59 protein-coding genes and 1 pseudogene (2 of these 60 only partly in view) are annotated in these 55467 nt (G+C 61.4%); 28 read left to right on the plus strand and 32 right to left on the minus strand.

Translation table 11 applies throughout. The features are described 5' to 3' along the window. The 3 genes in view from lptC to ACR0D8_RS19870 are tightly spaced (at most 15 nt apart) and all read right to left on the minus strand, a layout consistent with a single transcriptional unit that may run on beyond the window. Positions 1–345, minus strand: partial view of an LPS export ABC transporter periplasmic protein LptC gene (gene lptC, locus ACR0D8_RS19860; RefSeq protein WP_475155270.1) — the 5' portion only. It extends 255 nt beyond the left edge of the window; 345 of the gene's 600 nt are visible here — the first part of the coding sequence; its start codon is at positions 343–345; its stop codon lies off the left edge, out of view. 15 nt (positions 346–360) lie between these two features. Then, a complete protein-coding gene (locus ACR0D8_RS19865; RefSeq protein ID WP_480649139.1) occupies positions 361–1329 on the minus strand; it encodes a KpsF/GutQ family sugar-phosphate isomerase in 969 nt (322 codons plus the stop codon). After that, positions 1326–1940 carry a ribonuclease D gene (locus ACR0D8_RS19870; RefSeq protein WP_480649141.1) on the minus strand — a complete coding sequence of 205 codons (615 nt, stop codon included), beginning with the start codon at positions 1938–1940 and terminating at the stop codon, positions 1326–1328. Before ACR0D8_RS19870 ends, ACR0D8_RS19865 begins: the two co-directional genes overlap by 4 nt. Positions 1941–2073: 133 nt before the next feature. Between ACR0D8_RS19870 and ACR0D8_RS19875 the strand changes: the two genes are divergently transcribed. The 8 genes from ACR0D8_RS19875 (at position 2074) to ACR0D8_RS19910 (ending at position 9132) form a co-directional block, all read left to right on the plus strand. Then, the gene (locus ACR0D8_RS19875) at positions 2074–2337 is read left to right on the plus strand and encodes a metal-sensing transcriptional repressor (RefSeq protein ID WP_475155279.1); all 264 of its coding nucleotides are present in this window, start codon (positions 2074–2076) and stop codon (positions 2335–2337) included. A 3-nt stretch (positions 2338–2340) separates the two neighbouring features. Continuing rightward, positions 2341–3573: an MFS transporter gene (locus ACR0D8_RS19880; protein ID WP_480649143.1), complete on the plus strand. Its 1233-nt coding sequence runs from the start codon at positions 2341–2343 to the stop codon at positions 3571–3573. Beyond that, on the plus strand, positions 3570–4037 hold the full coding sequence (locus tag ACR0D8_RS19885) for an Lrp/AsnC family transcriptional regulator (protein WP_475155286.1): 468 nt from the start codon (positions 3570–3572) through the stop codon (positions 4035–4037). The genes ACR0D8_RS19880 and ACR0D8_RS19885 overlap by 4 nt, the downstream gene beginning before the upstream one ends. A 73-nt stretch (positions 4038–4110) precedes the next feature. Continuing rightward, entirely contained in the window at positions 4111–4803 is a 693-nt protein-coding gene (locus tag ACR0D8_RS19890) for a lytic transglycosylase domain-containing protein (protein WP_480649145.1), read from the plus strand. Positions 4804–4872: 69 nt separating this feature from the next. Further along, positions 4873–6900, plus strand: coding sequence for a flagellar biosynthesis protein FlhA (gene flhA, locus ACR0D8_RS19895; RefSeq protein WP_480649346.1), 2028 nt, complete (start codon positions 4873–4875; stop codon positions 6898–6900). After that, the gene (locus ACR0D8_RS19900; RefSeq protein ID WP_480649147.1) at positions 6897–7670 is read left to right on the plus strand and encodes a flagellar biosynthetic protein FliR; all 774 of its coding nucleotides are present in this window, start codon (positions 6897–6899) and stop codon (positions 7668–7670) included. The genes flhA and ACR0D8_RS19900 overlap by 4 nt, the downstream gene beginning before the upstream one ends. After that, positions 7667–8755 carry a flagellar type III secretion system protein FlhB gene (flhB, locus tag ACR0D8_RS19905; protein ID WP_480649149.1) on the plus strand — a complete coding sequence of 363 codons (1089 nt, stop codon included), beginning with the start codon at positions 7667–7669 and terminating at the stop codon, positions 8753–8755. The genes ACR0D8_RS19900 and flhB overlap by 4 nt, the downstream gene beginning before the upstream one ends. Next, on the plus strand, positions 8752–9132 hold the full coding sequence (locus tag ACR0D8_RS19910; protein ID WP_480649151.1) for a hypothetical protein: 381 nt from the start codon (positions 8752–8754) through the stop codon (positions 9130–9132). Before flhB ends, ACR0D8_RS19910 begins: the two co-directional genes overlap by 4 nt. Before the next feature lie 27 nt (positions 9133–9159). Here ACR0D8_RS19910 and ACR0D8_RS19915 read toward each other — a convergent pair whose 3' ends face one another. The 9 genes from ACR0D8_RS19915 to ACR0D8_RS19955 are packed head-to-tail and all read right to left on the minus strand — an operon-like array spanning position 9160 to position 13719. Continuing rightward, positions 9160–9681 carry a flagellar basal body-associated protein FliL gene (locus tag ACR0D8_RS19915; protein WP_480649153.1) on the minus strand — a complete coding sequence of 174 codons (522 nt, stop codon included), beginning with the start codon at positions 9679–9681 and terminating at the stop codon, positions 9160–9162. A 9-nt stretch (positions 9682–9690) separates the two neighbouring features. Then, complete coding sequence (gene flgH, locus ACR0D8_RS19920; RefSeq protein ID WP_480649155.1) at positions 9691–10422, minus strand: flagellar basal body L-ring protein FlgH; 732 nt, start codon at positions 10420–10422, stop codon at positions 9691–9693. Beyond that, positions 10422–10838 (minus strand): flagellar basal body P-ring formation chaperone FlgA, encoded by a 417-nt coding sequence (gene flgA, locus ACR0D8_RS19925; RefSeq protein WP_480649157.1) that lies wholly within the window; start codon positions 10836–10838, stop codon positions 10422–10424. Before flgA ends, flgH begins: the two co-directional genes overlap by 1 nt. Beyond that, a complete protein-coding gene (flgG, locus tag ACR0D8_RS19930) occupies positions 10838–11623 on the minus strand; it encodes a flagellar basal-body rod protein FlgG (RefSeq protein WP_480649158.1) in 786 nt (261 codons plus the stop codon). Before flgG ends, flgA begins: the two co-directional genes overlap by 1 nt. A gap of 22 nt (positions 11624–11645) precedes the next feature. Continuing rightward, positions 11646–12356, minus strand: a complete 711-nt coding sequence (locus ACR0D8_RS19935; protein ID WP_480649160.1) for a flagellar hook-basal body complex protein — start codon at positions 12354–12356, stop codon at positions 11646–11648. Further along, positions 12356–12628, minus strand: coding sequence for a flagellar biosynthetic protein FliQ (locus ACR0D8_RS19940; RefSeq protein ID WP_475155322.1), 273 nt, complete (start codon positions 12626–12628; stop codon positions 12356–12358). Before ACR0D8_RS19940 ends, ACR0D8_RS19935 begins: the two co-directional genes overlap by 1 nt. Before the next feature lie 4 nt (positions 12629–12632). Beyond that, positions 12633–12923: a flagellar hook-basal body complex protein FliE gene (fliE, locus tag ACR0D8_RS19945; protein WP_480649162.1), complete on the minus strand. Its 291-nt coding sequence runs from the start codon at positions 12921–12923 to the stop codon at positions 12633–12635. An 11-nt stretch (positions 12924–12934) separates the two neighbouring features. Then, positions 12935–13321: a flagellar basal body rod protein FlgC gene (flgC, locus tag ACR0D8_RS19950; protein WP_480649164.1), complete on the minus strand. Its 387-nt coding sequence runs from the start codon at positions 13319–13321 to the stop codon at positions 12935–12937. An 11-nt stretch (positions 13322–13332) separates the two neighbouring features. After that, on the minus strand, positions 13333–13719 hold the full coding sequence (locus ACR0D8_RS19955) for a FlgB family protein (protein ID WP_480649166.1): 387 nt from the start codon (positions 13717–13719) through the stop codon (positions 13333–13335). A gap of 87 nt (positions 13720–13806) precedes the next feature. Here ACR0D8_RS19955 and ACR0D8_RS19960 point away from each other — a divergent pair, with 87 nt between their 5' ends. The 6 genes from ACR0D8_RS19960 (at position 13807) to ACR0D8_RS19985 (ending at position 21045) form a co-directional block, all read left to right on the plus strand. Next, positions 13807–15144 carry a FliI/YscN family ATPase gene (locus tag ACR0D8_RS19960; RefSeq protein ID WP_480649168.1) on the plus strand — a complete coding sequence of 446 codons (1338 nt, stop codon included), beginning with the start codon at positions 13807–13809 and terminating at the stop codon, positions 15142–15144. 84 nt (positions 15145–15228) lie between these two features. Continuing rightward, positions 15229–16065 (plus strand): flagellar motor protein MotB, encoded by an 837-nt coding sequence (locus ACR0D8_RS19965; protein ID WP_480649170.1) that lies wholly within the window; start codon positions 15229–15231, stop codon positions 16063–16065. A 98-nt stretch (positions 16066–16163) separates the two neighbouring features. Continuing rightward, positions 16164–17459: a flagellar hook protein FlgE gene (locus ACR0D8_RS19970; protein WP_475155349.1), complete on the plus strand. Its 1296-nt coding sequence runs from the start codon at positions 16164–16166 to the stop codon at positions 17457–17459. A gap of 33 nt (positions 17460–17492) precedes the next feature. Next, on the plus strand, positions 17493–18944 hold the full coding sequence (gene flgK / locus ACR0D8_RS19975) for a flagellar hook-associated protein FlgK (protein ID WP_480649172.1): 1452 nt from the start codon (positions 17493–17495) through the stop codon (positions 18942–18944). An 8-nt stretch (positions 18945–18952) separates the two neighbouring features. Further along, entirely contained in the window at positions 18953–19954 is a 1002-nt protein-coding gene (locus ACR0D8_RS19980; protein WP_480649174.1) for a flagellin, read from the plus strand. Then, entirely contained in the window at positions 19951–21045 is a 1095-nt protein-coding gene (locus ACR0D8_RS19985; RefSeq protein WP_480649176.1) for a flagellar basal body P-ring protein FlgI, read from the plus strand. Before ACR0D8_RS19980 ends, ACR0D8_RS19985 begins: the two co-directional genes overlap by 4 nt. A gap of 45 nt (positions 21046–21090) precedes the next feature. Here the strand turns inward: ACR0D8_RS19985 and ACR0D8_RS19990 are convergent, their stop codons facing one another. Genes ACR0D8_RS19990 through ACR0D8_RS20025 form a run of 8 tightly spaced genes read right to left on the minus strand, consistent with a single transcriptional unit; the run spans position 21091 to position 28602 of the window. After that, positions 21091–21735, minus strand: a complete 645-nt coding sequence (locus ACR0D8_RS19990; RefSeq protein WP_480649178.1) for a DUF1523 family protein — start codon at positions 21733–21735, stop codon at positions 21091–21093. A gap of 10 nt (positions 21736–21745) precedes the next feature. Then, positions 21746–22012 (minus strand): hypothetical protein, encoded by a 267-nt coding sequence (locus ACR0D8_RS19995; protein ID WP_480649180.1) that lies wholly within the window; start codon positions 22010–22012, stop codon positions 21746–21748. A gap of 1 nt (position 22013) precedes the next feature. Beyond that, the gene (locus tag ACR0D8_RS20000) at positions 22014–23351 is read right to left on the minus strand and encodes a DUF6638 family protein (RefSeq protein WP_480649182.1); all 1338 of its coding nucleotides are present in this window, start codon (positions 23349–23351) and stop codon (positions 22014–22016) included. Continuing rightward, the gene (locus ACR0D8_RS20005) at positions 23348–24142 is read right to left on the minus strand and encodes a hypothetical protein (RefSeq protein ID WP_480649184.1); all 795 of its coding nucleotides are present in this window, start codon (positions 24140–24142) and stop codon (positions 23348–23350) included. The genes ACR0D8_RS20000 and ACR0D8_RS20005 overlap by 4 nt, the downstream gene beginning before the upstream one ends. After that, positions 24142–26076: an AAA family ATPase gene (locus tag ACR0D8_RS20010; protein ID WP_480649186.1), complete on the minus strand. Its 1935-nt coding sequence runs from the start codon at positions 26074–26076 to the stop codon at positions 24142–24144. Before ACR0D8_RS20010 ends, ACR0D8_RS20005 begins: the two co-directional genes overlap by 1 nt. Positions 26077–26098: 22 nt before the next feature. Next, complete coding sequence (locus ACR0D8_RS20015; protein ID WP_480649188.1) at positions 26099–27217, minus strand: hypothetical protein; 1119 nt, start codon at positions 27215–27217, stop codon at positions 26099–26101. Further along, positions 27214–27501: a hypothetical protein gene (locus tag ACR0D8_RS20020; protein WP_480649190.1), complete on the minus strand. Its 288-nt coding sequence runs from the start codon at positions 27499–27501 to the stop codon at positions 27214–27216. The genes ACR0D8_RS20015 and ACR0D8_RS20020 overlap by 4 nt, the downstream gene beginning before the upstream one ends. 21 nt (positions 27502–27522) lie before the next feature. After that, entirely contained in the window at positions 27523–28602 is a 1080-nt protein-coding gene (locus tag ACR0D8_RS20025) for a hypothetical protein (RefSeq protein ID WP_475155387.1), read from the minus strand. Between the two features lie 272 nt (positions 28603–28874). On the opposite strand from ACR0D8_RS20025, the gene ACR0D8_RS20030 reads away from it, so the two are divergent. From ACR0D8_RS20030 to ACR0D8_RS20040, 3 genes and pseudogenes are all read left to right on the plus strand, one after another. Beyond that, a complete protein-coding gene (locus ACR0D8_RS20030; protein ID WP_480649192.1) occupies positions 28875–30350 on the plus strand; it encodes an NAD-dependent succinate-semialdehyde dehydrogenase in 1476 nt (491 codons plus the stop codon). 133 nt (positions 30351–30483) lie between these two features. Beyond that, a pseudogene (locus ACR0D8_RS20035) lies at positions 30484–32668 on the plus strand (esterase-like activity of phytase family protein). A 216-nt stretch (positions 32669–32884) separates the two neighbouring features. Further along, positions 32885–33808, plus strand: a complete 924-nt coding sequence (locus tag ACR0D8_RS20040; protein ID WP_480649194.1) for an alpha/beta hydrolase family protein — start codon at positions 32885–32887, stop codon at positions 33806–33808. A gap of 145 nt (positions 33809–33953) precedes the next feature. Here ACR0D8_RS20040 and ACR0D8_RS20045 read toward each other — a convergent pair whose 3' ends face one another. From ACR0D8_RS20045 to ACR0D8_RS20070, 6 genes are all read right to left on the minus strand, one after another. Then, positions 33954–34421, minus strand: coding sequence for an Hsp20 family protein (locus tag ACR0D8_RS20045; protein WP_480649196.1), 468 nt, complete (start codon positions 34419–34421; stop codon positions 33954–33956). Positions 34422–34542: 121 nt separating this feature from the next. Next, on the minus strand, positions 34543–35358 hold the full coding sequence (locus tag ACR0D8_RS20050) for a trypsin-like serine peptidase (RefSeq protein ID WP_480649198.1): 816 nt from the start codon (positions 35356–35358) through the stop codon (positions 34543–34545). After that, complete coding sequence (locus ACR0D8_RS20055; protein WP_480649200.1) at positions 35355–36146, minus strand: trypsin-like serine peptidase; 792 nt, start codon at positions 36144–36146, stop codon at positions 35355–35357. The genes ACR0D8_RS20050 and ACR0D8_RS20055 overlap by 4 nt, the downstream gene beginning before the upstream one ends. 118 nt (positions 36147–36264) lie before the next feature. Then, entirely contained in the window at positions 36265–37587 is a 1323-nt protein-coding gene (gene glcF / locus ACR0D8_RS20060) for a glycolate oxidase subunit GlcF (protein WP_480649202.1), read from the minus strand. A 4-nt stretch (positions 37588–37591) separates the two neighbouring features. Next, positions 37592–38692 (minus strand): glycolate oxidase subunit GlcE, encoded by a 1101-nt coding sequence (gene glcE, locus ACR0D8_RS20065; protein ID WP_480649204.1) that lies wholly within the window; start codon positions 38690–38692, stop codon positions 37592–37594. Positions 38693–38717: 25 nt separating this feature from the next. Continuing rightward, entirely contained in the window at positions 38718–40166 is a 1449-nt protein-coding gene (locus tag ACR0D8_RS20070) for an FAD-linked oxidase C-terminal domain-containing protein (protein ID WP_480649206.1), read from the minus strand. 82 nt (positions 40167–40248) lie between these two features. Here ACR0D8_RS20070 and ACR0D8_RS20075 point away from each other — a divergent pair, with 82 nt between their 5' ends. Further along, positions 40249–40947 (plus strand): DUF599 domain-containing protein, encoded by a 699-nt coding sequence (locus ACR0D8_RS20075; protein WP_480649208.1) that lies wholly within the window; start codon positions 40249–40251, stop codon positions 40945–40947. 35 nt (positions 40948–40982) lie between these two features. Then, entirely contained in the window at positions 40983–41330 is a 348-nt protein-coding gene (locus ACR0D8_RS20080) for a hypothetical protein (RefSeq protein ID WP_480649210.1), read from the plus strand. Positions 41331–41332: 2 nt separating this feature from the next. Here the strand turns inward: ACR0D8_RS20080 and ACR0D8_RS20085 are convergent, their stop codons facing one another. From ACR0D8_RS20085 to ACR0D8_RS20100, 4 genes are all read right to left on the minus strand, one after another. Beyond that, positions 41333–41818 (minus strand): flavodoxin family protein, encoded by a 486-nt coding sequence (locus ACR0D8_RS20085; RefSeq protein WP_480649212.1) that lies wholly within the window; start codon positions 41816–41818, stop codon positions 41333–41335. Position 41819: 1 nt separating this feature from the next. Further along, entirely contained in the window at positions 41820–42290 is a 471-nt protein-coding gene (gene rlmH / locus ACR0D8_RS20090; protein WP_480649214.1) for a 23S rRNA (pseudouridine(1915)-N(3))-methyltransferase RlmH, read from the minus strand. Between the two features lie 44 nt (positions 42291–42334). Continuing rightward, on the minus strand, positions 42335–42694 hold the full coding sequence (gene rsfS, locus ACR0D8_RS20095) for a ribosome silencing factor (protein ID WP_039541351.1): 360 nt from the start codon (positions 42692–42694) through the stop codon (positions 42335–42337). A 164-nt stretch (positions 42695–42858) separates the two neighbouring features. Beyond that, entirely contained in the window at positions 42859–44229 is a 1371-nt protein-coding gene (locus ACR0D8_RS20100; protein ID WP_480649348.1) for a mechanosensitive ion channel family protein, read from the minus strand. A 223-nt stretch (positions 44230–44452) separates the two neighbouring features. Between ACR0D8_RS20100 and leuC the strand changes: the two genes are divergently transcribed. The 5 genes from leuC (at position 44453) to ACR0D8_RS20125 (ending at position 49313) form a co-directional block, all read left to right on the plus strand. Beyond that, positions 44453–45856: a 3-isopropylmalate dehydratase large subunit gene (gene leuC, locus ACR0D8_RS20105; RefSeq protein ID WP_480649216.1), complete on the plus strand. Its 1404-nt coding sequence runs from the start codon at positions 44453–44455 to the stop codon at positions 45854–45856. A 38-nt stretch (positions 45857–45894) separates the two neighbouring features. Continuing rightward, positions 45895–46449, plus strand: coding sequence for an HdeD family acid-resistance protein (locus tag ACR0D8_RS20110; RefSeq protein ID WP_475155435.1), 555 nt, complete (start codon positions 45895–45897; stop codon positions 46447–46449). Between the two features lie 42 nt (positions 46450–46491). After that, the gene (gene leuD, locus ACR0D8_RS20115) at positions 46492–47097 is read left to right on the plus strand and encodes a 3-isopropylmalate dehydratase small subunit (protein WP_480649219.1); all 606 of its coding nucleotides are present in this window, start codon (positions 46492–46494) and stop codon (positions 47095–47097) included. 360 nt (positions 47098–47457) lie between these two features. Further along, a complete protein-coding gene (locus ACR0D8_RS20120) occupies positions 47458–48288 on the plus strand; it encodes a hypothetical protein (RefSeq protein WP_475155443.1) in 831 nt (276 codons plus the stop codon). Beyond that, a complete protein-coding gene (locus ACR0D8_RS20125) occupies positions 48285–49313 on the plus strand; it encodes an endonuclease/exonuclease/phosphatase family protein (protein WP_480649221.1) in 1029 nt (342 codons plus the stop codon). Before ACR0D8_RS20120 ends, ACR0D8_RS20125 begins: the two co-directional genes overlap by 4 nt. Positions 49314–49319: 6 nt before the next feature. Here ACR0D8_RS20125 and ACR0D8_RS20130 read toward each other — a convergent pair whose 3' ends face one another. Beyond that, entirely contained in the window at positions 49320–50219 is a 900-nt protein-coding gene (locus ACR0D8_RS20130) for a Rossmann-fold NAD(P)-binding domain-containing protein (RefSeq protein ID WP_480649223.1), read from the minus strand. An 84-nt stretch (positions 50220–50303) separates the two neighbouring features. Here ACR0D8_RS20130 and ACR0D8_RS20135 point away from each other — a divergent pair, with 84 nt between their 5' ends. Continuing rightward, on the plus strand, positions 50304–51197 hold the full coding sequence (locus ACR0D8_RS20135; RefSeq protein ID WP_480649224.1) for a LysR family transcriptional regulator: 894 nt from the start codon (positions 50304–50306) through the stop codon (positions 51195–51197). A gap of 141 nt (positions 51198–51338) precedes the next feature. Next, positions 51339–52442: a 3-isopropylmalate dehydrogenase gene (gene leuB / locus ACR0D8_RS20140; protein WP_480649226.1), complete on the plus strand. Its 1104-nt coding sequence runs from the start codon at positions 51339–51341 to the stop codon at positions 52440–52442. A 61-nt stretch (positions 52443–52503) separates the two neighbouring features. Here leuB and ACR0D8_RS20145 read toward each other — a convergent pair whose 3' ends face one another. Then, positions 52504–54687, minus strand: coding sequence for a transglycosylase domain-containing protein (locus tag ACR0D8_RS20145; protein WP_480649228.1), 2184 nt, complete (start codon positions 54685–54687; stop codon positions 52504–52506). Between the two features lie 259 nt (positions 54688–54946). Here ACR0D8_RS20145 and ACR0D8_RS20150 point away from each other — a divergent pair, with 259 nt between their 5' ends. Further along, positions 54947–55285, plus strand: coding sequence for a P-II family nitrogen regulator (locus tag ACR0D8_RS20150; RefSeq protein WP_475155480.1), 339 nt, complete (start codon positions 54947–54949; stop codon positions 55283–55285). 33 nt (positions 55286–55318) lie between these two features. Further along, a protein-coding gene (locus tag ACR0D8_RS20155) for an ammonium transporter (protein WP_480649231.1) crosses the window boundary here: on the plus strand, positions 55319–55467 show its start. 1177 nt of this gene lie beyond the right edge of the window; only the first 149 of its 1326 coding nucleotides appear in the window; its start codon is at positions 55319–55321; the stop codon falls past the right edge of the window.

The following is a 55467-nucleotide window of genomic DNA, read 5'->3' on the forward strand; positions in this document are numbered from 1 at the left end:
GTCGGGCCTGATCATCCCGGAATTTGAATCTAACGTGATGACCCCGCCGTTCAACAAGCCCAGACGGCCGCGGAACTCGGCTGCGGTCGGGGTCGCATTCTCGGTGCCCTGGGTCGCCCTGTTCGCCTCGATCTGGACCTGTTCGCCCTTGCGGGTGGTGCCGCGATAGTTTGGCTGCGTCACGACCTGATCGGCCAGCCGCTGATCGATGTCGTTCTGCGCAAAAGGCACGGTCACGTTGGTTTCGATGCTCCGAGAAAGCAGAAAAACAGTCGACAGAATCACGATGGCGGCCAGCGGCAGCACCACCTTGAAGAACTGCACCATACGGGAATGACCATCCACGGCTGTGCCCTCCGCCTAGCCCAGACCGACCCGCAGGCAGTCATGGATGTGCAAAAGACCTTCGGCCGGGGCATTCTGTTCCGGCGCCACGACGAACAGCGAAGTGATCTTGCGGTCATTCATGATCGCCACGGCCTCTTCCGCCAATGCGTCCGGGCCGATTGTGGTCGGGTTTTCCGTCATCACCTGCCGAGTTGTCTTATCCAGCAGACCGTCCATATGGCGGCGCAGGTCGCCGTCGGTGATGATCCCGGCCAGCTGCCCCTGCGCATCCGTCACACCGGCGACGCCAAAGCCTTTCTGGCTGATTTCGATCAGCGCATCGCTCATTGGGGTATCGGCATTTACCAGGGGCAGCGCTGCGCCGGTATGCATCAGGTCGCGCACCGTGCTGAGCCGCGCCCCCAGCTTGCCGCCGGGATGATAGGCGCGGAAATCCTCGGGCTTGAAATCGCGGTACTTCATCAGCGCGATCGCCAGCGCATCCCCCATCGCCAGCGTCAGCGTGGTCGAGATCGAGGGCACCATGCCGAAACCACAGGCCTCACCCATCGACGGGATCAGCAGATGCACATCCGCCTGTTTCATCAACGTGCTTTCGGGCTTGCTGGACAGGCCGATCAGCGGAATGCCAAAGCGGCGGGTGAAGGCCAACAAATTGGCCAGTTCCGGCGCTTCGCCCGAGTTTGAGATCGCCAGCACCACATCGCCTTTGGATACCATGCCCAGATCGCCATGGCTGGCCTCGGCCGGGTGCACGAAATAGGCGGGCGTGCCGGTGCTGGCCAGCGTCGCCGCAATCTTGTGGCCGATATGACCCGACTTGCCGATGCCGCTGACGATGATGCGGCCGGCGGCCTGCAGGATCAGTTGCACCGCTTCGGCGAAATGTTCGTCCAGCGCTCCGGCCAGCACGTCCAGCGCGCGGGCTTCGTCGGTGACAACCTGTCGGGCGGTTCTGAGGAAGGCTTCGGTGTCGGTCATGAGTGCGCAAAAATATCCGTTTCGGGCCAACCGGCGAGGTCCAGCTTCGCACGCATCGGCAGGAAGTCAAAACAGGCTTGTGCCATCTCGGTCCGGCCTTCGCGCGCCAGGCGCGCGTCCAGCGCATCGCGCAGCTGGTGCAGGTACAGAACGTCCGACGCGGCATAGTCCAGCTGCGCCTCGGTCAGTGTTTCGGCGCCCCAGTCGCTCATTTGCTGCTGTTTCGAGATATCGACGCCGATCAGTTCCTGACACAGGTTCTTCAGCCCGTGCCGGTCGGTATAGGTGCGGACCAGTCGGCTGGCGATCTTGGTGCAATAGACCGGCGCGGCCAGCGCGCCAAAACTGTGGTACATCGCGGCAATATCGAACCGGCCGAAATGGAACAGTTTCAGCACATCCGGGTTTTCCAGCATGGCGCAAAGGTTCGGTGCCTCGGTCTGGTCTTTTCCGACCTGAACGATATGGCTGTTGCCGTCGCCACCCGACATCTGGATCACACAGAGCCTGTCACGGTGCGGGTTCAGCCCCATGGTTTCGCAATCTATGGCCACAACGGGGCCCAGATTCAGCCCGTCCGGCAGGTCGTTTTTGTAAAGATAGTTCGCCACGGGGGTCTTCCTTTATGCGCTGTCGCCCCCGAGATAGGGGGTTTGACCTATAAACTCAACGCCATAGGCATGATCCCACTGTTCGGACGGTCCGAGTTTGACTTTATCCCCATGGGGAGGATAAGGATAATTCATGACTCAGCACATCCACGACTCGCACCCTCAGATCAAGGCGCGCCTGAAACGGGCGCATGGTCATCTGGCGAAAGTGATCGAAATGATGGACGATCAGGCCCCCTGTACGGACATAGCCCAGCAGCTTTTTGCGGTGGAAAAGGCGATCACCAATGCCAAACGCGTTCTGATACACGACCACATCGATCATTGCCTGTCTCCCGGGGCTCAGGGCGACCGGAACGATGTCGAGGATTTCAAAGCCATCACCAAGTATCTGTAGGCCATGCTGCGGGTCCTGCAAAACCGGGTGTATCGCCATTTGCTGGCCGCTCAGGTCGTGGCGCTGACCGGCACCGGGCTGGCGACCGTTGCACTGGGCTTGCTGGCCTATGATCTGGCCGGGGACGCCGCGGGGCTGGTTCTGGGAACCGCGCTGACGATCAAGATGGTCGCCTATGTGGTCATCGCCCCCGTTGCCGCCGCGTTTGCCGAGCGGATGGACCGGCGGCGCATGCTGGTGGTGCTGGATCTGGTTCGGGCGCTTGTGGCCGTGTGCCTGCCCTTCGTGACCGAGGTCTGGCAGGTTTACGTTCTGATCTTCCTGCTGCAATCGGCCTCAGCCGGATTCACTCCGGCCTTTCAGGCCACCATTCCGGACGTTTTGACGGACGAACAGGATTACACGCGGGCCCTGTCCCTGTCGCGGCTGGCCTATGACATGGAAAGCCTGGTCAGCCCGATGCTTGCTGCCGGGTTGCTGCTGGTTGTCAGTTTCGACAGCCTGTTCTGGGGTACCGGTCTGGGCTTTTTAGCCTCGGCCCTGCTGGTGATTTCGGTTGCTCTGCCCTCGCCCAGACCCACTCGGCGTCGCGGAATTTACGATCGGACGACGCGCGGCCTTCGCATGTATCTGAACACCCCCCGCCTGCGTGGCCTGCTCGCGCTGACATGGGCGGCCGCAGCGCTGAGCGCGACGGTCATCGTCAACACCGTTGTCATCGTACGCGCCGATCTGGGGCTGTCCGAAAGCGCCGTTGCCGTTGCGCTGGCCGGGTATGGCGGCGGCTCCATGCTGGCGGCCGTGGTACTTCCGGGCCTGCTGGACAGGCACAAGGACCGCACCGTCATGCGAGCCGGTGCGGTGTTCGGCACAATCTCGCTCGTCCTGTCCGCGGGTCTGTTTGCGGTTGTGCCAATGTCACTGGCCGGTCTTGCCGCTTTGTGGGCCTGTGTTGGCTTCGGATACTCGGCAACGCTGACGCCATCGGGTCGCCTGCTGACCCGTTCCGCCCGCCCCGAGGATCGCCCGGCGGTTTTTGCAGCCCAGTTCACCCTGTCGCATGCCTGCTGGCTGGTGTTGTATCCGCTGGCGGGCTGGCTCATGACGACCCAAAGCACGGCCGAAGCGCTTGCATGGATGACGCTGGCCGCGGTCCCCGGGCTGATTGCGGCCACACTCATCCGGCCGGATGCCGATCAGAAAGCCGTTTCAAAAGAACACCCTGACATGTCTTGAGCATCCCTGCCACTCTGCACTACACCTTGGCTACCATGGATCAGCTTGACCGCCGCATAATCTCAGCCCTGCAACACAACGCCCGCGAGTCCACCACCAAGATCGCCGCGAAACTGGGCGTGGCCCGGACAACCGTGATCGAACGCATCAAACGGATGGAGGAACGCGGCGTGATCGCCGGGTATTCGGTGGTCCTGAATAGCCCCGACGACGCCCCGCGCGTGCAGGTCGTCGTGCTGCTGGAAGTGCAGCAAAAGGAAACCACGCGCATCATCAAGCGGCTCGAAGCTTATCCCGAGGTAAAGCTTTGCCTGTCGATCAATGGTGAGTTCGACCTGCTGTTGTCGGCCGAGGCCCCGAGGATCGAGGACCTGGACATTCTGGTCGACGATCTGGCCAAAATCCCCGGTGTTCTGCGCACCAATACCAGCGTCGTGTTCGGCCGTCGGATCGATCGAATTTGAGCGGCTGATAACCCTCTATAAACCCCGGCGCGACTAGCCTGAACCGGATTGATCAGAATCCCGGACCGGCAGAATGCCAAATCGCACGATATTCCTGGCGGCAATTGTCGCCCTGCTGGTGGCACAACAGGGTCTGGCCCTGCCCGCCGCCCGCATCGCAGGCATCTGCGACACTGCCGCACGCCGCGCCGCCCTGTCCGAAGGGGTGCCGCCGGACGTTATGCGTGCAATCGCCCGGGTGGAAACCGGGCGCGTCCGGGACGGACGTCTGGAACCCTGGCCCTGGACCATCAACGTCGAAGGTCAGGGATATTGGTTCGCCTCCGAATTCGAGGCGAAAACCTATGTTTTCAATATCTTCAAAGCGGGCACGCGCAGCTTTGACATCGGCTGCTTTCAGATCAACTACCGCTGGCACGGCAAGGCATTTCGGTCCATCGATGCCATGTTTGATCCGGATGAAAACGCGGCCTATGCGGCAAGATTCCTGAAAGACCTTCATGCCGAACTTGGGTCCTGGCCTGCCGCCGTCGGCGCTTTCCATTCCCGCACCCCATCGCTGGCCAATGCCTATTCCGATCGGTTTCAGACCGTTCTGGCCCGGCTGGATCGGGAGCTGCCCGCGCCAGGGCCGGCAGCGCGCGATCCGTTTGCCACTGCCGCCGCGCCCCTGATCCCGGATCAGGCACCGCCTTCTGGTGCAGGTACACTTGGGTCGCTGGTCCCGTCCGCGACCGCGACTGCCGCCTTTATCCCCTTCAACTAGGAGCCCTGTGTGCCCAATATCGACGCCCGTTCCCTGTTTTCCCCGACCGTGTTGCTGGCGCTGGCGCTGATGACGGTCATCGTGATGATGATCCTGCCGATGCCCGCCTGGGTGCTGGATGTGGGACTGGCGGCGTCCTTTGCACTGGCGATCCTGATCTTCACCCTGACGCTGTTTATCGAACGGCCGCTGGATTTCTCGTCCTTCCCGACGATCCTGCTGGCGTCGCTGATGCTGCGGCTGTCGCTGAACGTATCCTCGACCAAGCTGATCATCGGTCAGGGGCACACCGGGCCGGGCGCCGCCGGGGACGTGATCGAAGGCTTTGCCAATTTCGTCATGGGCGGCAGCATTTTCCTGGGTCTGGTGGTGTTCGGGGTTCTGCTGATCGTGAATTTCATGGTCATCACCAAAGGCGCCGCCCGCATGGCCGAGGTCGGCGCGCGCTTTGCCTTGGACGGGATGCCGGGCAAGCAGCTTGCCATCGACAGCGACATGTCCGCCGGGGCCATCGACCATCAGCAGGCCAAGGAACGGCGTGAGCGCGAACAGCAGGAGACGACCTTTTTCGGCTCGCTCGACGGTGCCTCGAAATTCGTCAAGGGCGACGCGATTGCCGGGCTGCTGATCACGCTGCTGAACCTTGTGATGGGTCTGATCATGGGCGTGATCGTGCACGGGATGCCTGTATCCTCGGCGTTTGAGACCTATGCCATCCTGACCGTCGGCGACGGGCTGGTGTCGCAGATCCCCGCGGTGATCATCTCGATCGCTTCCGCACTGCTGCTGGCGCGGGGCGGGACACAAGGGGCGACCGACAGCGCGATATTCTCGCAATTGGGGCGGCACCCCGCCGCGTTGGCGACGGTTGCGGTTCTGATGGTCCTGTTCGCGCTGGTGCCCGGCCTGCCGTTTCTGCCCTTTATTCTGGGTGCGGGCGTGCTGGGTTACGCGGCTTATTACGTGCAGCGCAAGCAAAAGGCCGAGGCGGCCGAGGCCCTGACCACAGCGCCGCAGGATGAGGCCCCGATCTCTCAGGCCATCGGCGACATTCTGGATCTGGACGATGTGCATCTTGAGTTCGCCCCCGATCTGGTCAGCATGGTGCTGAACCCCGGCACCGGCCTGGACGCGCGGATCGCCAATATGCGGACCTATGTCGCCTCCAGCTTTGGGTTGATCCTGCCGGATATCCGGCTGACCGACCGGGCTGAGCTGCCCATGGGCACCTATGTCGTCAAGGTGCAGGGGGTCGAGCAGGCCCGCGGTGTTCTGAACCCCGATCTGGTTCTGGCGCTGGTGCAGGACGGCCATGACCTGCTGCCCGAGGGCAATGATGTGACAGAACCGGTCTACGGCGCCCCCGCCCGCTGGATCCTGCCCAAGGATCAGGAAGCTGCAGCGATGAGCGGGGCGACGATTGTCTCGCCGCCCGAAATCCTGGCCACTCATCTGCTGGAGATCATCAAACAGAATTTCTCGCGCCTACTGACCCTGAAATCCCTGCGCCGTCTGCTGTCCGAGATGGCGCGGCTCAGCGATCCGGTTCGGGCCGAAGCAAACCGCAAGCTGTTGGACGAACTGATCCCCGACAAGGTGCCGATCAACACGCTGCACGCGGTTCTGCGTCTGCTGCTGGATGAAAAGGTGTCGATCCGAAACATGGCCCTGATCCTGGAAAGCGTGGCCGAGGCACGGCTGACCACCACCCAGCCCGAAGGCATTTGCGAGCTGGTCCGGCAGCGGCTGGGGTTCCAACTGGTGGCCGAAATGAGACGCGAGGATGGCTCGATTCCCCTGATTCAGCTGGCCCCGGAATGGGAAGATACCTTCGCCACCTACCAAATCGACGCGCCAAATGCCGGACTGGACGTGGCGCTGCCGCCGAACCTGTTCAACAAGCTGGCCGATGGCGTAGTCAACAGTGTGGCACAATCCGCCGATCACGGGCTGTTCCCGGCACTGGTCACATCCACCCGCCGGCGCAGGCTACTGCGCACCATCATGCACGCGCGCGGCATCACCAATCCGGTTCTCTCCTTCGAGGAAATCGGGCTCGAGGCACGCCCCGCGCTGGTCGGAACGGTGCCCGCGTGATCTCGCTGCCGCCAGAGCTTCTGCCCCAGTTGGGCGAGGGTCTGTGGCATATGTTTGCCGTCTTCCTGCGCGTCTCTGCCATGGTCTCGTTGCTGCCCGCCTTCGGGGAACGCAGCATCCCGACCCGCGTCAAGCTCGGGATCGCGGTGGCGTTCACCTTGATTGTGGCGCCTGCGGTGCAGGCTGCGGGGACCGCACCTGACCTGTTTCCATTGGCACGGATGATTGTGGTCGAGACCCTGATCGGAGGGGTTCTGGGCCTGGGCCTGCGCTTGTTCGTTCTGGCCCTGCAAACGGCCGGGTCGATTGCCGCGCAGGCGACCTCATTGTCTCAGATTCTGGGGGGCGCGGCGGCAGACCCGGTCCCTGCGATGGGATACCTGCTAACTCTGGCGGGATTGGCCTTGGCGGTGCTGCTGGGCCTGCACATTCGCGTCGCGCAGTTCCTAATCTACAGCTACTCGCTGTTTCCGATGGGTATTGCTCCGATGGCGCCCGATCTGTCGCAATGGGGCGTGCAGCAGATCACGCGCAGCTTTGGCATGGCTTTCGCGCTGGCCATGCCGTTTGTAATCGCCTCGCTGATCTATAACCTCGCGCTCGGGGTCATCAACCGCGCGATGCCGCAGTTGATGGTAGCCTTTGTCGGTGCCCCAGCCATCACCTTCGCGGGCCTGTTCCTGCTGTTTGCGGGCACTCCTCTGATCCTATCGGTGTGGTCCGATGCCATGTTCGCCTTTATGGTAAACCCGCTTGAGGGCGCACGATGAGCGGCGCGGAGGATAACAGCGACAAGTCATATGAACCGACACCGGAAAAACTCCGGAAGGCACGGGAAGAAGGCGAGGTCGCCAAATCCAACGACCTGTCCGTTGTTGCGGCGTATTCCGGTTTTCTTATCGCCTTGCTGGCCGCCGGGCAGATGGGTGTTCAACACATCGGATCGCTGTTTGTTGTCCTGATCGAGCAGTCCGGCGAAATCGGGCCTTTGCTGACCGATGGCCCGGCCGTCAACCCGGTTGGCGGGATGCTGAAGGCGGCGCTGTATTCCGTTTCCATTCTGTTCGCTCTGCCTGCCACCGCCGTATTGCTGAGCCTGATTGCCCAGCGCGCACTGGTATTTGCGCCCGGCAAGCTGAAGCCAAAGCTGTCGCGCATCTCGATCCCGTCAAACGCGAAAAACAAGTTCGGGCGGGGCGGCCTGTTCGAATTCGCCAAAAGCTTCGTGAAGCTTGCAATCTACTGCACCTGCCTGACGCTTTTCCTGCGCGCCAACCTCAGCGACATCCTGTCGGCCAGCGCCGCGCCGGCGCGGTCGTCGGTGATGCTGATGATGAACCTGTTGTTTCGCTTCCTATTCATCGTCATCGCCGTGGCGCTGGTGATCGGCGCGGTCGATTATGTGTGGCAGTACTCGGAACACATGCGCAAGAACCGGATGTCCCGCAAGGAAATTCAGGACGAGACCAAGGATGCCGAAGGCGACCCGCATGTCAAACAGCAACGCCGGCAGCGCGCGCAGGACATCGCAACGAACCAGATGATGTCGGATGTGCCGAAGGCCGATGTCGTGATCGTCAACCCGACCCATTTCGCGGTGGCGTTGAAATGGTCCAGGGCTGCAGGCTCTGCCCCGGTCTGTGTGGCCAAGGGTGTCGATGAGGTCGCCACTGCCATTCGTACGGCTGCCGCGCAGGCAGGGGTTCCGATCCACTCGGACCCGCCGACCGCACGCGCCCTTCACGCCACCATCGAGATTGGACAGGAAATCGCGGAAGACTATTACCGCCCGGTTGCGGCTGCGATCAGATTTGCCGAGGCGATGCGCAAACGAGCGAAGGGACAAATCAGATGACACCTGCGGAATTGTCCGATCTGGAACACGTGACCGAGGCAGGGTTCCAAAAGGAATACAACATATTGCGCCCCCTGATCGAGGCGGAGGCCCGGGTTCAGACCCAACTGGCCCGGCTGGATGCCCAGGCCCGCCAATGTCGCCGGGAAAGCGCGTTGGCGGATGGGTACCGCATCACCGGCACGGATGTTCTGTGGCAAGGCTGGGAATCGTCCACCCGCCGGCAGCTGAACACCCAACTGGCCCGGCTGCGGGCGCAAAAGCTCACAGCTTTGGACGCGCTGCGCGCGGCTTTTGGCCGGAAACAGGCGGTCGCAAACTTGGCGGCGGCTCAAAAAGCGACGAACCGTCGAACGCAAGGCAAGAAATCTTGGTGATCCGGGGCGCAATGCGCGCCGATGCGGTCAGGCGTCCTGGCGACTGACGCTCAGAATCAAAACCTGTGATACATCGTCGCCCAGATCCTTGCGCGCCGTTTCCAGCAGTGCCTTGCGCAACACTTTCAGATTGTCGGACTCGGTAAAGGCGCCGTCGAAACCGCCCGTGTTTGCGTGATCAAACATCACCTGCAGAAACCCGTCGCGCAGTTTGGGTTCGATCGCATAAAATGCCTCGGTCATGCCTGGCGTGATCTCAAGACTCAGCGACATGGTGACCAGAGCCGCAATACGATCCGAGTCGACCACCGGAACGACGAATTGTTTGGTCAGCTTCAGGTATTCAAACTCACCCTTGCTGTTCTCCTTGCCCGACTTCCCCGTCTTGGATTTGACCGGTTTGTCCTTCGTCGATTTGGGTTCCGAGCCAGCCTTCGCCTCTTTCGAGTCCGTCGCCGCCTGCCCGGACGGGGTCAGAAAGACGCCGGCACCTATGCCGCCGCCCAGCCCGGCCAGCAGGAATAATACGGGTACAAGTTTCTTCATCATATCCAGACCTCAATAGGGCAGCACGGCATCCAGAATCTGCTGACCGATACGCGGCTGCTGCACATCGGTGATCTGCCCGCGCCCGCCATAGGACACCCGCGCAGAGGCGATCTTGTCATAGGTGATCTCGTTCTTGCGCGAGATATCCTGTGGCCGCACATACCCGGCCACCAACAGCTCGCGCAGTTCGAAATTGACGCGCAGCTCTTGCGAGCCCGAGATAGACAGGACGCCGTTTGGCAATACGTCGATCACCGTGGCGGCAACCCGGAGGGTCAGCTTTTCCTTGCGTTTCACCGATCCTTCGCCGCTGCTTTTCGAGGACGAGTCGATCGAAACCGCTTCTTCCAGCGTAGCTCCGTCCGGCAAATGCTCGGCCGCGCGCTGGGGCAACCCGAACAGGCCAACGATCCCAAGGGCTTCGGACCCCGAACGGGACCGTTCCGTGTCATTCGAGAATTCGGCCTTCTCGTCCAGCTCGATCACCACTGTCAGGATGTCGCCCTTCTTGATCGCCCGCTGATCGCCCAACAGCGACTGCTGACCGCCACTCCATAACGAGGATCTGTCGACATTGCGCTGCGGCTGTGTGTGCAGGGGCAGACCGGGCCATAGCATCGCGACATGTTCCGGCGAATCTTCATTGGGTGTGAAACTGGGAGGCTTTCCCAGATGATCCACGCGCCCGCAGGCCGACACTGCAATCACGGCTATCCACAGCGCTTTCGATAATCCTGACATCATTTCACCTCGATTTGGCCGTCCGGCCGGATAACGCCTGTGACGGTCGACCGGGACGACAGGTTCATGACCCGGATCCGGTCACCCGCCGCGCCGCGGCCCAGCGCGCGGCCTTCGGCCGTGATCGACAGCGGGCGGCGGTCGAACACCAGGACCACCAGATCGTTGCGGTCGACAAGCGCTGGCGGTCCGAAATCGCTGCCGTGAATGGGGCGCCCGGGATACAGGGCCTTGCGGGCCTCTTGCCCGATCAGCGTTTCGGGATCGGTCACTGCACCCGGCACCTGCCGGGCGCTGACTTCCAGATCGCCTGCCGTGATGATTTCCCTGGCACGAATGGTGCGCGTCGGAACGACAATGTCGGCGCAGAGAAGAGCCGGCCAAACAAGCGACACAAACAGGGCCAGAACCCGCATCACCGCACCTGCGTGGTTGCGCCCATCATCTGATCGACGGCGGAAATGACCTTGGCGTTCATTTCATATCCCCGCTGTGCCTCAATCAACTCGGTCACCTCGCGCACCGCATCAACCGAGCTGTCTTCCAGATATCCCTGACGCATGGTGCCCAGACCGTCTTCACCCGGGGTGCCGACCACGGGCGCACCCGAGGCTTCGGTCTCCTTGAACAGGTTGCTGCCGATCGCTTCGAGCCCCTTGGCGTTCGAGAAGCTGGCCAAGGTGAACTCGCCCAATAGCTGCCCCTCCGGCGCATCATCGAAATAGGCATAGACCTCGCCCGAAGCATTGATCGAGATCGACCGGGCGTCGTCCGGTACGGTGATTTCCGGGGCCACGGCATAGCCGTCCGACGTGACGATCAGCCCTTCAGCCGAGCGTTTCAGACTGCCATCCCGTGTATAACCAGATTGTCCGTTGGCTAGTGTCACCTCCAGGTAACCGCGCCCCTCGATGGCAACATCCAGATCGCTGCCGGTTGCGGACAGCGCGCCCTGCGCCAGATGCACCGTTACCGCCGCCGGGCGCACCCCCAGCCCAAGCTGAACACCGGTTGGCAGGACCGTCCCGTCATTGGCGTTCACTGTCCCGGCCCGCGCCATCTGCTGGTAATGCAGATCCGCAAATTCCGCCCGCCGCGCGTTGTAGCCGGTGGTGTTCATGTTCGCCAGGTTGTTCGAGATCGTTTCGACCCGCATCTGCTGCGCGGTCATGCCTGTTGCCGCGATTTTCAATGCCCGCATGTCGTGCCCTCCTGTTTACAAATCACCGCATCAGCGCCTTGAGCGCGCCGCGAACTCGTTCGTCCTCGGTTTCCAGAAAACTCTGCCCCAGTTCATAGGCACGCTGGATTTCCACCAGACGGGTCACCTGTTCGATGGCATTAACGTTGGAGCCTTCGAGGAAGCGGTGCAACACCACCGGCGCGTCGACGGGATCTATGTCACCCTCTGCCCGGAATTGCGTACTGCCCTCGCGCACCAGCGTTGTTGGATCGGCCACGCGGTAGACACCGATCTGCCCCAGCAACTGGCCCTCGACGCTCAGCGTGCCGTCGCTGCCCACATCGACCGAGGCCGCGTCGGGCGGAATGAACACGGGGGCGCCGTTCGCGTCCAGCACCCGGTGCCCGTCCATCGTGACCAGATCACCCTCGGCACTTGGCGAAAACGCCCCCGCACGCGTCAGCCGGTTGCCAGCAGGTGTTTCAACCATAAAGAACCCATCGCCTTCGATGGCAAAGTCGAATTGACCGCCGGTTTCGGTCAGCACGCCCTGCTGCAATGAGGTGTTGCGCACTTCGGCCCGGCTCATCGACAGCGACGGGTTCCCCGGCATGTCGCGCACAAACTCCGAGAACACGAGCCCCTGTGCGCGGTAACCGGTGGTGTTGGCATTGGCGATATTGTTCGCCACCAGCCGCATTTCATTCATCAATCCGCTTTGACGGGACAGGGTGACATAGGCGGTATCCATCAGCGACCTCCGGCGATCAGTGGGATGAGTGTTCCTGTGAAAAACGTCACCAGCGTCTGGGTCATGAATCCCATGGAAATCCAGAACACGACGACGATGGCGATCAGCTTGGGGACGAAGGTCAGCGTCATCTCCTGCACCGAGGTCAGCGCCTGGAACAGGCCCACGACAAGGCCCGAGATCAGCGCCACCGCCAGGATCGGAACCGAGGTGATCACCGCGACCCACAGCGCCTGACGCACGATGTCATAGAAAAGACCTTCGCTAAGCATCAGGTCAGACCGGCATCCGCAGGATTTCCTGATAAGCCTCGACCACCTTGTTGCGGACTATGACGGCGGTTTCCACGGCCAGCTCGGTCTGCGCCAGTGCCTGAACCAGCGCGTGCGGATCGGCTTCACCCATCATGGACGATTGCGCCATCTGTTCACTGTGCTTCAGCGTCGCGGCAAAGTCCTGAAAACCGGACCGCACCCCCTGAAACAAGCTGGCGTGATCGGGGTCGGCCTGCGTGGCCGGGCGGGCAACGGCATAGCTCTGTGCCGCGGTCAGGGATCGGATATCCATTCTGGCGTCCTTTATTTTCTGAGGAGTTCCATCAGGCTCGACGACATCTGGCGTGTCTGGTCGATCATCTTGAGATTGGCTTCGTAGCTGCGCTGCGCTTCACGCGCATCGGCGATCTCGATCATAAGATCGACATTCGAGCCGTGGTAGTGGCCGGTGTCATCCGCCATCGGGTGGCCGGGGTCATAAATGCGCGCACCCTCGCGGCGGTCCAACGTCACCCGCCCGGCCTGCACAATCTCCTGGCCGCCCTTTTCGGCGGCCTCAAACGGAACCGTCTTGCGCCGGTAGCCCGGCGTATCGGCGTTCGAGATATTCTCGGACACATGGCGCAGCCGCGCCGCCTGCGCGCGCAGGGCGCTGGCCGAAGCGGTCAGGGAGTGGGAAAAATCGCTCATCTCTCTGCCCCTTACGCCCGGCCAAGACTGCTGCGCAGGATGTTCATGGACGACTTGTAGATGGTCAGCGCCCGGTCGTGCTGGCGCCGGACCTCCACCGCCTTCAGCATTTCTTCCTCGATGGAAACACCGTTACCGTTGGGATCGCCCGCGGGCACGGCCACGAATTCGGGCCAGGTCTGCGCGCCCGTGCCGCCATGCAGGTGACCCTGCCGCGTGGCGGTCATGGCAACTGCGCCACCTGTGTTTTCGAAGGTTTTCTGAAAAGCCTCGATATCGCGGGGCTGGTAGCCCGGCGTATCCGCGTTGGCCATGTTGCGCGCGATGATGGCCTGCCGTTGCCCGGCATGGGTTGCCATTGCGTACGCGGTCTTAAAGACGTTCAGGTCATAGAACATCGGGGCTTCTCCCTCGATCAATTTCAATCAAGGCTTAACCCCGATTCCTTTAGAAAGCGTTTTCAGAAACCCGTTGGAGACCCCACGATGTCCGATCTCGACCCTATGCTTCTGAAATGCGAATTCGACCGGCTGTCTGCCATGCGCCATATGGGTCGCGTTGCCGGCGTGGCGCGCGGCGTCATTGAAATACAGGGGTTGGAGGCACAGGCGCGGGTTGGTGATCACCTCACCCTGCAACGGCGCAGCGGACCGGATTTGCCGGGTGAGGTGCTGCATGTCGAACCGGACCGGATCCATATGATACCCGCTGCCGCGCCCGACGGGGTCAGCCTTGGGGATCGTGTGATTCTCGGTCAGACACCGGCCTTCGCGCCCGGGATGCACTGGCTGGGGCGGGTGGTTGATCCTTTTGGCAAGCCGCTTGACGGCAAACCCCTGCTGGCGGGCGCACAGGAGCGGGACATAATGCAATCCCCGCCCCCGGCAGTCGCGCGCAAACCGCTGGGGGACCGGATGGAGACCGGGCTGGCCATGCTGAACACCCTACTGCCTGTGGTGCAGGGGCAGCGGATCGGCCTGTTCGCCGGGTCCGGGGTCGGGAAATCCACCCTGCTGGCGACTCTGGCGCGATCCATGCAGGCGGATGCGGTGGTCGTGGCGCTGGTGGGCGAGCGCGGGCGCGAAGTGAATGAGTTTGTCGGTCACGCGCTGGGGGCCGAAGGGATGAAGCGCTCGGTCGTGGTGGCGGCAACATCCGACCAGTCGGCCCTGGCGCGCAGGCGGTGCGCGTGGTCGGCCATGTCGGTGGCGGAATATCTGCGCGATCAGGGGCTGAACGTCCTGCTTCTGGCCGATTCCGTCACGCGGTTTGCCGAGGCGCACCGGGAAATCGCCGTCGCGATGGGCGAGCAAGCGTCGCTGCGGGGGTTTCCGCCATCCGTCACCCCTCTGATCGCAAGGCTGTGCGAACGGGCGGGGCCAGGTACGGCGGATCAGGGCGACATCACCGCTGTGTTCAGCGTTCTGGTTGCCGGGTCGGATATGGACGAACCGGTGGCCGATATCCTGCGCGGCGTACTGGACGGGCATATCGTGCTGAGCCGCGAGATAGCGGAGCGCGGGCGCTTCCCCGCCATCGACCTCAGCCGTTCGGTCTCGCGCAGCCTGCCGGGCGCCGCGACGGAAGAGGAAAACCGGATGATCGCGGACACCCGCAGGCTGGTCGGCAGCTACGAACAATCCGAGGTGATGATCAAGGCCGGCCTTTATGCCGAAGGCGCGGACCCGCTGCTGGATCAGGCGGTGCGTGTCCATGATGATCTGGATGCGTTCTTCGGCAAGCCTGAATCGGATGGGATCCAAAACAGTTTCAACCATTTGCAACTGATCCTGCGCCGCGCCAACACCGGATTGCCACGCTAGAGAATCAAGACAGTTTTAAGTGTTAAGCCCGCCTTAAGACCTGCGCTGCTACCCCGGTAGCCGGGTGATAATAAGGTGGTGGAGATGGGTGCGCACACAAACGCGGCGCCGGTCATCATCAAGAAGAAACGTGTGTCAGGTGGCGATGGTCACCACGGCGGTGCGTGGAAAGTCGCGTATGCAGACTTTGTCACGGCCATGATGGCGTTCTTCATGTTGATGTGGCTGCTGAACGCAACGACCGAAAAGCAACGCAAGGGGCTAGCGGATTACTTCTCGCCGACGATTCCGGTCAACCCGGTGTCGGGCGGCGGCGACGGGGCCTTTGGCGGCAACAATATGTTCTCTGAACAGACTATGGTGATGGATGGGTCGGGCGCCGCAAAACGCCACCCCACCGTGGCCAGACAGGCGCGCGGGTCAATTGGCGTGACCCCGGAGGGCGGTCAGGAGATGTCCGAGGATTTTTCCACACTTGAGGCCCAGCTTCTGGGCCGGACCGGGGAAAGCATGGTGTCGGACAAGGTGTTCAAACACATCATCACGCGTGTCACCGACGAGGGGCTGGTGGTCGAGCTGTTCGACACCGACGATCAGCCGTTGTTCGAATCGGGAACCGACAAGCCCACGGCGATGATGCGTGCACTGGCGCTGCTGGTGGCGCGGTCCTCGGATCTTGTGACCAATGATGTGGCCGTCGAAGGGCATGTCAGCGCCTCGCCGGTGGTTCTGGCCTACGACCCGTCCTGGGATACATCGACCGCGCGCGCGCAGGCGGTGCGCCGGATGCTGCAGGACAAGGGCGTTGCGCCGCCAAGGCTGGATCGCGTCACCGGGCATGCTGACCGGGAGTTGTCGGACGAAAACCCGATGGCCGCCCGCAACAACAGGATCGAGATCATCTTCCTGCGCAATTCCTGAGTGCAAAAGGATAGGCGGCATTTTACCTGTTAGCCCGCTGTTAAGGCGCAGCGCGTTACCTGTTGCATCAAGGATTGACGCAACAGAAGGGCGTGCAAATGACAATTTCCTCTTCGCTGAATGCCGGTGTGGCCGCGTTGAAGGCCAATGCCAACCGACTGGCCACCATTTCGGACAATATCGCGAACTCCTCGACATTTGGATACAAGCGGGTTGAAACGGATTTTCATTCAATGGTGACGTCCGGCCAGGGCGGAAGCTATTCGGCGGGCGGTGTCAGAACCACCAGCCAGCGCCTGATCGACCAACGCGGGCCGCTGGTCACGACCAACAACTCGACCGATCTGGCGGTACGCGGGCGTGGCATGCTGCCGGTGCGCCCCAGCTCGCAGATCGCCGGCGGGTCCAACGAAATGCTGCTGACCACGACCGGATCGTTCCGCACCAATGAGGAAGGGTATCTGGTGACGGAATCCGGCCTTGTCCTGCTGGGCTGGCGGGCAAATGCCGATGGCACGATTCCCTCGGTCCCGCGCGATACGCCAGCGGCGCTGGAACCCGTCCAGCTGAGCGTCAATCAACTGTCCGGCTCACCGACCACCCAGATGAACCTGCGCATGAACCTGCCGGCAACCGCCACTGATGCCGGGGCCGCAGGGGACACTCAGCCCTTGTCGGTCGAATATTTTGACAATCTGGGCAAATCCGAAAGCGTGGATATCGAGCTTGTGCCGACTGTGCCCGCTGCGGGAACCAGCAACGAATGGACCATGATCCTGCGCGATTCGGCCTCGGGCGGCGCGGTCATCGGCGAATACACCCTGACCTTTACCGACAGCCGGACGGCAGGCGGCACCCTGGCCAGTGTCGCGGCGGTATCGGGTGGTGCCTACGACCCGGCCACCGGCAGCGTTCTGGTCAACGTCGCGGGCGGCCCGATGGAGATCAATATCGGTCAGATCGGGGATGCGGACGGGATCACACAGCTATCCGATACCTTCGCGCCGGTGTCGATCACGCGCGACGGTTCGGCCGTGGGAACGATGACCAGCGTGCAGGTCGACGAAAACGGCTATGTCTACGCGTTCTACGATACCGGTGTCAGCCGCCGGATGTATCAGATTCCGCTGGCGGATGTGCCCAATCCGAACGGATTGACCGCGCTGGACAGTCAGACATACGCGCCGTCGCGGGAAAGCGGGACATTCTTTCTGTGGAACGCGGGCGAGGGTCCGACCGGCGATCTTGTTTCCTTCGCGCGCGAGGAATCCACCACCGACGTCGCGACCGAGCTGACTTCGATGATCCAGACCCAGCGCGCCTATTCCTCAAGCGCCAAGGTCATTCAGACAGTGGACGAGATGCTGCAGGAAACCACAAACATCAAACGCTGATTTGAGTTTTGACCCGGAAAGGGGGCCTGCCTCATGAACATGTCGACAGCACTCAGCAACGCCTTGGGCGGGCTGACGGCCGCCAGCCGCGGTGCCTCGGTCGTATCGGGAAATATCGCAAACGCTCTGACGCCCGGCTACGCCCGCAGGTCGCTGGAGCTGGCAACAAACACGATTTCGGGCCATGGGGTGCGCACGGTCGGGGTGGTGCGGCATCAGGACCCGGTCCTGACCGCCAATCGCCGCGCAACCGATGCGGATCTGGCGCAGCAGACCGCCCTGGCCGATTTTCACACCCGGTTGGACAGCCTGGTGGGGTCCGCGGATGACGCAACATCGCTTGCGGCACGGCTGGCGGAATTCGACAGCAGCCTGATCACCGCGGCCAGCCTGCCCGACTCGGCCGAGCGGCTGGATCAGGTCGCCCGCACCGGGCGCGACCTGGCCACAAGCCTCAACGCCGCGTCCGAAGGGGTGCGGCAGATGCGCTCCGACGCCGATCGCATGATCGGCAAGCAGGTCGACAGGCTGAACCAGACGCTCAGCGACATCGAGGATCTGAACGCCAAGATCCCGGCAATCAAATACGCGGGCGGTGACATCGGTGCCCTGCTGGACCAGCGGCAGGTGCTGATCGATCAGGTCAACGAACTGGTGCCTGTGAATGTGGTGCCCCGGGCCAACGATCAGGTCTCGCTATATTCGGATGGCGGGCTGATCCTGCTGGAATCCACGGCGGCGGAGTTCTCATTTGCGACGACCGGTGACACCAAACCCCACATGACGGTGGCCAACGGCCTGCTGTCCGGGTTGGAGATGAACGGAAACCCTGTGCGCATCAGCGGAGAGTCAGCGCAGATTCGCGGCGGGGCACTTATGGCGCAGTTTCAGGTGCGCGACGAGCTGGCCGTCGAAGCACAGGGTCATCTGGACATTCTTGCCCGCGACCTGATCGAGCGGTTCGAAACCCCCGGTCTGGACCCGACAGCGCTGCCCACGGATCCGGGTCTGTTCACCGATGATGGCAACCGGTTCGACGTGACTGCCCCGGCCGGGCTGGCGGGGCGTATCAGCCTGAACGCGATCGTCGATCCTGACAGCAGCGGCGACAGCTGGCGATTGCGTGCCGGGCTGGGTTCGGCGGTTCCCGGCAACCCGGGTGATGCCACGCAGTTGCGGGCCTTCAGTGCCATTCTGGGCGATGCAAGGCCGGTGGCCGGGTCGGTTTTTGGCACTGGTGACATGCGCGCCGGCGATGTTGCCGAAGCGCTGCTGTCCCGAACCGGCGCGGCGGCCCATACCGCCCGCCAACGTCTGACTTTTGCCAACAGCGCCCAGCTGGAAATGGCTCAGATCGAAGCCGAACGGGGTGTGGACACGGATCAGGAATTGCAACGCCTGATGCAGATCGAACAGACCTATGCCGCAAATGCTCGGATCATCTCGGTGGTGGATGAGCTGATGGATACATTGTTGAGGTTGTGATGGTAAACATGACGTCTATCGGTGATCTGGCCAGGGGCATGACCCTGCGAACCCGATCAACGGATATCAAAACTCAGATCGAAACCCTGTCCTACGAACTGTCTTCGGGGAAGGTGCAGGATGTGTCCGGCCGTCTGGATGGCGACTATTCGCATCTGCTGGATCTGGAACGCAGCTTGTCCAGGCTGGACGCCTTCAAGGTCTCGACGGCCGAGGCGGGCTTGTTCACCGACGCCATGCAGCTGAGCCTGACCACCGTGAACGACTCGGTGACCGAGTTCGCCGCTTCTTTGTTGTCTTTTGGAACATCGAATCAGGCTGTTTCGCATGAAAACGCGTCCGTGCAGGCCCGGAATGAGCTGGATACGATCATGTCCGCGCTGAACGCGCGCGCGGGCGGGCGCAGCCTGTTTTCAGGTGTCGCCACGGATGTGTCGCCGCTGCCATCGGCAGACACGCTAATTACTGCATTGGAGGCTGAGCTGACCGGTCTGACGACGGCGTCTGATATCCGCCAGGCCGCCGAGGACTGGTTCAACGACCCGGCAGGTTTTGATGCGGTGATCTATCAGGGTTCGGGCACATCGCTGGCACCGATGCAGATTTCCGAGCATGAATCGGTCTCTCTGCCTCTCACCGCAACCGATCCCGCGATCAAGGACGTTCTGCGGAACATCGCCGTCGCCGCCGTGGTATCTGACAACGCCCTTGCGTTACCGCCGGACCAGCGCACCGCCCTGTTCACACAACTGGGCGTCGATCTGGCCAATACCCAGAACGAGGTCGTGAACCTGCGCGCGCAGATCGGCGCGGCTGAGGCAAGGATCGAGCAGGCCGCCTCGCGCAACAGCGCGGCCCGGACAAGCCTGGAATACAGCCGGAATGAACTGATCGCTGCCGATCCATATGACACGGCCGCGCAGCTTCAGACTGTCCAGTTTCAGTTAGAGAGCCTGTATTCCGTCACCGTTCGCAACGCGAACCTGTCGCTGGTGAATTTCCTGAGATGAGGGTTCTGGTTTTCCTTTTGGTGCTACTGCCATCCATGCTGTCCGCCGGCACGATCCGGCTTAAAGATCTTGTGGATTTCGACGGGGTGCGGGGCAATGATCTGGTGGGATACGGTCTGGTCGTCGGGCTGAACGGCACCGGCGACGGGCTGAGAAACGCGCCCTTTACCGAAGAGATCATGTCGAACATCCTTGAACGACTGGGCGTGAATGTCACGGGAGAGGATTTTCGCCCCAAGAATGTCGCCGCCGTTCTGGTGACGGCCAGCCTGCCGCCTTTTGCGCGCGTTGGCGGGCAGATCGACGTGACCGTCTCTGCCATCGGGGATTCCAAAAGCCTGCTGGGCGGGACCCTGATCATGACGCCACTCAACGCGGCGGACGGCCAGATCTATGCAGTTGCGCAGGGCACGGTTCTGGCCGGTGGCGCGGTCGCTGAGGGTGAGGCCGCCTCGGTCGTGCGGGGCGTGCCCACATCGGGGGTGATCCCGTCCGGCGCGCGGGTCGAGCGCGAGATCGATTTTGACCTGTCTGCCCTTACGCAGATGCGGCTGGCCCTGCGGGACCCCGATTTTACCACCGCAAGCCGTATCGAGGCCGCGATCAACACCGAGTTCAACCGGGCCGTCGCCATCATGCGGGACTCCGGCACCGTCGAGCTGAATATCGCCGCAACTCAGTCGATTTCCACGGCCCATGCGCTGGGGCGGATCGAGAATATACTGGTCGAACCCGAAACCAAGGCCCGGGTTGTTGTCGATCAGCGCTCGGGCACGATCGTCATGGGGCAGGAGGTGCGAATCTCACGCGTGGCCGTGTCACAGGGCAACCTGACCCTGACGGTGGAAGAAGCGCCCATTGCCGTGCAGCCCAATCCGTTTGCACGCGGCGAAACCGTCATTGTCCCCCGCACCATCGCCGGGATCGAGGAAGAGGAAGGCACTGGTCTGGCCGAGATACCCGAAGCCACCACATTGTCCGAGGTCGTGGCCGGGCTGAACGCGCTAGGCGTGTCCCCCCGCGACATGATCGACATTCTGAAAACCATCAAGGCCGCGGGTGTACTGCATGCCGAGTTCGTCGTGCGATAGACCGCGCGACACCAAGGGAATCTCGGGATCAGATAACCTGTGCCGTCACTTGGCCTTCCAGCTGTCCAGCCAGCGCCTGAACCTGCTGCCCCGTTCCTCGATCGCGTCACCGGCGGCGTAGAGCCCGTCTTCGACGCTTTCCAGCATCGGGTCGATGCGACGTTGCCGGAACCGGCGCCAACGCACCCAAATCGCCCAGACAATGGCAAAGAACACGGTCAGGAAAACGATGTTGAACCACGGGATCAACCGCACATCCGGCCCCTCCACATGTTTGATCGAGACCGCGTTGGGAAAGATCGACATGAACTCATTCCGCCACCCGTAATGTGTGACAACCACCCAGTCCGGGTCATCCTTGTCCGAAATCGCGTCATTGGCTTCGGTATACAGGTTCGCGGTGTCGAATTTGAAATAGGGCGGCCACCCCCAGCTTGTGTCCTCATTCCGGTAGACGATCGGCTTGCCGTTTGCGCGCACGGCCTGAATGAATTGCACGTCGCGGTTTGACAGGCTAGTGGATTGATCATCGGGCTCGGACCAGAAGATCCGGGTCCAGTCATTCAGGTCCTGCCGTTCCTCATAGGTGTTCACGATCCGCACGATATCGCGCTGCGGCAGCGAATATTGCAGGATCACGGCAATCGTGCCCCAGAAAACGATGATGAACGCCCATTTCAGAAAGGCCATGCCGTAACCCTCACATGTAATTCACAATATAGATCAGCGCGCCAATCGCCACCCAAGGCACGATATAGACGCCCAGGATCAGTTTGCGCCGGAACGAATTGTCATAGACGTGCAAACCACGTTCGACAAATGCCTGTTTATTGCCCTGTTTGCCTTTCTCGTCCCACCAGCTCTCCAGCTTGCGGCGGCGCACGTTGCGCGAATAGAGAGACAGCGCAAAATACGCAATCGTCTGGATCACCAGCAGGATCAGAAACAGGCGTAACGCTCCGAACATCTTACCCTTTCCTCACCGCGCCCCAGGGCCCGACACGGGCAATCACCGCATCGCTGATCCGGTCTTCACCGCTCATGTCCGGTTCATGGCCGAACAAAGCCGCGCGGGCGCCAGCCTTGTCCACCTGATACTCGCGCGCGAGGAAGTCAGCAACATAGACTTTCTTCGCCTCCATCCAGGTCGCATAGGTCCGATAGAACAATTCCTTATGGCAGATGAACATCTGGCGCGGGTCCAGCGGGGCGAGCTCGGCCAGCAGCATGTTCACCAGATCGCGATGCGGCGTATCGGCGGCGCGCAGCGTGTAGAAATAAGCCGGATGATCCGAAGTGATGCGCGGCCACGGACCGCCATCCCTGGCCCAGCGCAGCAATTGAGCCAGCCCGTGATAGGCTTCGGGCAGTCGATCTGCATGATTGCGGGCCAGCCGCCGCATGTCGCCCCGGTCCAGCCCGGTCAAGTCGACGCCCGCATCCGCCGCGGCGTCGACGGTCAGGAAATCCATCTTCTGTTGCAGGATCGCGGCGGCATCCACACCACGCGCTTCAATGATCGTTTCGACCAGATCATTGTAACTCAGGAACTTGGCGATCTGGTTCCGCTGCGACGGGTCGAATTTGTATTTTATCGGCAGATCGTCGGGCTTGTCGCCCATGCAGATCGCCGCCGGATGGTCGAGATCGGGAAACAGATACAGCCCGCCGTAATGCGCCGTCCAGAAATTGCGCTGCTCAAACGCGGTATGGTGCAGGCGGACGGGGTTGCGGGTGACGTCGCCGGTTTCCTTGGCCGTCTCGATCATTTTTGCGATCAGCACATCGTCGAACCAGGCATCCTCTTCGGTTTTGAACTGCTCGACCATGCCCGCCAATTGCTGGGCCTTGCGCAGCGTTCCGCCGGCAGTGTCGGCCTCGATCTCGATCTTGCGCAGGTTCAGCAGGTCGCGCGGGGTGGTGAGTTTGATGACCGAGTTCACCAGCTCTCCGGCCACCGCATCGGTGGCGGTCAGGGCAAACAGCTGCGCCTCATTCATCTCGATGAATTCGCGCAGGATATCGCGCGAGGTCGAGAATTTGACGTTCAGCAAAGGCGCGCGTTTCTGCTCGGTCGTCAGCAGGATGAACTGCCGGTTGACCCCGTTAGGGTTTAGGTAGAGCTCATCCTCCAGCTCGATCCCCACCTCTGGCGAATAGCCCGAGATATCGACATGGAAATCCGTCAGCGCCGTGGTCTTGCCCGCCAGATGCTGCAACGCGCGGTTATACCGCTCGACCAGAGCCGGGCTGGAGATGTGGACGAGGTTGCCGAACATCAGGCCTTTTTCGATGAGGCGGATCATGCGTGAACCACACTCAGACCCAAAAGGTCCAAAAACAATGTGTAAGATTGAACAATATGAAGATTTCTAACCCGTTGCCGATCTGCTTCGGATAATGTGTCGAAGTCTTCAATAATCACTTTCAACAGCTCATTGATTTCGTCGACACGTTCTACATCAAATCGTTGATTGGTATACTTTGATCCATTTGTCTCGTTGTTTTCGATTGTACGTGACAGATCTTCTAGCTCATAGTTGAAATGCTTTATGATGACATCTGTGTTCTGATCATCTGCGAGTTCAGTTCCAAGAGTAAATTTTGAAAACTGCAAGCTGGAATCAGGTCGCTCGATATCTACTTCAACTAGTAGCTTCGGTTTCTTCACCAATCGTTCAGCTAATCCCTTTAGTCTCTCTTCTAACAATTTGCCCGCTTGGTGATCCCGGCGGGATTGTTGTTCATCTCGGAATATTTCGGCCTGAGCTCGCAAGACTTCAACTTGTTGCTGATGCGCTTCTCTGCTGAGCTTCAATTCATCCCGAGTTGCTGCAAGTTCCCTTCTCTGCTCAGCCAATTCCAAGCTTTGAAGCCAAACCGTTACGATGATCCAGATGAAAGCTAAGGTTCCCGCGAACCCCGCAAGAGTGTCTCCTACCTCGTTCGGGCTCGCGGACAAGAAAGTGTGATACTTCGACTTACACGCCCCATCTGGCTGACAATACTCCTGAGCGCCGATCCAACTACCAAATAAGACAACGACAGCTGTCGCGGTCAGCCCCCAAAAAACTGGATGGCCCCAAATTCGGCTCATTAAACTTCCTTCCCCTCCAGATATCGCCGCTTGGCCTCTTCCATCCGGCCCATCTCGCGGACGGCGTTCTCGATGGCGACCTCGTCGCTCTTGTCGGCATAGCGGAATTCGCTGTCGGCGTAGCGGTTGATCTCCTGCATCACCATCTCGACCGTGATCGGCTGGCGCAGGTCCTCGATCATCGCTTTCTTGGTGTCGTAGTCCCGGAACAGGAACAGGTCGGGGTTTTCCATCCACTCGTCGGGCAGTTCGAAATCCATCGCACGGACCTTGACCGCGTCGGTGATGTTCTTGATCGCGCGGCCGGTGAAACGCTCATCCGCGGCCTGGATCGCCTTGAGGTAGGTGCCCAGCTTGGCAATCGTGTCCATCTGGCCGATCTCGCCGGACACCCGGTCATAGACCTGCAGCAAGGCATCCTCATGCGGGCGGGAATGGCTTTCGAAACTGGCGGCGACGGCTTTTTTGATTTCCTGCGCGGCATAGGCTTCGTGCTCACCCAGCGGGATGTCGTGGTTGCGGCCCATCAGCAGGTGCAGGATGTCGATGTAATCCTCGCGCGTCTGCGGCCCGTCCACCAGGAACCGCGCGCCCGCCCGCTGGCGCAGGGCGTCGTCCACATTCTCGGGGTAGTTCGAGAACATCCCAAAGGTGCAATTGCCGCGCACGACGGTGTTGGCCCCCGCAAAGCTCTCCATCAGCACAGCAGTGATTTCCAACTGCCCGGCACTGGACTGCCGGTCGCCGCGTTTGCCCGCCAGTTGGTCGATATCATCGATGGTGCCGAAGCCGATGACCGAGGGGTCGATGATCGTGTTGATAAACGCTTTGGCGTTCTGGCCGGATTTACCCTGATAGCTGTCGATATTGTCAGTGCTCAGGTTCTGATAGCGGAACGGGTAGCCCGCGTTCTGGCAATAGTCGTTGATCAGCCCGGCCATCATCTGGATCAGTGTGGTCTTGCCGGTCCCCGGCTTGCCGTCGCCCATGAAGGTAAAGATGAACCCGCCAAGATCGGCAAACGGGTTCAGGCGGCGGTCGAAGTCATAGGCCATTACCATCTTGGCCAGTTTCATCGCCTGATACTTGGCGATATGGTTGCCGACCACCTCGTTCGGTTTCTTGAACGTCATGGTCAGAGTGGTGGATTTCGCCTTGGATGCCGGTTCAAATCCGCGGATCGTCAGATCGTCAGCCTCAATATGCCAGGCGGCGTTCTGGAACGGGGCCAGATGGCCTGCGGACTGGGCGCGCAGGGCGGCCTTCTCCATCAGTTGTTCGGCATAGGCGCTGGTGGCCGCGATCAGGTTGGCGTCGTCGGGCGCGTGTTTGGCAAGGGTTTGGTCCAACTCCCACAGCGCGCCGTGCAGGGCAAGCTGGCCATTGTCGGTCAGGACCTCTTCGATCTCACCGATATCGACGGTGGTTTCGCCCAGATGCGAGGACATCAGATAAGCCAGAGCGTTGCCAAACACATGCGCAGTGATCAGAGCTTCAGCCGTCAGAAGTTCCGAGAACTCGGTCTTGCGGGCGGCGGGCAAATCCCCGGCCAGATTCGCCCGCTTCAGATCCGCCAGAGGGGTCTGCTCCGCATAGGCCTCGGCCACGGCCAGAGCAATGGCGATGGCACGGCGGATGGCCTGCTGCGTGGTGGCCTGAGGCGGCGAGACCAGCGTATCGCGATCATCCGAGGCCTCGATCCGTTCGACCAGATGCACCCCGTCAGCACGCACGGTTCGGCGCGTCACCAACCCCGGCGTCGTGGAACGGAAACGCCGGCCGGTGGACACACCCGGGGATCGTTCGACCGCCGCCTCAACCGCCTTGGCAATGCGCGGCGCGTGCTCGAACCCGTTCAGCAAGGCGGTCGCGGCCGGATAGTGCTTGCGAATATCCGCCTCGCGTAATTCCATCTGATCTGACGTCAAACTCATCTCAAAATCGCCTTTGCTGTCTTCAATATCTCAACACCTGCCCGGACTTGCTGACCACGAACTTGCGCACATCCGCAAAGCCCGGCGGGTTACGCTCGGCCAGCACCTGAAACGGGCGCTGGGGCAGGATGATCGAGCGCTGGGTCCGGGTGGCTCCGGTCTCAGCCCCCTGCCCACCAAACGGGTCGAGCGCAAAGACCTCGCGCTCAACGGTCGAGAACCACCCGGCGCGCTCTTCGATGACCTCTTCGCTTTCCAGTTCCTCGGTGGTCCAGGCCAGTGCCCAGTCCTGACCTTGCGGAGACTGCGCGTCCTCCAGCACCTGCCGCAGCGGGCCAGATTGTTCGGTATAGGCCGAGGAATACATTGGACCCACATGGATGCGGCGCAGGTGTTTGGGGTGCAGGTCATCGAAATCCTGATCGAAGCCTTTGGCGATGGTTACCAGCTTCAACCCGCCCAAGGATTGCGCCATCAGATGCGCCTGAACCTCGGGCCAGCGGCGTTGGTCCTTGGGCAGGGCGGTTTTGCCGCTGTCCTCAAGCTGCATCAGGTAGATGACCGGCAGGTTGATCTGGCTGTCATAAACCGCCCAGTGGATCATGAACCTACGCCGTTCACCTTCATTTCCGATCCAGTGACATTCGGGATCGTTGCGGGCCCAGAACAGCTGGCCTTTCAGCAATTCCTCGTAATAGAGCCTTTGGGACAGCGCGAATTGCAGCTTGGTGGGGATTTCCTGATCGCTAATGATCGTCCGCACCATGTCGGTTTTCAGGTCCTCTTCCGAGGGCATATTCGCCAGATGCACCTGCGCCTGCTGCGCATCGTTAGCCATGGTCAGCAACTCGGCCGCCACCGGAAACCCGCTGTCGCGTTTGTCCATCGCAAGGCTGCCAAAGAACCGCCCGGTATCGCGCCCGACCAGCAGGTATTTCATGGATAGCGCGCGGAAGGTGTAGAGCAGCCCCGAGAGGTAGCGCGACACGATCCGCACCTCTTGTTTGCTGATCGCGCCCTCCGCCTCCATCGTCGCGGCCACGCGCAGGAGATGGACGGTGATCACCTCGAATTTGCGGAAGTAGCGGCGCGAGGCGAAGGTGTCGGTTAGTCCCACATGGTCTTTTGTGGGGTCAGTCATGCATCACCGCCACCAATATCGGTCAGGTTTAGATTGGGAGGCTGAACGTCATCGCCGTCGGCACTTGTGGGTACGCTGTTGATGCCTTGCGACCTACGGAACATTTCCAATCGATAGGCCGACCACAAAGCGCCGATAACGCCAACGCCGCACAACAGATAAAACCCATTCACCATCATCGTCAGAAAGAATGCGAGGAATACGAGACCAATTGCGCCCCAAACAAGCTCACCGTTTCGCTCAACCCAAGTCTTGTTGCTATCTTGCTCTAAGAAAAATGGCATTCGTTGTGATCACTCTCGAGTTCATCCGCCATACAGGTTCTTATCATGCTTCTCGACAATCGACGCGAACCGGCGGGCAAAGCGTTCATCCGCCTTGGCCTTTTTCTCCAGCACGTCGCGGGCAAAGACCATGTGGTCCTCATGCGCCTCAAGCATGTCCGCCATTTTCTGGTTGGTCGCGGTGCCGATGGCGGCCATGGCGGTTTGGGCCTCTTGGTCGGTCTGCACGCCAATCTCGTTGATGCGGTGGGCCACGTCCTGCTGCTGCGCGGTTTTCAGCGATTTGGTCAGGGCGTCATACAGCACCACGCGCTGTTGCGTGTCTGTCTGCAGCTTGTTGATCAGCACCATCTGCGTCGCCGCCTGGTTCTGTAGTGAATCGACCCAGGTCTTGCCCTTTTCAATATAGCGCTCAAGCGTTTGGCTTTTGGCCAGCTTGACCTGCTCTTCCTGAACCTTGGCGTTGTATTGCTTGTTCAGCTCGGCCAGTTCGGTTTCCAGCTGGGTGCGCGCGGCGGCGTCTTGTTCGACGCTGATCTTGTTTTCCAGCGTGATAATAGCCGGGTCCATGCCCTGAATCTCGGCGCGCAGCGCCTCCAGCTCGGCCACGGTCGCCTCCCGGTCGTCCAGCGTGCCGGTCAGGTTGTCCTCGACCTTCACGCGCTGTTCTTCCAGCACGGACAACTGCCCTTCCAGCAGCTTCACGATCACGTCGGATTTGGCGATCAGGTCCTGCAGCTTGTCGTCGATATTGGCGGTGCGCATCCGCTCCTGCCGCATCGACTCGGATTTGGCCTTGGCGAAGATGCCGACAAAGCTCTCCCACCCGGTTTTTGAGCGCATCTCGTCGAAATCCTTGGAAAACGCGTTGGTGACGTCGTCCAGACCCATGATCAGCTCGGCGATATTGGCGTTCATCACCTCGGTATGGGCGTGAACGTCCTCAAGCGTGGCATTTTCGATGTCGATATCCGCCTCAGTGGTGCCGATCTTGGCCCGTGCGGCCTCGATCCGCGAGGTCAGCCCCTCGATCTGTGACTGGCTTTCACGCACTTTCGCCTGAGTCTCTTCGATCAAGGCTTCAAATTGCTGGTTCGACATCTCTGCTATCCCTTTTTTTCTTTAATTACCCAATTAGATAGGGAATGTTACGGCCATTTACATCCCCTCGGGCCCGAAAATCATTCAGACTTTGGCAAACTCGCACTGAAAAAGATAGGCGCGATGCGGGACCTGATCCGGGAAGTGTTGACGGATTGCACAAAGGCCATCCGCCTCAGGTCTGGCTTGATCTGCCGCCGATAGTGGACATAGACAATCCCGGCGCCACCTGCTTGTGTGCGCGAGACACAATTCCTGCCGGAGGCCGACCCATGCTGGACGCAACAACCGACCTGAAATCCATCCTGAAGAATCCCGACTTGCTGGTGACCAGGGCTTATATCGGCGGCCAGTGGGTGGATGGGGATAACGGCACTTTTGCCGTCACCAATCCGGCACGCGGCGATGTGGTGGCCGAGGTGGCGGATGTCAGCCGCGCACAGGTCGCCGGGGCGATCGCACAGGCGGAGGCGGCGCAAAAGGAATGGGCCAAGCTGACCGGTAAAGAACGCGCGGCCATTTTGCGCCGCTGGTACGATCTGATGATGGAAAACGCCGAGGATCTGGGCAAGATACTGACCGCCGAACAGGGAAAGCCACTGGCCGAGGCCGTGGGTGAGATCGGTTATGGTGCATCCTTCATCGAATTCTTCGGAGAAGAGGCCAAGCGGGTCTATGGCGAGACGATCCCCGGCCACCAGCGCGACAAACGGATCATGGTGATGAAGCAGCCCATTGGCGTTGCGGCCTCGATCACGCCCTGGAACTTTCCCAACGCGATGATCACCCGCAAGGCCGGGCCGGCGCTGGCCGCCGGTTGCGCCTTTGTTGCGCGCCCGGCAACGGAAACCCCGCTGTCGGCGCTGGTGCTGGCCGCGCTGGCGGAACAGGCGGGCATTCCCGCCGGCGTGTTCAACGTGGTGCCATCGTCCCGGGCCAGCGAGATCGGCAAGGAGTTCTGCGAGAACCCGGGCGTGCGCAAGCTGACTTTTACCGGCTCGACCGAAGTGGGGCGCATTTTGCTGCGCCAGGCGGCGGATCAGGTGATGAAATGCTCGATGGAGCTGGGCGGCAACGCACCGTTCATCGTGTTCGACGATGCCGATCTGGATGCCGCCGTCGAAGGCGCGATGCTGTGCAAGTTCCGCAACAACGGTCAGACCTGCGTCTGCGCCAACCGTATCTATGTGCAGGCCGGGGTTTACGACGCATTCGCCGCCAAACTGAAAGCTGCGGTCGAGGCGCTGAAAGTGGGCGATGGTCTGAGCGACGGCACCACGACCGGTCCGCTGATCAACGATGACGCGGTCGCCAAGGTCGAAGAACACATCAAGGACGTGACCGACAAGGGCGGCGCGGTTCTGACCGGCGGCCTGCCCCACGATCTGGGCGGCACCTTCTTTCAGCCCACCATCGTCACCGGGGTCACGCAGGACATGCTGGTGGCGCAGGACGAGACCTTCGGGCCGCTGGCCCCGCTGTTCCGGTTCGAAGACGAAGACGACGTGATCGCCATGGCCAATGACACGATCTTTGGTCTGGCGTCGTATTTCTATGCCAATGACCTCAGCCGCGTCTACAAAGTGGCCGAGGCGCTGGAATACGGCATCGTCGGCGTGAATACCGGCATCATCTCGACCGAGCTGGGCCCGTTCGGCGGCGTCAAGCAATCCGGTCTGGGCCGCGAAGGCAGCCACCACGGCATGGAAGACTATCTCGAAATGAAATACGTCTGCCTGTCAGTCTGATCTGATCCGGCCATCGCCTTTAGGCGGTGGCCATTCTTTATGCGCTTGTCATCAAACTGAATCGCAACCGTCACAAAACCGCAATGAACGGCGACCATCCCTCTGGCGTCCAACCCAGAGAGGATAAACACCGATGTCACTGCGCTTTGTCTGCCTGACATCTGCCCTTGCCCTGACCGCCGGTCAGGCCGTGGCAGAGATGAATTTCAACCGGATTGCGTCTTTCCCCGTCGTCAAGAACATGGCTGAGGGGGCCGATACCACCCGCGAAACCTCGCCCGAGATCATCGCGGCCACCGCCGATGGCATGACGCTGGTCTATACCGACAGCCCGCTGGGTGTGATCGGCATGGTCGATATCACCGACCCTGCGAACCCCGCGCCGCTGGGTGCGATGGATGTGGGTGGTGAGCCGACTTCGGTTGGGATCATTGGTGAGACGGCCTATGTCGGCATCAACACGTCGGAAAGCTACACCGCGCCATCGGGCAAGCTGATTTCTGTCGACATCGCGAGCAAGGCGGAAACCGCCGCCTGCGATCTGGGCGGTCAGCCCGACAGCGTTGCCGTCGCCCCAGATGGCAGCTTTGTTGCCGTGGCAATCGAGAATGAGCGGGACGAAGACCTGAACGATGGTGTCATCCCGCAGCTGCCCGCCGGGTCGCTGGCCATGGTGCCGCTGAAAGACGGCGCGCTGGAGTGTGCAGGCATGAAGATGGCCTCGCTGACCGGTCTGGCCGAAGTTGCGCCGACCGACCCCGAGCCGGAGTTCGTGGATATCAACGGCCTTGGTGAAACCGTCATCACGCTGCAGGAAAACAACCACATCGCGGTTGTCGACAAGGACGGTACCGTGGTCAGCCATTTCTCGGCAGGCAGCGTTGATCTGGAAGGTATCGACGCCACAGACGAACGCGGCGCGCTGATCTTTACCGAAAGTCAGCCGGGGCGTCTGCGCGAGCCGGACGCGGTAAAGTGGATCGACGACACCCACTTCGCCACCGCCAACGAAGGCGACTACGAAGGCGGTTCGCGCGGCTGGACGATCTTCCACAAAGACGGCACCGTTGTTTACGAGAACGGCACCGAGTTCGAGAAAGCCATCATCCAGATCGGCCACTACCCCGACAAACGCTCGGACAGCAAAGGCGTTGAGCCGGAAAGCGTGACCGCAGCGACCTTTGGCGGCACACCGATGATCTTTGTCGGGGCCGAGCGCGCCTCGGTCGTGGGGGTCTATGACGCCACCGACCCGGCGAACCCGGTGCTGAAGCAACTGCTGCCCTCGGGCATTGGCCCGGAAGGCTATGTGGCGATCCCGGAACGCAACCTGCTGATCTCGGCCAATGAGAAAGACCTGATCGAAGATGGCGGCCCGCGCGCGCATGTCTCGATTTTTGAGTATCAGGACGCCCCCGCCAGCTATCCGCATCTGACCTCGGAAGGCGCGGACGAGCTGATTGGATGGGGTGCGCTGTCCGGTCTGGTCGCAGATGAGGACGGCATGATCTATGCGGTCAATGACAGCTTTCTACGGCTTCCAGCCGTCGATCTTCAAGATCGACCCCAGCCGGACCCCGGCCCACATCGTAGACGTGATCCGAATTCACCGCCAGGACGGCAACCCGGCGCAGAAGCTGGACCTTGAGGGCATCACGCTGGACGGCAACGGCGGCTTTTACGTCGCCTCCGAGGGCCGTACTGACCGCGTGATCCCGCACGCGATTTATCACGTGTCTGCCGATGGTCTGATCAAGGACCGCAAGGGTGAGATCGGCCTGCCAGCGGAACTGATGGCGGTCGAGAAACGCTTTGGCTTTGAGGGTATCACCAAGGTTGGCGACACCCTTTGGATGGCCGTTCAGCGTGAGTGGAAGGACGACCCCGAGAACCACGTGAAACTGGTTGCCTACAATCTGGACACCAAAGAATGGGGCGCTGTGCACTATCCCAAGGCGGACCCGGACAAAGGTTGGATCGGCCTGTCGGAAATCGTGGCCTTCGGCGACCATGTCTATGTCATCGAACGCGACAATCAGCATGACCACCGCGCCGTGACCAAAAAGATCTACCGCATCCCGCTGTCCGAGATGACCCCGGCCCCGCTGAGTGGCCCTCGGCCCGTGGTCAGCAAGGAAGAGGTCCGCGATCTGCTGCCCGACCTGACCTCGACCGGTGGTTACGTTCTGGACAAGATCGAAGGTCTGGCCATTCTGCCCTCGGGCGAGGCGTTTGTGATGACCGACAATGACGGCGTCGACGATGCCTCGGGCGAGACGATGTTCTGGTCGATCGGGTCGGTAACGGCTGGGAATTGATCTTCATCCCACCTTGCTGATGGGCTCCGCGCGAACCGCGCGGGGCTTTTTCTTTTGTATGCGGTTTTGCGCCCTTTTCAGCATTTGCCTAGTGAGGGGTCACATGTATTGTCTTTTTAGGCTTATTGGGAGTTGAGATGAATGCGACTTAAGTTGCTCCTGAGCATCTCGCTTGTTCTCTGCCCTGTGCACTTGCAGGCAGCCGGATTTGAGCGAATGTCGATCCCAACCACACCGCCAATCGACATCGGAATCTGGTATCCGTCCTCCTCTCCTATTCCGCAGTCACCAAACACGCCTTTCCGTCAGGCGTTGGCGCTTGGTGGCCAAGTCGAGGGGAATGGCCTACCCTTGGTTCTGCTGTCGCACGGAAATAACGGCTGGATGGGAGGGCACGCGGACACCGCTCTTGCATTGGCCGAAGCCGGGTATATCGCAGTTGCTCCGACGCATCGTGATGACAATAGCAAGTCTGGCAGTGCGTCTCCTGCTGAATGGCTGGTATCTCGTCCGGCGGATATCTCGGACGCAATCAAATACATGCTGTCCGACTGGACACATGCGGATCGCATCAATCCAGAAAGGATCGGCATTTTCGGCTTTTCGGCGGGCGGTTACACTGCGCTCGTCGCCGCCGGCGCCATTCCCGATTTTTCTTTGGCAGCCAAACATTGCGCCTATGTACCAAACGAATACACGTGCCGAATGGGATTACTGAATGAAGTCAATCCCTCAGAAATCGGACCGCAAATACGTGCTGTCGCCGGCAGTGTACGAATTTCTGCGGTGAGTATTTCGGCACCGGGGTTCGGCTACAGTTTTGACAAAGCAGCTTTGTCTAACGTCACTATGCCTGTCCAGATTTGGTCCGGCGCTATTGATGACAGCGTTCCCCATGATACAAACGGGGCGAACATTGCTGCTAATCTACCGAATGCACCGGAAGTTCATATTGTCGAAAACGCCGGGCACTTTGCCTTTCTAGTCGAATGCGATTCACGTCTTAGGGACATTAAGCCCAAACTGTGGAACAGACTGTGTATGGACGCCGATGGCTTTGATCGGGGTGCCTTTCACAAGATTTTCAATAAAAAAATCATCGCGTTCTTTGACACGGCACTAGCCCTTCAGGCCAATTAATAAGCGCTTGCTTTGCCCCGCAAATTGGGCGTTCCACCCTCCAATCCACGCCCAAAACACAACGCCCCGCGTCTGGAGGAACGCGGGGCGCATGGTGCGATGACCCAGAGAGGAGAAGATCATCGCGGCGTGGTGATCGACCGCCTTAGTTCACGGCCTTGGCGTCGACCACGTCCTTTTCGATGGCATTGGCCGAAGAAATCTCGATCCGGCGCGGTTTCAGCGCTTCGGGCACTTCGCGCTTGAGGTCGATGTTCAGCATGCCGTTCTCATGGCTTGCGCCGGTGACGCGCACGTGGTCAGCCAGAGCGAAGCGGCGCTCGAACGCGCGGGTGGCGATGCCACGGTGCAGATAGCTGCGCTCTTTTTCGTCGGTGGCCTTCTTGCCGGCGACGATCAGCGCGTTTTCCTTCACTTCAACCGACAGATCGGCTTCGGCGAAACCAGCGACAGCAACCGAGATGCGATAGGTGTCGGCGTCGGTTTTTTCAATGTTGTAGGGCGGATAGCTGGGCTGGGCCACGTCGTTGGTCAGAACGCGGTCCATCATGTCGGCGATCTGGTCAAAGCCAATGGTGGCGCGGTGCAGCGGTGCAAAATCAAATGTACGCATGTGTCATATCCTCATGTCAGAGCGATCTACGTTTGCCCTCCGATCGGACGGGCGGTGATGTATCCCGGGCCCCGTTTGCGGCGACCCGATACAGTTCACATGGGTAGCGGTTTGACCGAGTTCAACCCCCGCCGGAGCTGATGAATTTGGCGCCTGAATCCGATTTGCCCGACCCGACCTGCAAACGGCGGATCGCGGCCTTGGGCTGCGGCGCATCCCGACGCAGGATCGTCTTGAGTTCGGCAACGATGCCAGACAGTTCCATGCCGAATCCCACCTTCTGACGGCCATCGGATCCGACAGCGGACACAACCGACAGAATCTGCCAGCGCGGGCCGTTTCGCGCCAGCAGGGCAGAACCGGACGACCCAAAGGTAATGTCGCAGTTGAACGTGATCAGACCCTGCCGCCGTTGCAGAATACGGCAGGACCGCTCGCGGGTGATCGCCTCGGACCGGCCGCGCCCGTATGAGGCGATGCTGACCTCATTTCCAGCGACATTCCCGCTGTGCAGGGCAAAAGGGTCGGCGACGGAATAGGGGATCGGCTGTTCCAGCCGCATCAGGGCGACATCCGATCTGACGGTCTCGGCCGACAGCACCGGGCCGTTCACATAACCCGGATGTATCGCGATCTGCACCACCTTGCGGTCGGCCAGAGCCTTGCCGTCACTCAGCCCGGCCCGAAAAGTCACCTTGCCGGGGGCATAGGGCGTACCGGTGCGCCGTTCGATTGCGCAATGGGCTGCGGTCAGGACCAGATCGCGCGCGATCAATGTCCCCGTGCAAAACCCCTGATTGCCGATATCCAGACGTCCGACGGCCTCCCACCCGTAAAGGTCGTCACGGTCGGTCAGCTTGCGCTTGCCGCTTTGCGCCTGCGCCATCGTCGATGCGATCGCAAGGCTGAACAGAAGGCCGATCAGGAGCCGCGTCATGGCTTGATGAACCGGGCACCGATATTGCGGTTTGCCCCGCCCTGCGACGAAGAGGCAGCGTAACCCCGCCCCGCTGTAAGTTCGGCCTGCAACAGTTGAACAGAGCCTTCGACCGCGGTGGCAACAGAGACGCGCTGCCCGTTGAACTCGGCCTTGGCGGCCACCACGGACACCACGCGCGGGCGGTCGCCGTCAAAGGAAAAGACCGGCGCGCCCGAGGACCCGAATTCCACATCGCAGGACATCACCAGAACTTCGGACCGGCGGGTCATCACGGAACACACCTCTTGCAGCGCCGGGGCTTCGGCCCGGTTCTGGGCGTAAGAGACCACGCCCACCTCAGCCCCCCGACGCGGCCGGTCGCCGGTTTCAAACGGGATGACGGTGGTGTTCCGAATGGGTTGCCACAGCTCGATCAGCGCGATGTCACTGCCCAGCCGCGCCGCAGAGCCTTGGTCGCTGTACCGGTAATCGGGGTGAATGACCGCCTGACGCGCCGCCCGATAGGCCGAAGCCCGGCCCAGACGCCACGCGGCCAGAAACTCGACCTGAGACAGATCGATCCGTTGCCCGGTTGCCCTGTCATACAGGCAATGCGCAGCGGTCAGAACCAGCGTCGGAGAGATCAGCGTGCCGGTACAGAATCCCGCGCCATTGATGTTCAGGCGGCCAACGGCCATCCACGCCCGCCCGGAATCGGTGGTTTCCAGGCTTTTGAGCCCGCTGTCCTGCGCCATGGCGGCCATTGGCATCATAGCCAGCGCAATAGCCCTGATCCAGTTTCGCAATCGGTTCTCCGGCGTTGCTGTCAGGTAATCTTCCTATGCGCCGGGTGAGGCGAAAATAGGGCGGATACGCAACGCCGGGTTTCACCCGACAACTGATGCACCCCTGCATCAGCCGCGCTTATCTGAGATCCGGAACCGCCGGTCCGGTCGCTCGGCCAGGCCGCAACGCAGGGGGCATGGGACCGCCCGTGGCCCAATCCAGCAATTCGACCGTGTGCAAAATGGGAATGTCGGTGCCGGAACCGATCTGCATCATGCAACCGATGTTGCCCGCCGCAATGACATTGGGGTTTTTCGCCTCGATCATTTTGATCTTGCGTTGCTTCAGCTTGCCCGAGATTTCGGGCTGCATCAGATTGTACGTGCCTGCGCTGCCACAGCACAGATGGCTATCAGCAGGCTCTAACACGGTAAATCCGGCCGTTTTCAGCAGGTTCTTGGGATGCGATTTGATCCCCTGACCGTGCTGCAGGGAGCAGGCCGCGTGATAGGCCACGGTCAGGCTCTTGGGTTCCCCTTCGGGCAGGTCCAGTTGCACCAGCAATTCGCTGACATCCATGGCAATTGCCGATACCCGCGCCGCATCTGCCGCCAACGGATCGTTGCGGAACATGTGCCCGTAGTCCTTGACCGTCGTGCCGCAGCCTGACGTGTTGATGACGATAGCGTCCAGCCCCTTGTCGTCCATTTCCGCGGTCCAGGCCCTGATATTGGCCTCGGCGGCCCTGTGGCTGTCGCGGGATTTACCCATGTGATGGGTAAATGCGCCGCAACAGCCGGCGCCCCGGGCCACCACGACCTCACAGCCCAGCCGCGTCAGCAGGCGGATCGTGGCGTCGTTGATATCGGTATTCAGCGCCTTTTGCGCACAGCCCGTCATCAGCGCCACCCGTTTCAGACGCGGGCTTTTGGCGGCAAAGCTCTGCGGGTCATCGTTGCGGCTGACCGGAGGGATTTGTTTCGGCGCCATATCCAACATCGCCCGCAGGCGCGCATCGGGCATCAGGAAGCGGAACGGGCGGCCCAGCTTTGCCCCGATCAGCGCCCAGCGAAACCGCGTCGGATAGGGCAGGATCTGCGCCAGCACCCAGCGCAGCGCGCGATCCGTGAAAGGCCGTTTGTAATTCCGTTCGATATAGTCCCGCGCGTGGTCGACCAGATGCATGTAATGCACGCCTGACGGGCAGGTGGTCATGCAGGCCAGACAGGACAGGCAGCGGTCGATATGTTTGACCGTCTTCTCGTCCGGCACCCGCTCATTTTCCAGCATGTCCTTGATCAGGTAGATGCGCCCGCGCGGGCTGTCCAGTTCATCGCCCAGCACCTGATACGTCGGGCAGGTGGCGGTGCAGAACCCGCAATGGACGCAACTGCGCAGGATGTCATTCGAGCGCCGGATCGCCGGGTCCTGCAGTTGTGTCTCGGTGAAGGTCGTCTGCATCGGATTATCCCATCAGTCCCGGGTTGAACACGCCGCGCGGGTCGAATTTCTGCCGAATCCTCTTTGTCAGAGCCGAAATTTGGGCTGGTTCGGGCTGAAACCGGCCCAGCGCCTCGGCGGTCGCGGCGCTGGCCCGCACCAGCGTCGCGTGGCCATCGAATGCACCCAAACAGGCGCGCAGATCGGTATCAGCGGGCACCAGCGCCCAGATCAGGCCGCCGCCCCAGTCGAACAAAGTCCGCTCCGCATCGAGACGTGCGGCCACCGCAGGCGCATCCGTCGGTTTGACCGAGATGCGCCAGACATCGCCGCCCTGCCCATGAAAAGCGCTGACGTCGCGCACTGCACGCCACGGATCAGGTTGGTCGTCTGTCCGGGCCGTATCGCCGAAGCCGGACAGGGCGGCCTGCAACTGCCCGGCCCGGTAGGTGACCGAATCTGCAAACCCCTCAACCCGCAGCAGGGCGCATCCCTGGTCGGGATCATAGGCCGCACCGCTGACCTCGTACGGCGACTTCAGCGCGGCGGACAGGACCTGAACAGCGGTCTCGGAGTTTGGAACCTGAACGGCAAGAGTGGCGGTTGCCTCGGGCTTCGGCAGCACTTTCAGCGACACTTCGGTCAGCACACCCAGCGTGCCCCAGGACCCGGCCATCAGCTTGACCAGATCATAGCCGGTCACGTTTTTCATCACCCGGCCGCCGTTCTTGACCACCTGTCCCGTGCCGTCGACAAAGCGCACACCCAGCAGAAAGTCGCGGCAGGCCCCGGCCTGAATGCGGCGCGGGCCGGAGACATTGGCGGCCACCACACCACCGATGGTCGGCTCCCCGCTGGTGCCCAGCAGGTCACGGTGATCCATCGGCTCAAACGCCAGTTGCTGGCCTTCGGCCTCCAACGCGGCCTCGATCTCGGCCACGGACGTTCCGGCCTGCGCCACGAGGGTCAGCGCACCGGGTTCATAAAGGGTGATGCCGCTCAGACCAGCGGTTTCAAGGCACGGTCCCAGCCCGGCAATGCCGCGGGTGCCGCCACCCGCGATGCGCACCGGATCTGTCAGCCCGGCCACGATATCGGCCAGTTCGGCCTCTGTCTCTGGTCTCATCGCGTTTCTTCTGTGTTAGAGCCTGTTATTCGGCCGCAATCCGGGCCGCACGACGTGCATCGGATGCCTCCAGCGGGAATATTTTGGCGGGGTTCAGTAGCCAGTTCGGGTCGAACACGTCCTTGATTGCCATTTGCGCCTCAAGATCGGAAGGCGCATATTGATGCGTCATCAGATCCCGCTTTTCGATGCCCACCCCATGTTCACCGGTCAGACAGCCGCCCACATCCACGCAGAGTTTCAGGATGTCGGCGCCAAAGGCCTCGCATTTCTCAAGGTCACCGGGTTTGTTGGCGTCGAACAGGATCAGCGGGTGCATGTTGCCGTCGCCCGCATGAAACACGTTGCCCACCGGCAGACCGTACTCGGCGCTCAACTCGCCGATCCGGCGCAGCACTTCGGGCAGCGACGAGACCGGGATTGTGCCGTCCAGACACATATAGTCGTTCAACTGGCCCATCGCCCCAAACGCTGATTTGCGCCCCAGCCAGATTTTCGCGCTTTCCTCAGCCGACTGGCTTTCGCGCAGCTCGACCGGGTTGTGGCGTTTGGCGATCTCGATGATCTTCGACAGTTGATGGTCGATCTCGGCCTCAGACCCCTCCACCTCGACAATCAGCAACGCGGCGCAGTCGGGATAGCCCGCATGGGCGAAGTTTTCACAGGCTTTGATGCACAGCGTATCCATGAATTCGATGGCAACCGGCAGGATGCCCGATTTGATGATATCCGACACGCATCGCCCGGCGACCTCATTGTCATCAAAGCCCATCAGAACGGGCCGCGCCCCTTCGGGCTTGCGCAGGATGCGCAACGTCGCCTCGGTCACGACACCCAGCTGCCCTTCGGACCCGCAGATGACACCCAGCAGATCAAGCCCGCCGGCATCCAGATGCGCGCCACCGATTTCGACCACGCTGCCATCCATCATCACCATGGTCACGCCCAGCAGGTTGTTCGTCGTCACGCCGTATTTCAGACAATGCGCCCCGCCCGAGTTCATCGCGATATTGCCGGCAATCGCACAGGCCAGCTGTGACGAGGGATCGGGTGCGTAAAAGAAATCCTCTTCCTCGACCGCGCCGGTCACGCTCAGATTGGTGCGGCCGGCCTGCACGCGGATGACGCGGTTGTCGTAATCTGTTTCAAGCACGTCGTTCATCCGTGCAATACCCAGAATAACGCAATCTGCGGTCGGCAACGCCCCGCCCGCCAGCGACGTGCCCGAGCCGCGCGGCACTACTGGCACGTCTTCCTCGTTACAGATGCGCAACACGTCAGACACCTCTTGCGTCGTGGACGGCAGCACCGCCAGCATCGGCGGGCATCTGTAGGCGGTCAGCGCATCACATTCATAGGCGCGCGTTTCCGACGGATCGTGGATCACGGCATCTTCGGGCAGCACCGTCAGCAGCCGTTGCAGAACCGTGGTTTTGCGGCGCAGCACGTCGGGGTTTGGCGGTGGCATTTCCATGGCGGCTCCTCACGTTTGGTAAAATAATATTACCAATTTTCTGTTCTGGCAAGTTGAGATGCGCCGCCGTAGTGTCGCGCCCATGTCATGGATCGACCGAACTCTTCTGTTTTCTCCGCTGGATTTCGGCGGCACCGCTCTGTTGATCGCCGCCTGGCTGTGGATCGGCTGGCGGATCGAAAACCCGTCGCTGCGCAAGCCCTCGGTCGGAATGATCATGGATGCCTATCGGCGTGACTGGATGAAGGAAATGGTGACCCGCCAGCCGCGCATGTTCGACGCGCAGGTGGTCGGCACGATGCGGCAGGGCAGCACGTTTTTCGCCTCGACCACCATGATCGCCATCGGCGGCGGGCTGGCATTGCTGGGCAATACCGAGCGTCTGGCGGGCGTTGCCAAGGACCTTGCCCTGGGCAGCGCGCCCGCGCTGGTATGGGAGGTCAAGATTCTGATCATCCTGCTGTTTTTGTCCAACGCGTTTCTGAAATACGTTTGGGCGCATCGTCTGTTCGGCTATTGCGCGGTCCTGATGGCCGCAGTTCCGAACGACCCCGATGACCCCAGCGCCTATCCCCGCGCGGCACAGGCTGCGGAAATCTGCGTCACCGCGGCGCGCAGCTTCAATCGCGGTTTGCGGGCGACTTATTTTGCGCTGGCGGCAGTGGCGTGGATATTGGGCCCGGTTGCCCTGATCCTGGGCACGCTGATCACCCTTGCGATGCTGTACCGCCGGGAATTTGCATCCCATTCGCGCACGGTTTTGCTCAACACCGGATCGTGATCGCCATTCGTCCGGTCGCGCGCTAGGGTGCGTGCATGAGGTTCCTTGTCCTGTCCGCCCTGATCGCGTCTCCGGCCCTTGCCGACGATCCGGTGATTGAAAACGCAACCGCCCAGCGCAGCGGCGACAGCTGGCGATTCGACGTGACCGTCTCGCATCCCGACACAGGCTGGGACCATTACGCCGATGGCTGGCGGGTTCTGGACATGGACGGTGCGGAACTGGGCATGCGCGTGCTGCACCACCCGCATGAACAGGAACAGCCCTTCACCCGGTCGCTAAGCGGCGTGGCGATCCCGGACGGAACCCAAAAGGTGCAGATACAGGCGCGGTGCAATGTGGATGGCTGGGCTGATCAGACCTTTGTCATCACCCTGCCCTGAGATCAGAACAGACCCATTTCCAACCCGGCGGCCAGGGCCAGGCCAATCTCGCGGCATTTCTCAAGCTGGTCCCCGGGAATAATCTTCTCGGCCAGAATGGCCTCGGGCGTTTGGGCATGGGTGCAGATGATCAGCGGCGGCTGCACCTGTTTCAGCCGCCAGCCGGTGGCGATCCGCGCCGTCTGCCGGGCCGCGTTTTCACCATCCGACCCGGCGCAGATCATCTGGGCGTAGGGGCGCCCTTCGATGCGGCCCAGAACCGGATAGTAGCAGCGGTCAAAGAATTCCTTCATCTGACCCGAAATCGCCGCCAGATTCTCGGGCGCACAGAAGATATAGCCATCAGCGCGCAGCAGATCCTCGGGCCCGGCCTGTTCGGCGGGTTTCAGGAAGACGACCGCCTCATCCCGCCCGGCGTCAGCCGCCGCTTCGGCCATCTGCCGGCTGCCACCGGTGCGCGAATGGTAAACGATCAACAGCTGCGCCATGTCAGACCCGGTGATAAGGACCGCCCGACAGGATGGTTGCGGCCCGGTAGAGTTGCTCGGCCAGCATCACACGGACCAGCATATGGGGCCAGACCATCGAGCCGAAGGAAATGGAAAAATCGGCCTCGGCCCGCAGATCAGGGTCTATACCGTCGGCTCCGCCGATGATCAGCGCCAGATCCTGCCGCCCGGCATCTCGCCAGCCGCCCAGTTTCTGCGCGAAATCGGGTGAGGATAACACCCGCCCCCGCTCGTCCAGCGTGCAGATCACCGCGCCCCTGGGCAGCGCCTTGCGCAGCAGCGCTGCCTCGGCGCCCATACCAGCGTTTTTCTTGTCCTCGACCTCGATCACGCGCGCGGGGCCAAGGCCCAGGCTGCGGCCGGTCCGGTCAAATCGGGTCAGATAGTCATCAAGCAGGGTCTTCTCCGGTCCGGCACGCAATCGCCCGACCGCAACTATGCTGATACGCATGTCTCTCTCGCCTCCGGCCCCTCAATACAGGCCGGGATGGCGCCTCAGTTGGCCGAGGCGCTGCCGCCCTGAGGCAGCCACATCTTTTCCAGCTGGTAGAATTCACGCACTTCGGGGCGGAAGATATGAACGACCACGTCGCCCGTATCGATCAGCACCCAGTCGCCGGCATCCTTGCCTTCGACCTTCGAGGTGAAGCCGAATTCCTGCTTGATGCGATCCGTCAGCTTTTCCGCCATGGCCGAGACCTGGCGGGTCGACCGACCCGAGGCAATCACCATGTGATCCGCGACAGAAGACTTACCTTGCAGGTTGATCTGCACGACGTCTTCGGCCTTGTCATCGGAAAGTGAGGAAAGGATGCGTTCAAGCAGCTTGTCGCTGATTGACTGAGAGTGGGCCATTACACTGGCACCGTCATCGGCGGGCAAACCCGCCTGAGTATGTAGAGACAGGACATAGTCCTCCTTTGCTGCGCGCCGCTCATCCCCGGCGCCGGGGTACTAATAAGGTAACAAGCGGATTGCAACATTTCAATGAAGGGCCGCCCGGATGCGCGCACGGCGGGTCACTCTTTGGCGACCTGTTGCGGGTCCGCGCCGCCTGACAGCAGCCGAACCTCGCGCTGGGGGAAGGGGATCGAGATGCCTTCTTCGGCAAAGGCGTCCCACAACGCCAGATAGACATTGCCGCGGATATTCGTCAGCCCCTTGGTCGGGTCGCTGATCCAGAAGCGCAGCACATAATCCACGCTGCTGTCGCCGAAGCCGGTGATATGGCAGACGGGTTCGTGCGAACCGCCGCTCAGCACCCGCGGAACCGTTTTCACCGACCGGATCGCCGTTGCCCGTACCTTGTGCGGATCATCCGCATAGCTGGTGCCGAATTCCAGATCCAGCCGCACGAACCGGTCCGAATGCGACCAGTTCACCACCTGATTGGTGATCAGGTCCTCGTTCGGGATCAGATATTCGCGCCCGTCCCGCGTGACCACCGAGACATAGCGCGCGCCCAGCGCGTTGATCCAGCCAAACGTATCACCCAGCGAGATCACGTCGCCCGGCTTGATCGAACGGTCCATCAGGATGATGATGCCCGAGATCAGGTTCGAAACCACCTTCTGCAGCCCGAATCCGATGCCGACGCCGATCGCGCCGGATAGCAACGCAATGCCGGTCAGGTCGAACCCGAGGGTTCGGATCGCGGCCAGAAACACCGCCCCGTAGAGCAGAACCTGAATTCCCTTGGCCAACAGAACCTGCATCGAGGGCGTGATGTCGTCATTGCCCTTCAGTCCCCGCTCGGCCGCGCGGGTGCCGATACGGGCCAGCGTCAGCAGAATACCGATCAGCAGAACCGCCTTGAGGATCCCCAGCGCCGAGATGTGCAGGTCGCCGATGGATATCGCCACCCCGTCCAGAAACCCGGCCACGTCATCGGTCAGGTTCAGGGCAATCAGCGTTGCATAGATCCACATGGCCCATTTGAAGATTCGCCGCAGGGTCCGGTTGCGCACCAGCCGCGCCACCAGCGCAATGGCCAGCCAGGCGGCCGCAAGCGTGGCGATCACACCGATGATATAGCTGCGCGAGGGCCAGGTGACATGCTGCATCACCAGATACAGCCCCCAGGACATCAGCACGAAATAGACCAGGGTCAGGCGCTGCATCACTTGCACCAGCATGCGCAGCCGCCATTTCGGCCAGCCGGTGCGGGCGCGGGCCCAGGCTTCCCAGCGGGATTGCGTCATGAACCGCAGGCAAAAGGACAACGCCCAGAGCAACAGGATGATGACCAGTTGGTATTGCCGCCAGCCCGGCGTCACGATCAGATCAATCAGATTCTCGAACTGCGAGCAGAAGGCCGCCGTCATGTTCGCATAAAGCTCGGACAGCGTTTCCGGTAACAGGTCCTGGTTCATGACCGCCAGATTGACCATCCGCGTTGGGTGATGCAAGCCCGCACCCGGATTGAACCTTGATTGCCGTCCAGACGCGATATATCTCAGGCGCATGAGACTCACCATGGCCCCTGCCCCCACGTTGCAAGACCGCACGCGCCTGCGTGAACGGTTCTTTGGGGCCGCCCGCACGGTTCTGGCCCGCCTATAAGCGGCGTCCAGCCACTCGCCAGCATATCTCAATACATACGGGAGAGGACCGATGTCCCCCAAAACACTCTATGACAAGATCTGGGATGCCCATGTCGCCCACGAGGCCGATGATGGCACCTGCCTGCTCTATATCGACCGCCATCTGGTGCACGAGGTCACCAGCCCGCAGGCGTTCGAAGGCCTGCGCATGGCAGGCCGCAAGGTACGCGCGCCGGAAAAAACCATCGCGGTACCGGATCACAACGTGCCCACCACGCCGGACCGGGTGAACGGGATCGAAAACCCGGAATCGCGCATTCAGGTCGAGGCGCTGGACAAGAACGCCAAAGAATTCGGCATTCACTACTATCCGGTGAATGACGTGCGTCAGGGCATCGTACATATCGTCGGTCCGGAACAGGGCTGGACCCTGCCCGGCATGACCGTTGTCTGCGGCGACAGCCACACCGCCACCCACGGCGCGTTCGGCGCTTTGGCCCATGGCATCGGCACGTCCGAGGTTGAGCACGTTCTGGCCACGCAGACTCTGATCCAGAAGAAATCCAAGAACATGAAGGTCGAGATCACCGGCAAATTGCAGCCGGGCGTGACCGCCAAGGACATCACTCTGGCCGTGATCGGCGAGACCGGCACCGCCGGCGGCACCGGCTATGTCATCGAATATTGCGGCGAGGCGATCCGTGACCTGTCGATGGAAGGCCGCATGACCGTCTGCAACATGGCTATCGAAGGTGGTGCCCGCGCCGGTCTGATCGCACCGGACGAGACCACGTTCGAATATGTCAAAGGCCGCCCGCACGCGCCGAAAGGCGCGCAGTGGGAAGCCGCGATGGACTGGTGGAAGACGCTCTACACCGACGAAGGCGCGCATTTCGACAAGGTCGTCACTATCCGTGGTGAGGACATCGCTCCGGTCGTCACTTGGGGCACCAGCCCCGAAGACGTGCTGCCGATCACAGCGTCGGTTCCTCACCCCGAGGATTTCGAAGGCGGCAAGGTCGACGCGGCCCGCCGGTCCATCGAGTACATGGGACTGGAAGCCGGTCAGAAGCTGAGCGATGTGGAGATTGACACAGTTTTCATCGGCTCCTGCACCAATGGCCGGATCGAAGACCTGCGCGCTGCGGCGGAAATCCTGAAAGGCAAAAAGATCAAGGACGGGATGCGCGCCATGGTCGTGCCCGGTTCGGGACTGGTCCGTGCACAAGCCGAAGAAGAAGGTCTGGCCGACATCTTCAAAGAGGCCGGGTTTGAATGGCGTCTGGCGGGATGTTCGATGTGTCTGGCGATGAATCCCGACCAGTTGCAGCCGGGCGAGCGCTGTGCCGCCACCTCGAACCGCAACTTCGAAGGCCGTCAGGGTCGCGGCGGGCGTACTCACCTGCTGAGCCCCGCCATGGCTGCCGCAGCGGCAATCACGGGACGGCTGACAGACGTTCGTGAGCTGATGTAAGCTGCCCTCATATCTAGATATTTGAGGGAGAGACGGAAATGAGTGATTGGATCAAATGGTTCCTGCTGGGGTTGCTGTCCATCGTGTTCGGCATCTTTGTGCTGGGCGCGCCGGGGGTGGCATCCATAGCCGTGACAGTGGTGACCGGCGTGCTGCTGCTGATCTCGGGCGCATTGCAGGTAGTCGGCGGCTTTACGGTAGAAGGCACCGGTAACAAGGTCCTGTCGCTCGTCATGGGTGTCGTGATGCTGTTTCTCGGCTGGTCCTTTCTGGGCCATCCGCTGCAGGGAACGGTCACACTGGCGACGGTCTGCCTGATCCTGTTCATGGCCGGCGGCATCGCCCGGGTGATCCTGTCGATCCAGATGCGCGGCACGCAGTATTTCTGGGCCACGCTGATCTCGGGCATCATGTCGATCGTTCTGGCAATCATCATCTGGCGCTTTGCCGCGGCCGATCCTACCGTGCTGCTGCAATTGCTGGGGATCCTGCTGGGCATCGAGATGCTGTTCAACGGGCTCGGACTGGTCTTCATGGCGTTCTACGTCCGGGACGCACCCAAAACCGAAACGACACAAGCGAAAGAAGCTTAAACGCGGGGCACGGGCGCGGCCCTCTCCCGCAGGAGTGTAGACATGGAAAAGTTTGACAAAGTCCACGGGGTGGCCGCCCCGATGCCGCTGATCAATATCGACACCGATATGATCATCCCGAAAGTGCATCTGAAAACCATCAAGCGGTCCGGCCTTGGCGTCGTGCTGTTTGACGAGATGCGCTATCACGATGACGGCAGCGAAAACGACGATTTCGTTCTCAACAAGCCGGCCTATCGCGAGGCCGAGATTCTGGTCGCGGGCGACAATTTCGGCTGCGGCTCGTCTCGGGAACACGCGCCCTGGGCGATCAAAGATTTCGGCATCAAGGTTGTGATCTCGACCAGCTTTGCCGACATCTTCTTCAACAACTGCTTCAAGAACGGCATCCTGCCCATCGTGGTCGAGGAAGAGCATCACGCGATCCTGATGGAAGACGCGCATAAGGGTGAAAACGCCCGCATGACCGTGCATCTGGAAGATCAGCAGATCACCACATCGGATGGCGTCGTCATCGCGTTCGAGATCGACGCGCACCGCAAGCATTGCCTGCTGAACGGTCTGGACGATATCGGCCTGACGATGGAGAAAGACCACCATATCGACAAATTCGAGGACCACGCCAGCCAGGCCCGTCCCTGGGTGTGATTCTGGGGGCGAATCTGTGGACACTCAACTTAATGGGGTCGCCGCGGCGGCCCCATTCGCATTCTTGGGGTTGAAATTTTTTTAACCACAACATCTAGGTATCATTTCGATACACACGCCGGATTTGCGTCGAAATTGATGCAATCGCGCACCAGTTGCGCCATCATTTTGCCCAAAACTGCGTGTTAGCTGCGCCTTGGCTTGAGCGAAAAGCCGCTTATCGGCAATGTTGACGTGAACAGGCACCCGTCAACGAAAACGTCGGTGAGAAATGGCTTCTGTCGCAGTGAAATGCGATAGGCACAAGTTGGAACGAAGTCGGCGAAGAATCGACTAATCCAGTTTGAAAGGGTTCGGATAGTGATTGCGCGCACAACAGGGGCGGCAATTCGGGGAATATTGGTCGCACTAATGGTGCTGACGCCCGCATTGTATTTGCCCGTATCGTCAACGAATGGCACCGAGATTGTCGTCTTTCTCGCCATTCTCGCATTCTTTCTGACCTTTGCCGAATACAACTCGGCCTTTCCCAGCTTTATCGAATTCCGCGACGCGCCGCCGGTGAACCGCCTGCGCTTTGTCGGGCTGGTGACGATGGTCACTTTCCTGACGCTGATCTGCAAAAACGCCTATTCGCCCACCGATCTGACCGCCACCTTCTATGCGATCGGTCTGGGCGTCGCCAATGTGGTCGACTTCCCCTATTCGCCGGTGCGCCTGATCGTTCTGATGCTGCCCGCTGATGCCAGCCCGCCGCTGATCGAACTGGTCCGCATCTCTGCCAGCGTGGCTTATGTGGCGGCGCTGGTCACCATCGGCAGCTTTGCCTATGCCGTGAAAATGCGCGGCTGGCCGACGGGCAATGGCGCCTTCAACGTCTGGACCAACCTGCCGCTGTTCGACCCCACCAAGGGCGGCGATGTCGTCACGCGCCTGCAGCGCGACGGTCGGCTGAACATCTCGATCGGGGTGCTGCTGCCATTCCTGATCCCAGCGCTGATCAAAATGCTGACCGATTACGCCAACCCGATCTCGCTGAGCAATCCTCAGACCCTGATCTGGACGATGAGTGCCTGGGCCTTCCTGCCGGCCAGCATGATCATGCGCGGCATGGCCACCTTGCGCATCGCGAACCTGATCGTCGAAAAGCGCCGCGCCTATTCCACTGCCGAGTCCACGCAGGCTGCATGATCCGCATCCTGCTTCTGCTGCTGTTGCCGGTACTGGCGCAGGCAGAGACGGTGCGCGTTGCAACCTTCAACACCGAACTCAGCCGCGACGGGCCGGGCCTGCTGCTGCGCGATATCCGGCGCGGTGAGGCGCAGGTGCAGGCCGTGGTCGAGGTTCTGGCCGCGGTCCGGCCCGATATCGTTGCCCTGCAGGGGCTGGACTGGGATCTTGAAGACCAGGCAGTGACAGCGCTGATCGGGCGGTTGCGCGATGCCGGTCTGGATTACCCCCATTACTACGCGGCCCAACCGAATTCGGGGCTTGAGACGGCGCTGGATCTGAACGGCGACGGGCGCACGCAGGGTCCGGCGGATGCACAGGGCTGGGGCCGGTTCACCGGTCAGGGCGGGCTTGCCGTCTTGTCGCGCTATGCGATCCGGGGGGATGCCACACAGAACTTCTCGGACCTGTTGTGGCGGGACCTGCCGGGCGCAACGCTGCCGGTCACCGATCAGGGCCCGTTTCCGTCCGAGGATGCCCAGCGTGTGCAGCGGTTGTCATCCGTGGCGCATTGGGTCCTTCCGGTCGAAACCCCAATCGGGCCGCTGGACCTGATGACCTTTCACGCCGCCCCGCCCGTCTTTGACGGACCCGAGGACCGCAACGGGCTGCGCAACCGCGATGAAATCCGCCTCTGGTCCCTGTATCTGGACGGGCAGTTGGGGCAGGGACCAACAACCCCGTTTGTGATTGCAGGGGACGCCAATCTCGACCCCGCGCGCGGCGACGGGCGCAAACAGGCGATCCGGGATCTTTTAGCCGATCCGCGCATCCAGGACCCGCAGCCCGGCGATCTGTCGGGCGTGCCGACCACCGTGGTCTGGAAGGCCGTGGGTGAGATGCGGGTGGATTACGTGCTGCCTTCTACGGATTTGCAGGTCACGGATTCGGGCGTGTTCTGGCCCAAACCCGGCACACCGCTGCGCGGCGCGGCTGAACGCGCCAGCCGGCATCGCCTGATCTGGGTGGACCTGACGCTGCCCTAGCGGTCCTCAGACGCGCGCGGGAAGGACCGAAGGCTGGTGAACTCCCACCTGCGGGCGGATAGCGGTGGCCAGCGCATCCTGAATCTCGGTTTGCGGGAAATCGCCAACCAACTCGTTGAACAGGGTGCCGTCCAGGCGGTGCGGCAGGTCCCACAGATATCGCATTTCGATCAGATGCGGGGCCAGGCGCCAGAAAGGCCGGGCAAGGTGCAGAGGCCACCAGCGCATCTGCCTGAGCCGTAGCGCTCCCCCCGTCACCTGCGACAGGGTATGCGTCAGTTCCGCGCCTGTCAGCGTGTAACCCGCATAGGGCACCTGACAGAAACGGGGCAGACGGTCGCGCATTTCCGCCAGCGCAACCGCCGCGCGAGCCAGATCAGGCAGGTAAGCCCAGGCATGCGGCGCGTCCGGCCGCCCGGGATAGGTCACGTGCCCCTGTGCAAGCCGCTTGGTAATGATCTGATCGAACCAGTTGCCCGAGGCCCGGGTGTCGATGAAATCACCTGCCCGCAGGATGATCGTCCTGACTGGGGCATCGCGGTATGCCGCTTCCATCTCCACCCTGATCCGCCCCAACGGGTTTTGCGCCCTGTGTGGTGTCGAGGCTGACCACGAACCGGGCGTAACCGCCCCGTAGACATAAACGTTGCCCGGTATGATCACCGTCGCCCCGGTGTCCGACGCCGCCGCAATCACCTGTTGGTTCAGTTTCGGCACAAGACGCGCCCAGTCAGGATAAAGCGGGTTCCAGCCGTTCACGATCACATCGGCGCCCTGCGCAAATTCGATCAGATCCTGCGTTTTGCGATCGAAAGCCCGCACCGTCCACCCGGCGTTCCAAAACGCCATCGCTGCATTGCGGCCAAACCGGCCCGTTGCACCCAGTATGAGAACCGTTTGCGTCATCGCCACCTCCTGTTTCTGCAAGAATGAGCTATTCAGCGAAAACTTGGAATTGCCGGCAGGCGCAGAACGTGTATTCATTTTTGAATGGACAAATCACTCTCAAGTTCTGACTGGTCCCTGATCCAAAGCTTTCTGGCGGTGGCCGAAACCGGGTCGCTATCCGCGGCGGCACGCCGTCTGGATCGCAGCCAGCCGACTCTGGGCCGCCAGATTCACGCATTGGAAGATGAACTGGGCGTGTCCCTGTTCGACCGGCACGCGCGCGGACTCAGGCTCAGCGATGTGGGGGCGCAGTTGCTGCCGATGGCGCAGCAGATGCATTCGGCCATGAACACTTTCCGCCTGACGGCGGCGGGTCAGTCTCAGCAACTGGAGGGATCGGTGCGCATCACCGCGTCGGTCTTTGCCGCGCACCATTTGCTGCCGCCCATCCTGGCGCAGATCCGCGCGCACGAGCCGGCGATTCAGCTTGAACTTGTGGCGACGGACGCGACCGAAAACCTGCTCTACCGCGAGGCCGACATCGCCGTGCGCATGTACCGTCCGGAACAGATGGACATCATCTCGCGCTATCTGGGGGACGTGCCGCTGTGCTTTTGCGCCGCCACGTCTTACCTGAATCGCGCCGGGCGGCCGGTCAGGCCCGAGGATCTGTTTGATCACGACCTGGTCGGGTTTGACGCCAATGAACAGATCATCACCAAGATGCGGGAAAAGGGCTGGCCGGCCAGCAAGGACAGTTTTGCCACCCGCTGCGACCTGCAAAGCGCCTATTGGGAGCTGATCCGGGCCGGCTGTGGAATCGGGTTCAGTCAGGTGCAGGTGGCCGAGGCAGACCCGGATGTCGAAGTGCTACCGCTGGACGTGGACATTCCGGTCCTTCCGGTATGGCTGGCCGCGCCGCAGGCGATGCGCCAGACACCGCGAATCCGCCGTGTCTGGGACCTGCTGGCTGAGGGGCTGAAGACCCGCCTTTAGGCGATACCCGGGCCGCAGATGCCTGTTTCTGCGGGGAAACCGGAATTCACGCCATGAACCAGCGATTTGGGTGGTTCGTCTCATTGACCCGATGCGGTACAGGCGCTAGGGCCATTGCGACGAAACGCAAGGAGATCCTTCATGTCCAACCCCTCGCTCCTCATCCTGCCCGGAGACGGAATTGGCCCCGAAGTCATGGCCGAAGTGCGCCGCGTAATCGACTGGTTCGGCGCGAACCGCGGTCTGAAATTCGACGTGAGCGAGGATCTGGTGGGCGGTGCGGCCTATGACGCCCATGGCAAGCCTCTGTCGGACGAGACCATGGCCCGAGCGCAGGAGGTGGACGCGGTTCTGCTGGGTGCCGTGGGTGGCCCGAAATACGACGATCTGGATTTCAGCCTCAAGCCCGAGCGCGGCCTGCTGCGCCTGCGCAAGGAAATGGATCTCTATTCCAACCTGCGCCCGGCTCAGTGCTTTGATGCGCTGGCCGATTTCTCGTCGCTGAAGAAGGACATCGTGGCCGGTCTGGACATCATGATCGTGCGCGAGCTGACCTCGGGCGTCTATTTCGGCGAGCCGCGCGGCATTTTCGAAGAAGGCAACGAACGCGTCGGCGTCAACACCCAGCGCTATACCGAATCCGAAATTGAACGCGCCGCACGCTCGGCCTTTGAACTGGCAATGCGCCGGAACAAGAAGGTCTGTTCGATGGAAAAGGCCAACGTGATGGAATCGGGCATCCTGTGGCGCGAGGTCATGGACCGTGTGGCGCAGGATTATCCCGAGGTCGAGCTGATCCATATGTATGCCGACAACGGCGCGATGCAGCTGGTGCGCGCACCCAAACAGTTCGACGTGATCGTCACCGACAACCTGTTCGGCGATATCCTGTCCGATTGCGCCGCGATGCTGACCGGTTCGCTGGGCATGCTGCCGTCGGCCAGCCTGGGCGCGCCGATGGCCAATGGCCGCCCCAAGGCGATGTATGAACCGGTCCACGGCTCGGCACCCGACATCGCCGGTCAGGGCAAAGCCAACCCGATCGCCTGTATCCTCAGCTTTGCCATGGCGCTGCGCTACAGCTTCGATCAGGGGGCCGAGGCCGACCGCCTGGAGGCCGCCATTGAAAAGGTTCTGGCCGATGGCGTCCGTACCGGCGACCTGCTGGCAGATGAAGGGGTTCAGCCGGTTTCGACCACGGAAATGGGCGACGCCATTCTGGCGGCGCTGGACGAAAGCCTCTGATCAGGCGTCACGTCTGGTCAGGAAAGGCGGTGCCCGGTGCACCGCCTTTATCTTTGGCGCATCAGTTGCCGAAGATATTACTCAGCAGGTTGTTGATAGCCCTGTCCAGACCAGTCTGTTGTTTGCGGCGCTGTTGCCGGGGCTGCGCCGTCCGCACCGGTGGTTCCGGCGCGATCATCGGCAGTGGTGTCGGTGTCATCCCGTCGGTCACGCGCAGCATGGTTTCTTTCCAGATCTCTGCCGGCAGACCACCGCCGGTCACGCCGGACAGCGGTGTGTTGTCGTCATAGCCCATCCAGACACCGGCCACGTAATCCGCCGTAAAGCCGATGAACCACGCATCCCGTGCGGCCTGAGTCGTGCCGGTCTTGCCTGCCACCTGCCAGCCGGGTAGTTTGGCGCGCCCGCCTGTGCCTTCGGAGACCACGCGCTGCATCATCCAGGTGAGCTGCTTGGCGGCGGCATCGTTGATCACCCGCTCGCCAATGCCCGAGCTGGTCACCATCATTGGCGTGTCATCGCCCAGCAATTTCAGTTCAGACAGGCCATAAGGTTCCACGGATGATCCGCCGTTCAGGATACCGGCATAAGCCCCCGTCATCTCGATTAGCGTGCTTTCGGATGCGCCCAGCGCCAGCGCCGGCCCTTCGGCCAGATCGCTTTCGATACCGAATTCGCTGGCCACCGAGCGCACATTGTCCAGACCGGCCACCTCGGCCACTTTGACCGCGGGGATATTCAGCGAGTTCTTTAGCGCATCTGCCAGCGTCACCCGGCCATAGAACTTGTTGGTATAGTTCTTGGGGCACCACTGGCCCGATCCGGGGATGTTGACGCAATAGGGTTCATCGACAACGATATCCAGCGGGGAATAGCCCAGCTCCAGAGCGGTGGCATAGACGAAGGGCTTGAACGAGGACCCGGTCTGCCGCAACGCCTGCGTGGCGCGGTTGAACGCGCCCGACACCCGCGTCTTGCGCCCGCCGACCATCGCCCGCACCGCGCCGTCCGCTGACATCACCACAATCGCTGCCTGCGCTTTGGAGCCTTCGCGCACCTTTTCTTCAAAGATATACCGCAGCGCGTCTTCGGCGGATTTTTGGATGCGCTGATCCAGCGTCGTGCGGATCACCACGTCATCCGTGGTGTCCGTCCCAAAGAAACTGGGCAGTTCGGTGATGACCCAGTCGGCGAAATACCCCCCGGCCCGCGCCGCCGCCGCCTCGGACAGCTGCGCCGGGGTGCTGCGGGCGTTGCTGGCCTGCGAGGCGGTCAGGTAATCCTGCGCCTCCATCAAACCGATCACCAGCCGCGCGCGGTCCTGCGAGCGTTGCAGATTGTTCGTGGGCGCATACCGTGTGGGCGCCACCAGCAGACCGGCCAGCATCGCGGCCTGCGCCGGGTTCACCTCGGCGGCCGAAATTCCAAAGTAACGCTGGCTTGCGGCCTCGAACCCGCGCGCACCCGCGCCCAGGAAAGCGCGGTTCAGATAGATGGTCAGGATCTCGTCCTTGGAGTATTTGACCTCCATCGCCATCGCATAGACCGCCTCGCGGGCTTTGCGCCACAGCGACCCCTGCCGGCAATCAGCCTCATAGGCGGCCTCGGACTCCCACTCGCCGGGCACGTATGGCACGCCAAGACACAACAGCTTGGCTGTCTGCTGGGTAATGGTTGACCCGCCATGGCCTGACAGGGGGCCGCGCCCCTCGCTCAGGTTGATGCGCACGGCGCTGGCGACCCCCCGGGGACTGACGCCGAAATGGCGGTAGAACCGCTTGTCCTCGGTGGCGACCACGGCGTTTTTCAGATGCGGTGAGACGGTATCGGCGGTGATCACGCCGCCAAACTGATCGCCGCGCCAGGCAAAGACCTTGCCATCCCGGTCCAGCAACGTGACCGACCCGCGCGCCCGCCCGTCCAGCAGGGCATCGACATCGGGCAGCGTGGTATAGACAACCCCCACCGCCAGCGCGAGCAACATGGCAACCACAGCGCCCACGCGCCAGGTCACACCCCAGACCAATCGCCAGACCCAGCGGAACAGCCGACGGAAAAACCCGCCGCCACCGCCAGAGGATTTGCGCCGTGTCTTGCGTGTGGTTTTGCGCGTTGTCGTTTTGCGCACCGCGGCCTTTTTGCCGGCGGGTTTTGCCGAACGCTTGTTCGCCGTGGGTTTGCGCCCCTTCGACGGGTATCTTTTGTCCGCGACAAGCGGTGTCTTGCGGCGCCTGGACTCAGTCATGCTCAAACTCTGCCCGGTTGTCATTTTCAGGCACCATACCCTGCCACACCTGTGAAGTAGAGGTATGAAATTCCGGAAACCCACCTCTTCACATAGCCTAAAATTTAATCACCTACTGCAATCTGTGCAAAAATTGTGCACCCGAGCCCGGATTTCCCCAAAGTTTCCCTGCGACAGCCGTTCCTTACTGCGGTCAGGCGCGCTCTTTTTCTGCAAGTGCAAACAAGCCGGGCAGACCGGAGTAGCAGAGGGGACTAGCGTGAAACTGATCATTGCGACAATCAAGCCGTACAAGCTCGAGGAGGTGCGCCAGGCACTGACCGAAGCGGGCGTGCGCGGCATGATGGTGACCGAAATCAAGGGCTTCGGCTCGCAATCGGGTCACACGGAAATCTATCGCGGCGCCGAATATGCCGTGAATTTCGTGCCCAAGATCAAACTGGAAATCGTGGTGCCTGCCGCGATGGCCGATCAGATCGTCGAGACCATCACCAAAACCGCCAAAACCGGCAAGATCGGCGACGGCAAGATTTTCGTCCTCGATGTCGAGCAGGCCCTGCGCGTGCGGACCGGGGAAACGAACGAAGAGGCGCTGTAAGCGCCGTCACTCACAATCATTCGAGGAAGTCACATGAACCTGATGAAATCTCTCATCCCTGCCGCTGCGATCGTCGCGCTGCCGCAGATGGGCCTGGCGCAAGAGGCCGCTGCCGGCGAAACCGCGCAGCACACGCAATATATCCTGACCTCGCTGCTGTTTCTGGTCGGCGGGTTTCTGGT

Source organism: Ruegeria sp. BG10, from assembly GCF_056538575.1.

Bases quoted from the DNA above. Each gene is read 5' to 3' on its own strand.
- ACR0D8_RS19865 (WP_480649139.1), bottom strand. From the start codon at position 1,329: ATGACCGACACCGAAGCCTTCCTCAGAACCGCCCGACAGGTTGTCACC.
- ACR0D8_RS19875 (WP_475155279.1), top strand. From the start codon at position 2,074: ATGACTCAGCACATCCACGACTCGCACCCTCAGATCAAGGCGCGCCTG.
- ACR0D8_RS19880 (WP_480649143.1), top strand. From the start codon at position 2,341: ATGCTGCGGGTCCTGCAAAACCGGGTGTATCGCCATTTGCTGGCCGCT.
- ACR0D8_RS19890 (WP_480649145.1), top strand. From the start codon at position 4,111: ATGCCAAATCGCACGATATTCCTGGCGGCAATTGTCGCCCTGCTGGTG.
- flhA (WP_480649346.1), top strand. From the start codon at position 4,873: ATGACGGTCATCGTGATGATGATCCTGCCGATGCCCGCCTGGGTGCTG.
- flhB (WP_480649149.1), top strand. From the start codon at position 7,667: ATGAGCGGCGCGGAGGATAACAGCGACAAGTCATATGAACCGACACCG.
- ACR0D8_RS19910 (WP_480649151.1), top strand. From the start codon at position 8,752: ATGACACCTGCGGAATTGTCCGATCTGGAACACGTGACCGAGGCAGGG.
- ACR0D8_RS19915 (WP_480649153.1), bottom strand. From the start codon at position 9,681: ATGATGAAGAAACTTGTACCCGTATTATTCCTGCTGGCCGGGCTGGGC.
- flgH (WP_480649155.1), bottom strand. From the start codon at position 10,422: ATGTCAGGATTATCGAAAGCGCTGTGGATAGCCGTGATTGCAGTGTCG.
- flgA (WP_480649157.1), bottom strand. From the start codon at position 10,838: ATGCGGGTTCTGGCCCTGTTTGTGTCGCTTGTTTGGCCGGCTCTTCTC.
- flgG (WP_480649158.1), bottom strand. From the start codon at position 11,623: ATGCGGGCATTGAAAATCGCGGCAACAGGCATGACCGCGCAGCAGATG.
- ACR0D8_RS19935 (WP_480649160.1), bottom strand. From the start codon at position 12,356: ATGGATACCGCCTATGTCACCCTGTCCCGTCAAAGCGGATTGATGAAT.
- ACR0D8_RS19940 (WP_475155322.1), bottom strand. From the start codon at position 12,628: ATGCTTAGCGAAGGTCTTTTCTATGACATCGTGCGTCAGGCGCTGTGG.
- fliE (WP_480649162.1), bottom strand. From the start codon at position 12,923: ATGGATATCCGATCCCTGACCGCGGCACAGAGCTATGCCGTTGCCCGC.
- flgC (WP_480649164.1), bottom strand. From the start codon at position 13,321: ATGAGCGATTTTTCCCACTCCCTGACCGCTTCGGCCAGCGCCCTGCGC.
- ACR0D8_RS19955 (WP_480649166.1), bottom strand. From the start codon at position 13,719: ATGTTCTATGACCTGAACGTCTTTAAGACCGCGTACGCAATGGCAACC.
- ACR0D8_RS19960 (WP_480649168.1), top strand. From the start codon at position 13,807: ATGTCCGATCTCGACCCTATGCTTCTGAAATGCGAATTCGACCGGCTG.
- ACR0D8_RS19965 (WP_480649170.1), top strand. From the start codon at position 15,229: ATGGGTGCGCACACAAACGCGGCGCCGGTCATCATCAAGAAGAAACGT.
- ACR0D8_RS19970 (WP_475155349.1), top strand. From the start codon at position 16,164: ATGACAATTTCCTCTTCGCTGAATGCCGGTGTGGCCGCGTTGAAGGCC.
- flgK (WP_480649172.1), top strand. From the start codon at position 17,493: ATGAACATGTCGACAGCACTCAGCAACGCCTTGGGCGGGCTGACGGCC.
- ACR0D8_RS19980 (WP_480649174.1), top strand. From the start codon at position 18,953: ATGACGTCTATCGGTGATCTGGCCAGGGGCATGACCCTGCGAACCCGA.
- ACR0D8_RS19985 (WP_480649176.1), top strand. From the start codon at position 19,951: ATGAGGGTTCTGGTTTTCCTTTTGGTGCTACTGCCATCCATGCTGTCC.
- ACR0D8_RS19990 (WP_480649178.1), bottom strand. From the start codon at position 21,735: ATGGCCTTTCTGAAATGGGCGTTCATCATCGTTTTCTGGGGCACGATT.
- ACR0D8_RS19995 (WP_480649180.1), bottom strand. From the start codon at position 22,012: ATGTTCGGAGCGTTACGCCTGTTTCTGATCCTGCTGGTGATCCAGACG.
- ACR0D8_RS20000 (WP_480649182.1), bottom strand. From the start codon at position 23,351: ATGATCCGCCTCATCGAAAAAGGCCTGATGTTCGGCAACCTCGTCCAC.
- ACR0D8_RS20005 (WP_480649184.1), bottom strand. From the start codon at position 24,142: ATGAGCCGAATTTGGGGCCATCCAGTTTTTTGGGGGCTGACCGCGACA.
- ACR0D8_RS20010 (WP_480649186.1), bottom strand. From the start codon at position 26,076: ATGAGTTTGACGTCAGATCAGATGGAATTACGCGAGGCGGATATTCGC.
- ACR0D8_RS20015 (WP_480649188.1), bottom strand. From the start codon at position 27,217: ATGACTGACCCCACAAAAGACCATGTGGGACTAACCGACACCTTCGCC.
- ACR0D8_RS20020 (WP_480649190.1), bottom strand. From the start codon at position 27,501: ATGCCATTTTTCTTAGAGCAAGATAGCAACAAGACTTGGGTTGAGCGA.
- ACR0D8_RS20025 (WP_475155387.1), bottom strand. From the start codon at position 28,602: ATGTCGAACCAGCAATTTGAAGCCTTGATCGAAGAGACTCAGGCGAAA.
- ACR0D8_RS20030 (WP_480649192.1), top strand. From the start codon at position 28,875: ATGCTGGACGCAACAACCGACCTGAAATCCATCCTGAAGAATCCCGAC.
- ACR0D8_RS20040 (WP_480649194.1), top strand. From the start codon at position 32,885: ATGTCGATCCCAACCACACCGCCAATCGACATCGGAATCTGGTATCCG.
- ACR0D8_RS20045 (WP_480649196.1), bottom strand. From the start codon at position 34,421: ATGCGTACATTTGATTTTGCACCGCTGCACCGCGCCACCATTGGCTTT.
- ACR0D8_RS20050 (WP_480649198.1), bottom strand. From the start codon at position 35,358: ATGACGCGGCTCCTGATCGGCCTTCTGTTCAGCCTTGCGATCGCATCG.
- glcF (WP_480649202.1), bottom strand. From the start codon at position 37,587: ATGCAGACGACCTTCACCGAGACACAACTGCAGGACCCGGCGATCCGG.
- glcE (WP_480649204.1), bottom strand. From the start codon at position 38,692: ATGAGACCAGAGACAGAGGCCGAACTGGCCGATATCGTGGCCGGGCTG.
- ACR0D8_RS20070 (WP_480649206.1), bottom strand. From the start codon at position 40,166: ATGGAAATGCCACCGCCAAACCCCGACGTGCTGCGCCGCAAAACCACG.
- ACR0D8_RS20075 (WP_480649208.1), top strand. From the start codon at position 40,249: ATGTCATGGATCGACCGAACTCTTCTGTTTTCTCCGCTGGATTTCGGC.
- ACR0D8_RS20080 (WP_480649210.1), top strand. From the start codon at position 40,983: ATGAGGTTCCTTGTCCTGTCCGCCCTGATCGCGTCTCCGGCCCTTGCC.
- ACR0D8_RS20085 (WP_480649212.1), bottom strand. From the start codon at position 41,818: ATGGCGCAGCTGTTGATCGTTTACCATTCGCGCACCGGTGGCAGCCGG.
- rlmH (WP_480649214.1), bottom strand. From the start codon at position 42,290: ATGCGTATCAGCATAGTTGCGGTCGGGCGATTGCGTGCCGGACCGGAG.
- rsfS (WP_039541351.1), bottom strand. From the start codon at position 42,694: ATGGCCCACTCTCAGTCAATCAGCGACAAGCTGCTTGAACGCATCCTT.
- ACR0D8_RS20100 (WP_480649348.1), bottom strand. From the start codon at position 44,229: ATGGTCAATCTGGCGGTCATGAACCAGGACCTGTTACCGGAAACGCTG.
- leuC (WP_480649216.1), top strand. From the start codon at position 44,453: ATGTCCCCCAAAACACTCTATGACAAGATCTGGGATGCCCATGTCGCC.
- ACR0D8_RS20110 (WP_475155435.1), top strand. From the start codon at position 45,895: ATGAGTGATTGGATCAAATGGTTCCTGCTGGGGTTGCTGTCCATCGTG.
- leuD (WP_480649219.1), top strand. From the start codon at position 46,492: ATGGAAAAGTTTGACAAAGTCCACGGGGTGGCCGCCCCGATGCCGCTG.
- ACR0D8_RS20125 (WP_480649221.1), top strand. From the start codon at position 48,285: ATGATCCGCATCCTGCTTCTGCTGCTGTTGCCGGTACTGGCGCAGGCA.
- ACR0D8_RS20130 (WP_480649223.1), bottom strand. From the start codon at position 50,219: ATGACGCAAACGGTTCTCATACTGGGTGCAACGGGCCGGTTTGGCCGC.
- ACR0D8_RS20135 (WP_480649224.1), top strand. From the start codon at position 50,304: ATGGACAAATCACTCTCAAGTTCTGACTGGTCCCTGATCCAAAGCTTT.
- leuB (WP_480649226.1), top strand. From the start codon at position 51,339: ATGTCCAACCCCTCGCTCCTCATCCTGCCCGGAGACGGAATTGGCCCC.
- ACR0D8_RS20145 (WP_480649228.1), bottom strand. From the start codon at position 54,687: ATGACTGAGTCCAGGCGCCGCAAGACACCGCTTGTCGCGGACAAAAGA.